General features: G+C 49.3%; 39 protein-coding genes. 17 read left to right on the forward strand and 22 right to left on the reverse strand.

Annotation, left to right across the window (positions count from 1 at the left end; genetic code table 11):
- A partial coding sequence (locus tag J7438_RS20455; protein WP_209278007.1) for a hypothetical protein occupies window positions 1–632 on the forward strand: 632 nt, incomplete at its 5' end.
- A gap of 111 nt (window positions 633–743) precedes the next feature.
- Here the strand turns inward: J7438_RS20455 and J7438_RS20460 are convergent.
- Both J7438_RS20460 and J7438_RS20465 read right to left on the reverse strand, forming a co-directional pair.
- The gene (locus J7438_RS20460; RefSeq protein WP_209278008.1) at window positions 744–1,127 is read right to left on the reverse strand and encodes a hypothetical protein; all 384 of its coding nucleotides are present in this window, start codon (window positions 1,125–1,127) and stop codon (window positions 744–746) included.
- 19 nt (window positions 1,128–1,146) lie between these two features.
- Window positions 1,147–2,175 (reverse strand): hypothetical protein, encoded by a 1,029-nt coding sequence (locus tag J7438_RS20465; protein WP_209278009.1) that lies wholly within the window; start codon window positions 2,173–2,175, stop codon window positions 1,147–1,149.
- Here J7438_RS20465 and J7438_RS20470 point away from each other — a divergent pair.
- From J7438_RS20470 to J7438_RS20495, 6 genes are all read left to right on the forward strand, one after another.
- The gene (locus tag J7438_RS20470; RefSeq protein WP_286196784.1) at window positions 2,174–2,926 is read left to right on the forward strand and encodes a BatD family protein; all 753 of its coding nucleotides are present in this window, start codon (window positions 2,174–2,176) and stop codon (window positions 2,924–2,926) included. The two genes, J7438_RS20465 and J7438_RS20470, sit on opposite strands and share 2 nt — an antisense overlap.
- Before the next feature lie 797 nt (window positions 2,927–3,723).
- Entirely contained in the window at window positions 3,724–4,347 is a 624-nt protein-coding gene (locus J7438_RS20475; RefSeq protein WP_209278010.1) for a hypothetical protein, read from the forward strand.
- A gap of 26 nt (window positions 4,348–4,373) precedes the next feature.
- On the forward strand, window positions 4,374–4,541 hold the full coding sequence (locus J7438_RS20480) for a hypothetical protein (RefSeq protein ID WP_209203665.1): 168 nt from the start codon (window positions 4,374–4,376) through the stop codon (window positions 4,539–4,541).
- A 223-nt stretch (window positions 4,542–4,764) separates the two neighbouring features.
- On the forward strand, window positions 4,765–5,802 hold the full coding sequence (locus J7438_RS20485) for a hypothetical protein (RefSeq protein ID WP_209278011.1): 1,038 nt from the start codon (window positions 4,765–4,767) through the stop codon (window positions 5,800–5,802).
- 2,196 nt (window positions 5,803–7,998) lie between these two features.
- Complete coding sequence (locus tag J7438_RS20490; RefSeq protein WP_209278012.1) at window positions 7,999–9,684, forward strand: hypothetical protein; 1,686 nt, start codon at window positions 7,999–8,001, stop codon at window positions 9,682–9,684.
- Window positions 9,685–9,730: 46 nt separating this feature from the next.
- Complete coding sequence (locus tag J7438_RS20495; RefSeq protein WP_209278013.1) at window positions 9,731–10,192, forward strand: hypothetical protein; 462 nt, start codon at window positions 9,731–9,733, stop codon at window positions 10,190–10,192.
- A 41-nt stretch (window positions 10,193–10,233) separates the two neighbouring features.
- Here J7438_RS20495 and J7438_RS20500 read toward each other — a convergent pair whose 3' ends face one another.
- From J7438_RS20500 to J7438_RS20510, 3 genes are all read right to left on the reverse strand, one after another.
- Window positions 10,234–10,584: a hypothetical protein gene (locus tag J7438_RS20500; RefSeq protein ID WP_209278014.1), complete on the reverse strand. Its 351-nt coding sequence runs from the start codon at window positions 10,582–10,584 to the stop codon at window positions 10,234–10,236.
- Between the two features lie 13 nt (window positions 10,585–10,597).
- Window positions 10,598–11,260: a hypothetical protein gene (locus tag J7438_RS20505; RefSeq protein WP_209278015.1), complete on the reverse strand. Its 663-nt coding sequence runs from the start codon at window positions 11,258–11,260 to the stop codon at window positions 10,598–10,600.
- A 118-nt stretch (window positions 11,261–11,378) separates the two neighbouring features.
- Window positions 11,379–12,170 (reverse strand): lytic transglycosylase domain-containing protein, encoded by a 792-nt coding sequence (locus tag J7438_RS20510; protein WP_209278016.1) that lies wholly within the window; start codon window positions 12,168–12,170, stop codon window positions 11,379–11,381.
- Window positions 12,171–12,207: 37 nt separating this feature from the next.
- Between J7438_RS20510 and J7438_RS27930 the strand changes: the two genes are divergently transcribed.
- From J7438_RS27930 to J7438_RS20520, 3 genes are all read left to right on the forward strand, one after another.
- Window positions 12,208–12,330: a hypothetical protein gene (locus J7438_RS27930; protein WP_286196787.1), complete on the forward strand. Its 123-nt coding sequence runs from the start codon at window positions 12,208–12,210 to the stop codon at window positions 12,328–12,330.
- Window positions 12,331–12,876: 546 nt separating this feature from the next.
- The gene (gene fkpA / locus J7438_RS20515; protein ID WP_209203658.1) at window positions 12,877–13,623 is read left to right on the forward strand and encodes an FKBP-type peptidyl-prolyl cis-trans isomerase; all 747 of its coding nucleotides are present in this window, start codon (window positions 12,877–12,879) and stop codon (window positions 13,621–13,623) included.
- Between the two features lie 72 nt (window positions 13,624–13,695).
- Entirely contained in the window at window positions 13,696–13,869 is a 174-nt protein-coding gene (locus J7438_RS20520) for a hypothetical protein (protein ID WP_209203657.1), read from the forward strand.
- Here the strand turns inward: J7438_RS20520 and J7438_RS20525 are convergent, their stop codons facing one another.
- On the reverse strand, window positions 13,870–15,213 hold the full coding sequence (locus J7438_RS20525) for a sodium-dependent transporter (RefSeq protein WP_209278017.1): 1,344 nt from the start codon (window positions 15,211–15,213) through the stop codon (window positions 13,870–13,872).
- Window positions 15,214–15,433: 220 nt separating this feature from the next.
- Here J7438_RS20525 and udp point away from each other — a divergent pair, with 220 nt between their 5' ends.
- Both udp and J7438_RS20535 read left to right on the forward strand, forming a co-directional pair.
- Entirely contained in the window at window positions 15,434–16,207 is a 774-nt protein-coding gene (gene udp / locus J7438_RS20530; protein WP_209278018.1) for a uridine phosphorylase, read from the forward strand.
- A gap of 109 nt (window positions 16,208–16,316) precedes the next feature.
- Window positions 16,317–17,282, forward strand: coding sequence for an OTU domain-containing protein (locus J7438_RS20535; protein ID WP_209278019.1), 966 nt, complete (start codon window positions 16,317–16,319; stop codon window positions 17,280–17,282).
- Here the strand turns inward: J7438_RS20535 and J7438_RS20540 are convergent.
- The 4 genes from J7438_RS20540 to J7438_RS20555 form a co-directional block, all read right to left on the reverse strand.
- Entirely contained in the window at window positions 17,217–17,843 is a 627-nt protein-coding gene (locus tag J7438_RS20540; protein WP_209278020.1) for a PqiC family protein, read from the reverse strand. The genes J7438_RS20535 and J7438_RS20540 overlap by 66 nt on opposite strands.
- Entirely contained in the window at window positions 17,840–18,793 is a 954-nt protein-coding gene (locus tag J7438_RS20545; protein ID WP_209203652.1) for an MlaD family protein, read from the reverse strand. Before J7438_RS20545 ends, J7438_RS20540 begins: the two co-directional genes overlap by 4 nt.
- A gap of 82 nt (window positions 18,794–18,875) precedes the next feature.
- A complete protein-coding gene (locus tag J7438_RS20550) occupies window positions 18,876–19,646 on the reverse strand; it encodes an ABC transporter ATP-binding protein (protein ID WP_209203651.1) in 771 nt (256 codons plus the stop codon).
- Window positions 19,647–19,648: 2 nt separating this feature from the next.
- Window positions 19,649–20,767, reverse strand: coding sequence for an ABC transporter permease (locus tag J7438_RS20555; RefSeq protein ID WP_209278021.1), 1,119 nt, complete (start codon window positions 20,765–20,767; stop codon window positions 19,649–19,651).
- A 523-nt stretch (window positions 20,768–21,290) separates the two neighbouring features.
- Between J7438_RS20555 and J7438_RS20560 the strand changes: the two genes are divergently transcribed.
- Window positions 21,291–22,421, forward strand: a complete 1,131-nt coding sequence (locus J7438_RS20560; protein WP_209278022.1) for a hypothetical protein — start codon at window positions 21,291–21,293, stop codon at window positions 22,419–22,421.
- Between the two features lie 110 nt (window positions 22,422–22,531).
- Here the strand turns inward: J7438_RS20560 and argR are convergent, their stop codons facing one another.
- Window positions 22,532–22,990 carry a transcriptional regulator ArgR gene (gene argR / locus J7438_RS20565; protein ID WP_101745646.1) on the reverse strand — a complete coding sequence of 153 codons (459 nt, stop codon included), beginning with the start codon at window positions 22,988–22,990 and terminating at the stop codon, window positions 22,532–22,534.
- Window positions 22,991–23,629: 639 nt separating this feature from the next.
- On the opposite strand from argR, the gene J7438_RS20570 reads away from it, so the two are divergent.
- Window positions 23,630–24,790, forward strand: coding sequence for an HD domain-containing protein (locus J7438_RS20570; protein ID WP_209278023.1), 1,161 nt, complete (start codon window positions 23,630–23,632; stop codon window positions 24,788–24,790).
- A gap of 16 nt (window positions 24,791–24,806) precedes the next feature.
- Here the strand turns inward: J7438_RS20570 and J7438_RS20575 are convergent, their stop codons facing one another.
- A complete protein-coding gene (locus tag J7438_RS20575; protein ID WP_209278024.1) occupies window positions 24,807–26,321 on the reverse strand; it encodes an NTP/NDP exchange transporter in 1,515 nt (504 codons plus the stop codon).
- 503 nt (window positions 26,322–26,824) lie between these two features.
- Between J7438_RS20575 and J7438_RS20580 the strand changes: the two genes are divergently transcribed.
- On the forward strand, window positions 26,825–29,908 hold the full coding sequence (locus J7438_RS20580) for a hypothetical protein (protein WP_209278025.1): 3,084 nt from the start codon (window positions 26,825–26,827) through the stop codon (window positions 29,906–29,908).
- A gap of 147 nt (window positions 29,909–30,055) precedes the next feature.
- Entirely contained in the window at window positions 30,056–30,949 is an 894-nt protein-coding gene (locus tag J7438_RS20585; protein WP_209278026.1) for a D-hexose-6-phosphate mutarotase, read from the forward strand.
- Window positions 30,950–31,105: 156 nt separating this feature from the next.
- Here the strand turns inward: J7438_RS20585 and J7438_RS20590 are convergent, their stop codons facing one another.
- The gene (locus tag J7438_RS20590; protein WP_209278027.1) at window positions 31,106–31,915 is read right to left on the reverse strand and encodes a hypothetical protein; all 810 of its coding nucleotides are present in this window, start codon (window positions 31,913–31,915) and stop codon (window positions 31,106–31,108) included.
- Window positions 31,916–32,315: 400 nt separating this feature from the next.
- Here J7438_RS20590 and J7438_RS20595 point away from each other — a divergent pair, with 400 nt between their 5' ends.
- Window positions 32,316–33,764 carry an ankyrin repeat domain-containing protein gene (locus J7438_RS20595; RefSeq protein WP_286196790.1) on the forward strand — a complete coding sequence of 483 codons (1,449 nt, stop codon included), beginning with the start codon at window positions 32,316–32,318 and terminating at the stop codon, window positions 33,762–33,764.
- Window positions 33,765–33,925: 161 nt separating this feature from the next.
- On the opposite strand, the gene J7438_RS20600 is transcribed toward J7438_RS20595, so the two are convergent.
- The 9 genes from J7438_RS20600 to J7438_RS20640 form a co-directional block, all read right to left on the reverse strand.
- Window positions 33,926–34,336 (reverse strand): metal-dependent hydrolase, encoded by a 411-nt coding sequence (locus tag J7438_RS20600; protein WP_286196791.1) that lies wholly within the window; start codon window positions 34,334–34,336, stop codon window positions 33,926–33,928.
- The gene (locus tag J7438_RS20605; RefSeq protein WP_209278029.1) at window positions 34,333–35,229 is read right to left on the reverse strand and encodes a hypothetical protein; all 897 of its coding nucleotides are present in this window, start codon (window positions 35,227–35,229) and stop codon (window positions 34,333–34,335) included. The genes J7438_RS20600 and J7438_RS20605 overlap by 4 nt, the downstream gene beginning before the upstream one ends.
- A 106-nt stretch (window positions 35,230–35,335) precedes the next feature.
- Entirely contained in the window at window positions 35,336–36,208 is an 873-nt protein-coding gene (locus J7438_RS20610) for a hypothetical protein (protein ID WP_209278030.1), read from the reverse strand.
- Complete coding sequence (locus tag J7438_RS20615) at window positions 36,186–36,932, reverse strand: hypothetical protein (RefSeq protein ID WP_209278031.1); 747 nt, start codon at window positions 36,930–36,932, stop codon at window positions 36,186–36,188. Before J7438_RS20615 ends, J7438_RS20610 begins: the two co-directional genes overlap by 23 nt.
- Window positions 36,933–36,955: 23 nt before the next feature.
- Window positions 36,956–38,176, reverse strand: a complete 1,221-nt coding sequence (locus J7438_RS20620; protein ID WP_209278032.1) for a protein kinase domain-containing protein — start codon at window positions 38,174–38,176, stop codon at window positions 36,956–36,958.
- A gap of 28 nt (window positions 38,177–38,204) precedes the next feature.
- Window positions 38,205–38,678, reverse strand: coding sequence for a hypothetical protein (locus J7438_RS20625; protein ID WP_209278033.1), 474 nt, complete (start codon window positions 38,676–38,678; stop codon window positions 38,205–38,207).
- A gap of 69 nt (window positions 38,679–38,747) precedes the next feature.
- Entirely contained in the window at window positions 38,748–39,071 is a 324-nt protein-coding gene (locus J7438_RS20630; RefSeq protein ID WP_209278034.1) for a hypothetical protein, read from the reverse strand.
- A 257-nt stretch (window positions 39,072–39,328) separates the two neighbouring features.
- Window positions 39,329–39,526 (reverse strand): hypothetical protein, encoded by a 198-nt coding sequence (locus J7438_RS20635; protein WP_209278035.1) that lies wholly within the window; start codon window positions 39,524–39,526, stop codon window positions 39,329–39,331.
- A gap of 147 nt (window positions 39,527–39,673) precedes the next feature.
- Window positions 39,674–40,249 carry a hypothetical protein gene (locus J7438_RS20640; RefSeq protein ID WP_209278036.1) on the reverse strand — a complete coding sequence of 192 codons (576 nt, stop codon included), beginning with the start codon at window positions 40,247–40,249 and terminating at the stop codon, window positions 39,674–39,676.
- Between the last annotated feature and the right edge of the window lie 367 nt (window positions 40,250–40,616).

The raw sequence follows: 40,616 nt of genomic DNA on the forward strand, positions 1-40,616 counted from the left end.
TCATCAAATACAACAAACCATTAAAGCCAGTGGTTTGGTCATCTCTGGAACACTATGCCCGCAACGGCCAGCTAACCACCAGTTTATGTAAGGCGCTCAGCCCGGTTATCCGAAATGATAATGATGGCGTTGTTCCTGAGCTCGTTAAAAATGCAGTGGCTGAAAAGTTGGTACAGATTGAGGCAACAAAAACACCCGTAGTAACAGCCATCACTCTGCAACAACCTTCTGCAAGCACGACACCCCCTTGGGGTCAGGATTCCACCAGGAGCATTCAAGGGCCGAAATTTACCTTTGAAGCGGCAATGGAAGAGCTGGATCGTTTTCCGATATTGGGAAATAGAGAACTTGAACTATTGGAACCCTATCGGAAAGAGATGATACTTCCGCAGTTAATGAGTGTTCTCCAAAAGATCAACCATTATGATGTGGATCAGCAGACACAAAACGCCTGGTATTCAGCCTTGGAATGCAGAAAAAAAGACCCTCTTGGGCTGAACGAAATTGACATTGACATTTGGGAATCGGATTCTGATTTATTGTCGCTGGATTTTGATTTATTTGCGACCGAGTCAGAACGGGTCAACAACAACCCAGCTATTCCCGCTGAATATACGCCTTTGAGCGTATAATAAATCTCAAGCACACTATGTTCACAGTACACAAAAAGCAGCCTCCACTCTTGGTGGCTATTTGATGATCAAAAAAACTGAACCCTGAAGTCAGACTACCACTCAATTGTTCTATGAGCTGTCGTAAGGTACTACTCCCGCAACAGCCCGGTTGATAATTGCATCAAAGAACCCTTCCCAGCTAATGATCAACCAGGTCTGGAAATAGCCTTTCATCAACTCCCAGAGATGCGTCATTACCCCTCTCGTTCGCTCCTTCAAAGCTTTTTGGAACTCAGGACTGCCCAACTGTTGCAGTTGATCAAGCAGAAAAGCCAGTACCGTCAGGTAAGCGAGGTTGGTGGCCAGGTGTTGCTTACCGTGACCGTAGTTGTGCTCAAGGTGGTAGTCTTGCTTCTTCAGGGTGTTGAACGTCTGATTTTCAATGTGCCATCGGCATCGGCCTCCTTTCATCAGGGCTTCAATGGTCTTTTCGGTTACAGGGATATCAGTCACCCAGCTCCAGGTATGGCGGTCACCTTATTTTGTCCGTTTCAACAAAATCCAGTACATTGACTTTCTCGTCGGGGTTGGACTTGTTAAGAGGAACATCGTTGGCAAAACGATACCAGTGTTTAACGCCAGTCTCCGGGTCAGTTTTGACAAAGCGCGCTACTTTCTCCTGCTTGTCCAGCTCATCCATAGCCTCAATCAGCGGCCCATGATTGCCATCCTTGGCAATGATGATGTAATGCCAACCGTAGCTCTTGATTAGACGAATGGTCGGTCCATCAGCATACAGGCCATCCAGCAAAATGATCAGCTTTAAATAAGGGTGATCTTTTTTTACATTAGCGAGAAAACGCTTGATTGCACTCTTCTCGCTGTCATTTTTGGTGCAACCATCCTGTCGTACAATGGCCTCGGGAGCCAGTGGTATCACCACTTTCTGGTCCGGATGAACAATACAGTCCCCCATCAGCTGATGATAAAAAGCTTCACCGGCTTTGCCCTGGTTCTTTGTGCAGCAGTCGTCACAGCTCAGTTTGCCGGAGAAAAAGATTTGCGTACCATCAATGGCCAACAGGTAGTGGTTTTTCAAGCGGCCAATGGGAAACTCAAACTTTTGCAGGTACCCGGAACGCTGAACACGTGCAAAGAGTTTTTTGAAAGACTTCTGGAGCCAGTGCGGTGAAACAGGGTCCATTACCTCCCGCATTCGGGTGTCACAGGGCACCCGGCCATCAATGACATCAAACAGGGTTTCCAGGTTGTGGACCCGGACGGGGTCAGCCCGCTCGCTATCGAAGCGGAGCATGGAAGGCATTTTCACCTGCATCATGGCAAAAGCGGATTTGGGAAAATTGCCAAAAGGGATGCCATTCTTGCACTGATTGGGTCGATGATCAGGAATTTCGTCCAGACAGTCAGTAACCAGTTTGATCAGACGGCTGGCGGTCAGGTGTGAGCAATTTTTTTGAACGGGCTTGGCCCTTGGAGGCTGACCGAGAATAGCGCCCGTAGCGAGGATGGCAGAAAATTGACGCACGGATTCCATAGCCATGATTCCAACCCGTCCCGGAAAAATCACGTTGCCCGCGATTGAATACACCTGGTTTGATACAGCAAGTGGTGAGACTAAAACCTCCAGACTGCCTGCAACAGAGATAGATGTAGCCGCCGATCCAAACGCTAATGCCTTAACCGTGGCCTCCCAGACCACATTGCCAACAGACAAGCCTGCTGAATGCCCGGAACCTGCCAGAGTCAGCGATGCAACATCGCAGGAATCTCCCGGCATCTGGCAGACACCTGTCTTCTGGCAGTGGTTAACCGCTTTTTTTGCACTGTTATGGCTGATGACCCTGGCATTCTGGCGGTTCAAATCCAGTGCCGCAACAAAGTCAGATCAACCAATCATTAACATGGGTGGACGTCATCGATCCGGGAAACACGCCTCTGAAGCAGAAGCATTCCGCCAACTGGAAGCAGCCTGCCTGCAGAACGATGTTCGGTTGACGCTGAGCGAATTGAAAAACTGGGGTCGCATATATCTTAACAACAATCTTACCAACAACCTTAACAACAAGAACCTGACATCATTGACCGACTGTCTCAATCAGCTTGGTTCAGAGGAACTGAGCGTGATCTGCTATCAACTGTCAGCCAGCCTTTATCAAACTCAGGCAGGAGGGGCTGCTATAGCTGCTAAAGAAGAGCAGTTGACCACATTGCTGGAAGTGTGCAGAAAGCTCAGAGGCAGAAAGTCTGTTCGGAAAAGAGATCAGCTGCCAGGTCAGCTTTATCCAGAATAGATCAGCTGAATTTGACGGGAGCTTCCGGGAGGCTGACCGGGAATAGCACCCGTCCAGGCACCCCAGTAGCGAAGATGGCAGAAAATTTCCGACTTTTTATCCTCAATTTTCTGCCATCCTCGCTACGGGCGCTATTCTCGGTCAACCTCCTGGTCAGACAAGTCATTTTCTGGCCGACAGCGTGCTGTTTTCTGCTTGTCATAGGAATTCTGCTAATTTCTCATCCCACTTTCACCACCAAAATGACGTAATCATCTGATTTTGAACCATATATTCTATTCGAATATATGGTTGGCACTATTTTTAATTGTTTAAAATCAAAATGTTACCAAGGGGTGGTGAAGGTCGGTCTCATTGTCAGTTTGAACTTTTTTCAATTTCCCCTATCTAAATATACTATCGTACAGCATCTTTCAGCACTTAATATGTTTATCGTGACGATTAAGCCCTGCATATCAATGTAATTAGCGATTCACTACATATCAAATGCTTTCGGATGGAACCACGAAGAACACAAAGAGCACTAAGGAAAAGAAAATCACTTCTTTGCCGTGAAAAATATTTTGCGTAACCATTTTTCATTCCTGAGGGTGGCGCAAAATATTTTCACGCGCCGTGGGCATTTGCTCTTCGTGACCTTCGTGGTTCGATCTTTAACTTACCCAAGTGGGGGAGTAGGCGTTTAATGTCTACCCTAAGAGGGCGGTCTATACTCGGACAGCCTCCTACTAAAACCAGCACCTTTCAAGGTGTATTTACACAAAATGGCTGTTACGCCAAACAGGAGACTAAAAACCATGACATTACCTACATCAACTTCGTTTAATACCAGGTCTGTTGTGACCCAGACTAGGCCGGATTTAGAATGCCCCCCTGGAACATCGGCAGCCGAACAACAAGGCCAAATGGCAGGTTACAAAAAAGTAGCAAAAACTAAAACGCCATCATTCAGAGCTTTACCCAAGGAAATGGATGGTTTATCCCTAACTTCGTGTACCGGGCAGTTAAGAGAGAGGCAGGTTGCCAGCAAAAGTGACCAAACCAGGGCATCCAGCTTGGCCAAGGCAGACACAAAGCCAATAATAAACAGCAAGGACTATCTCCACGAATTGAGTGTTAAAGCAGGCAATCCCATGCTGAAGAGCACCACAGTGGAGTGTGCACTCAAATACATAGACACAGAGAGCGAACTTCCTCCATTGTCGAAAGCATTGACCTTACTGAACCTGCCCTGTATGAAAAAGGGTTGGTCGGGCGATGACCAGGCTGTTGAGAACAATCCAATCGATCTGACAAAATTATTGAGGTTTGCTACCTCTCCCACATTTAAAGACCAAGGCATAGAGAACGCCATTCTTGGAGCGAAAGACCATTTCCTTAAAATCGAAAATTATTTTAATAAGGTTTTCTCTAACAGATAAAAACCAGGGCATTGTGAGAGCCGCTAATGAAGCGAAAATCCATTTCCCTGGACTCACAACCAATTGAACCTTCTGATCAACAGTTTCTGGCAGTGCAACATATTGGCTGCCAGATTCTGGTAATGCACAAAGCCATTGTCTTCCCGGAACAGATATTTGCTGATATTTTGCCTTACACAGTATTCTCTGCTTAACCGTCTAATAATAAATTGCAATCAGGTATATTTAACAAAAGCCGTCACTCCAGCCTGACCAACTGAAACTGATGGGTGAAAGTCTCATATTGATCACGTCCACAGGCCTTGAGCTACAGCAAACAGACGTAACACCAAATTTTTTTCAACCTGAATGGAGAGCAGCCAAACACAGCTATGATTCTAACAGCAAAGAAAGAGTCAACTGTGAGAGGCCGCTCCGATGGAAGTATGTCAGTCACTGACCAATGTCGCCAATGATTCCTGTCCTGCAATTGACCAACTGCAGCAAAAACTGACTCTCCTTCGTCAGTCCAATAATCCCATCCAGCATTTTGAGGATCATGAAAACGAAATTCACTCCCTCTTTGTTCAGGCAGAGCGAGAAATACTGGCAGAAGAACTACAAAAATTAGACACCAATGAAGCCTCTATCGAAGTGAATGGGGTCGTGCATCACCAAGCATTACGCAGCTATCAAACCTACCAGTCAGCAGCAGGACCTGTCCGGGTATTGCGCAGCCTCTACCGCAATGCCGGGGATAAGTGCATTGCCCCTTTAGAGCTCAAGGCTGGCGTTGTAGAAGGCTACTGGTTACCAAAGGCTGCGAAGCAAGCAGCATGGATGGTTGCCCAGTTGCCGCCCGCGGACGTAAAAAGCTTACTTGATCTTATAGGGAATATGTCACCCTCAACCAGCTCTCTGGCACGTCTTCCTAAAAAACTCAACGAACAATGGGAGCAACGCCTTGACCCTTTCGAGACCCTTCTCGCGGAGAATCTCACAGTACCACCTAACGCGGTGACGGTAGCTGCTTCCCTTGACGGTGTGATGCTACCAATGAAAGACGGCAAGCGTCAGGAGAAACGTGAAAAGATTGTCGCTGATGGCAAACGCCCCCGTGGGCCAGCAGGTTGTCAGGAGGCCAGTTGTGGAACACTGTCGTTTTATGATGACCAGGGAGATCGCCTCTCTACGATCAGGATGGGACGAATGCCTGAAAGTAAGAAAGCGACATTGAAAAAATCCCTTTCAAACCTTTTGGATAAGGTGCTTCAGCAAAAGCCGAATCTGACTCTGGTCAAAGTGGCAGATGGAGCCCGGGACAATTGGACATACTTCACCAAAGAACTACCGGAGGGAGGAGAAATTGTTGATTATTACCATGCGGCAGAACACCTGAAGAAGGCATTTGACCTTGCTTACGGTGAAATAGCGCGAAGTCCAAAGAGAAGTTCAGCACCTACCGACATATCCTGAAGGAGGAGCCGGTCGGGGTTGAAAAAATAATCAAGGCACTGGCTTACCAGCATAGCAAGCATCCCCGCCGATCGAAATTAAAGACAGAGTTAAAGTACTTCAGAAAAAACCGGTTACGGATGAATCATGCAGTACACCTGTCGTACAACCTGCCCATAGGCTCAGGGGTCATTGAAGCGTCCTGTAAAACGCTGGTTACACAACGAATGAAGTGCTCGGGAATGCGTTGGCGGTGCCCTGGGAGGCAAGGAATCCTGACACTCAGGTCACTAATTCAAAGTGGTTGGTTCGACTGTGGCTGGATGCTGCTATCGGTAACGTACCGGGCCAAGGTAAATATGGTCAGTGATAATGTGATTCCATTTTCATCAGGGAAGGATGATCTCGAACGTTAGTACTCATCAATATGAGACTTTCACCCAAACCGATCACAGTTAAAATGGAAAATTTTTCTATAATACAGTTTAAAAAAATCGGGATAAATTAATTAAGAGAACTTTTAGAATGCCATTGCCTCCTATGAACATTGATCAAAGGGTACATTATCCAGGGCTAAAAGTTTCAGGATTGCCTGTCACACCTGATGCCAAACGCGACGATGAGCAAAACCCGGTTCCATTAAATTGCGAAGCTTTGATACCCTGTAGCGCTAATCCATATCCTGTTCAAACTACAGATATTTCTGCAAGGGGCATCCTTCCCGTTTCACCAGTTCCAGTTCAATTTCTGGCTACAACCCAAATGACCGGTCAGCCGGTTGCTGCCGTATATTGTGGAAATCAGCCTGTCATTCCATTGCCGCAACAACAACCGATCAGTATGAACACACTGCCATGGCCAATAGAGCCAGACACTTACAATGCAGCATGCCATCCATTTCCCGGGCAGAATTTTATGTCAGTACCTTCTGATCAAATGCCAGGCTGGCCACTTTCCTGCCTGGTTGAGGGCCTTACGCATGATAAAGCGCTTCGCCAGGGATTTGAGAGCAAGACTGCTCCGCCTGAGGAAACCATGGTGAAAGTGGCTAGAGAAATAGCAATAATGACAAAGGTTAATCTGGATCCGGAAGCAAACGAGTTCGTGCCAAAAACACTGCAATGTTCCGAGGAGCAGGCATCCCGGAGAGATGACAGACAACCGGCAAACGCTTTTGCCATCAGCAATGAAAAAGCATGCCCATCCCAACAGCTGCACGCAAAGGATGAAGTACCGGTGGGAGCTATAAAACTCCCACAGGTTACAGGTCCGGAATCTAATGAGGCCGGTGCTGAGTTAATGCCTTCATCAGCCCCGGATGACGCGAATAGTCCCGGGACATATTTTTCAGTTCAACAAGTCCTGCAACTAGGGCACCCCGGTGCTGCCAGAAAAACTCCCTGGGCACTCAGGCTGCTTTACCTCGACTGCTTCGATTTTCATCAGAAAATGCGCACCGATAATACCTTTGATAAACAGGGGAACAGGATAAAGCTTTCCAGGAGCGAGTTAAAAAAACAACACAAGACACTACAAAACCAGCTGAGGGAAAATAACAGCACGGTAAAACTACCTCCGTTACATAAAATAAAAAAAATGCCATCGACTGATATACTTTTGACCAGACCAACAAGTTATGTAGATATTCACCCCCTGAGCAGTCAATTAAGCCGTACTGCAGCTTCATTAGACCCGGATAAGTTTATTAAGAGGGAACAAGTAAGAAACAGTCTGGCCGCACATTTGGCATTTTATAAGTGTTCTGGCAAAGAGATGAACCAGCTGAAAGAAATGGCCAAAACCAAAGAGGCAAGAGTGTACGTGGAAAAACTGGAAACAGATGATCTATGGAATCTGGATTTTACCAGCATGCACTATTATCCCTATTTTGACCAAAAGGTTGTTACACTCAAAGCCCCATTCATCAGGTCGGCAGAGACGATTTACTGTCATCCACGTTTGTCCAGTCAAGCGTTGTTACAACATGGAAAAAAACTTTTTGCTATCAGTGAAAAACAGCAAGCCATTAGTGAAAGCCATGATAAACAATTAGCAGACATTATCAATACCATCACGTCATTAGCAAAAACCCTGAGTATCAAGCTGAACCAGCAGGTGGATAACAATACGCCTGCCAAGGTGCCAGAAACTTTTTCCAGGCAGTGCATTCAGTGGCATATACAATTTACCTCTGATCTTTTTTACAAAATGATTAAATTGGGTGAGGAAAATACACAGGACATTGGAGATGCTATTGCCTACTCAATGGATGCTCTTCTTGTGAGTATTAACACACTGTCTGACTATTCTTCAAAATTTACCGAAGAGTTCATAATGCTTGCTGAGTCACTGTGCCTCTTGCTGCAAAGTCGCCCGCTTCAGCATTCACTGATGCAACAGGTAGCACAAGTACCCGGCAACGTTAAAAGTATTTGGCTTGAATCTATAGAGCAACTAGAAAGTACGACCCTGATGATTCTGGTAAAATCATTGCAGCACCCGGGGCTCTTAAACACCACCATGTGCCTCTTTAAAACGCTATCTGACCATGAAATATTTCGAACGGGACAAGCTGGCAATAACAAGATATCCATGATCCGATTAGCCAGAGTAGCAGCAGAGATTACTAATAATTTATTAACAACACTGACCAATAATTTCCTGGATGACCTTTCGACTCATAATCAATTTATACAACAGCTGAACAATTGCTGCTCGATACTCAATCAAGTGCATCAAAAAGTCATTAAGAAATCCAACCTTGTTCACACCGAATCACAAAATCTGGAAGCTTGTATAAAGACTCTCCATGAAGCATGTCAAATTCGACTCACTCAAATTGACAAGGTACGCCAGGATTATCTTAATGAATTTGAGAGTGAGAAAAACAGCAATCAAGAGATATTACGAGAAAATATGAAAAAAAGGGAGCGGGCGAAAAAGAAGCAGGAAATAAGAAACAAAAGAAAACAGCAGCTTCAACAGGAGATCACCAGAGTAAAATCTGAACCACAGGAGAAAGAACAACCGGAATCAGATCATGCAAAGCTGGTTAATAGCATGAGCAAGCGATTGCAACTGTTTAATAAAAATCTTGAGTACGGTGAAAACTATGTTAGCGAACTGACGACAGTCGATTCTGTATTTCCTGAAATACAACAATCCCCCGTATTGGCTGTCTGGGTTTATGGTGATCTTGCCTACAACCTATGCAATAAGTGTACGGATAAATTTAACCGGGCCACACTTTTTGTCGAGAAGTTCGACAAAATGAGAGCCTTCTGTGATGATGCTCTTAAGGAAGCTGCTCAACATCCATGGCGGTATGACGCCCAGTGGCTATATGATAGAAATCCAAATCAGCCAATCAGCATCAGCAGCATCAATTTCCTTACGCGGTTATCTGATCCAGAGAAGATTCAGGTCCTGATCAAACGTGCATTCACCAGCGCCTCCCTGTATCAGTCAGCCCTTGATCGAGGCAGAGATGCCGCCCATCAACTGACTCAGGATATGATGGTCGGCCTGGCTAGTGGGGAAAATGATCTGCAAATGTATCACCTGCAGCAAAGGGTAGCGTTTATCATTGAAGAAATGAACGATGTAAAGCAGTACCTGAAAGACCTGCAACCGGTGCCTGACATATCTAATCTTTTAGCAACAAGAAAGCAGCTTTTTAAAACACTTAAAACAAAAGAGGTTACCAGTGTGCCAGACGGTGGTAAAGCAGATCAGGGCAAAGAAGCAAAGGACGCCGTTTATAAAGCACTGCTGGAGAAATCAGAAAGTGAGTGGAAAGTTGACAGCTCAGTTTGTGATATGCGCAATTCTGCCGAACAGCAGCTTGAGCAAGTCATTAAAGGTTTTACAGAACTTAAAACACAGCTGGAAGTCGTGCAATAGTCTCTTTCAACTAAGCAATATCCGGGTTAATAGCTAATATTTATGATTGGCTGACGTAAATATCAAAAAAGAGGTAAGTGAGTCCGATAACCACAGGACGAATAGAGCCAGATATGCCGCATCCGAAAAAGGCAGGAAGGCCATAGCCAGGGCCAAGGCTAAATACCTGGCATCCAATAAAGGCAAAGAGACCATGGCCAGGTCCAGGGCTAAATACCGGGCATCCGATAAAGGCAAAAAGAACATAGCCAAATACATGGCATCCGATAAATACAAAGAGGCCAGCGCCAGAAGATGGGCCAAATTCGCCGCAACTGATAAAGGTAAGGCAGACCAGACCATAAGGTATACAAGGACAACAACCTATCGGTTGGCTATAAAACAAGGCTTGAGTGAAAAGTTGGCGAGGGAAAAAGCAGAGCTGGCAGCGGAGGCAAAAAAAGCAACATTCACATCAGTGTTTCCCGCTTTTAAGTCACCAGACTCAAGGAGTATTGCCAATCCATAAACGAAATGCATCTGCTGTCACTCCCTGTTCGTTATGTGAGTTTATTTACTCAACCAAATCTGAGAGATGGTTGGATTGGAATGCAAGCATGTTTCTCTAACCTTCAATTGCACATCAGAATTGGTGGCAAATGCTGACAGCACCATAGATCGGACGATATTGTTTGAAATCACCTCAGCCTGTGAATCATAATCATTGTATAAATCCACTTTTACCAAATCGCTTCGGCAACCATATGGACCAATAGTACGATCAACTTTGAAGTAAAAAGTTCTGCTTCCCTGGGCATGGGCACCAACACTGATTATCTTCAATCCAGTTTCCGTACCGGCCACAACAGTCATTGATAAGAGTGATAGCAATAGTCCAAGTATGCTAATGAATAGTCGCATTTTTTTCTCCTTTTCAGTCAACCTTCTGGCCGCTATTCAGTACCTGTGTAGTTGTCCCCATGATTTTACGTCCGAGTAAAATAGAAGGTCTGTATGGATGCAGTACCGCGGACAAGCCTGAAGGGTTATAGTCATCATCCGCAGGATTCTGGTGACCTGAGCCACCGGCATCGCCACAACTGTGATAACAGCAGGGGGTATGTATCCATACGTGGCTATTGCTATTGCCATCTCCTGCCACGATTGCCACGATTGCCAGGACAGTTACCGCAGCGACAGCTACACCGGAGAAGATCAATTCAGATCCATGTCTTGGCAGCTCATAGTACAGGCGTGAAATACAGTTGAAAGTCTCTCGGGCGGGTTTGATGGTATATTCCAGCAGGCTTTTGTGTGGTTTTCCACGGATCACATCTGTGGCAATTTTCCCAATACCATAGACAGCACCTCCGGTGGCAGCGAGCCCGGTAACAGCCACAGCGGTAACGTAATAGGCAGCAAAAACACCGCCATTTACCACCGTTGAGGCAATGCGAAATGGCATGACACAAGCCTTTCCAGCAGCTTTGCCGATACTTGACCATACGGAACGGCGACCGTTTCCCTCCATAGCAGGAGCAGGAAATTGGGTCTGACTGACACTCGTCGAAATTGGAGCGACACCTGGATAGCTCATAAAACCACCTCCTTGTTGATATAAAAATTAAGGTAATGCTTTATCAGACTCGGAATTTACAAAGGTATTCAATTTGATTGACTAACAAGACGGTTAGGAATAGTGTCATTCAGCCTGATTAAAATGCCTGGAAATAAATATAAAGCACCCTAAGCACCAGCTGGCGACAATAAAGACAACCAGCGCTGGGAATAACACACTCTGGAGAGTGATAGCCCGACTTGACTCTGGAAAAACCATAGCCCTCTACAGAAAGGGCTGGTAACCTGATGCCATGCTTACCCGGCAGAAGAACCACATGGCTGAGGGCCAGAAACTTGGCCACATGTTTTCGGGTTTCAGCTGGCAAATCAAGGCTCCAGAAACCCGCATCTGAATATTCTCCCGACGCTTTAGCCTGAGCAATGCTTTGTTTCACCCGGTAAAGGCCAGCGTTATAAGCAGCAATGGTTAACATCCAGTCACTGGTTCTTTTATAGAGGTACTCAATATAGGTCAATGCGGCATCAGTGGCTTTTTCCAGGTCAGTTCTTTCATCACACTTTTTCGACACCTTAAGTCCGTAAGCCCTGGCTGTTCCGGGCATCAACTGCCACAGCCCCATCGCCCTTGCCGATGAACGTGCTTTGAGGTCAAGGTCGCTTTCGATCAGCGGTAGCAGGGCCAGCTCAGCCGGTAGACCTCTTTCCTGAATCTTCCTGTTCAAATAAAATTGATGCATCAGGATTCGCTGGGACAGACGGTTAAAATAATATTGGGGAAATGCTTTCAGCTGCTCGTTGACCTTCGCATTGTGATAGTAGGCCATTAACCGAAAACCATGGCGTAACGACTGCCAGCCATCTTTTGGGTCATGAATGCAGACCGGCCGGTAGGGCTTATCCATTTGACGCTTATCCGTCTCTGCCATGTCCCCCTGTCCATGGCATGGCACAGGCGAAAAGCCCATGAAGACAAGAACCGCTGCCAACACCAGAAAATACCAGCCCGCCCGACAACCCGCCAAAAGTGGCCCGTCTTTTACTGCACTTTTATTGCACCAGGGTATCTCACGCTGCTTTCCGGACTGAATAAAAACGATAGTGCTAACAGCAGAATCCAAGCGACAGCTCCAAAGCAAACAATGGCTAACGTAAAACTCTATAAATTGAAACCAGAGATTTAAACTGGGACAAAAAGACAAAGATCATAAAAATATAGCGTATTTTACACCGGAAATTGGAGGCATGCTGTTAAAGACCGACCGACAGAATCCCCCCCAGACAACCTTTTATCCCCGGTAAACAGTTGGTCAAATGGAATTGAATCGTAATTCGTGGAATTGATATCTTCATGTTCCTGCAATAATTGATAGCTCTTTCTATCAACGCCTCAATTGATAGCTTAAGCAGACCAGCATAACGTCGCCCCATTAAATTCAGAGAGAATTGATTTTGTATAAACCGGTAATGATATACCGTAAGGTAATAATGTGTTTTTTTTGAAAAATTATTGTTATTTGGTTCAACTGGCGTAAAGGCTGTGCCATTATTGATAGGGTTTTTACTTTAATCCTGTTACAGGCAAGATCGTTCTGGCCAATACGGCATTTCTGGCCAAAAACAACGGAAACTGATATGAAGAAGGTTATTAAAATATCTGCTCTGGCAGCCGCTGTACTCTTGGCAGCAGGCTGTCAGGAAAAGACCACCCAGACTCCTGAAGTTGAGTTAAACACGGATGATCAGAAAGCCGCCTATGCCATTGGTGCCTCTGTCGGTAACTTTGCCAGCCAGACACTGAAACAGCAGGATGAGCTGGGTGTTGTCCTTGAGCGTGCGCTGGTTCAGCAGGGCTTGCTCGACGCCCTTGCCGATCAGGTCAAAATGAACGAGGAGGAGATGGGTGCAGCTCTTCGGGCTCATGAGCAGAAGATGAACACCGTCGTTCAGGAGAATGCTACGAAGAAGCGTGAGGAGACCCGTAAAACCGGCGCCAAATACCTGGAAGATAACGCTGGGAAAGAAGGAGTTTCCGTGACTGAGTCCGGCCTGCAATATGAAGTTATCAAGCAGGGAGACGGTCCAAAACCAACCGCAGCCGATACTGTTACCGTTCATTATACCGGTACGCTGACTGACGGCACTGTTTTCGACAGCAGCAAGCAGAGAGGGCAGCCAGCGACGTTCCCCCTGGCAAACGTGATCAAGGGCTGGACTGAGGGTGTTGCCCTGATGTCTGTTGGCTCTGAATATCGCCTGACGATTCCCGCTGAGCTGGCATACGGCGACCAGGAAGTTGGCTCCATTCCAGCAGGCTCCGTGCTGGTATTTGAGGTTGAGCTGATCAGCATTGAAGGCAAGGAAGAAGCCGCCAGCGAATAAGCCACGAAATAAATCTTCAGGCTGGTTACAATAACGGGCAGTACGACGACTGCCCGTTATTTTTGGTGAAATATGAACCTGATCTCTATTTTAGTACTTTTGTTCATCACCCTGTTTGTTGTGGTTAAGCTGACGGAGCGCCATGGCAAACCGCTGACTAATGAGCAGCAGGGCAAGCTTGCCAAAATCGCCATGGTATTGATTTTTGTTATGTTAGTGGCGGCTCTGATCAAATCTCTAATGTAATCAAAATTGAAACAGCTCACCTATGATGACCATCACCAGCAATGCAGGGCTGACCCAGCGGATCAGGAGCTGCCAGGTTTTCAGGGATTTGCCCTGCATTCCCAACTGTTCAGCCAGCACTTTTCTTTCCATGATATAACCGCAAAAATAAAGCACCAGAAGCCCAACGGCTGGCAGCATAACCTGGGTAGCAAAGGCGGTATAAAGGTCAAACAGCGTTTTGCCATTTAAAGAAACCTGCTTCCAGACACTGAAAGAGAGCCCGGGTATTAACCCGACCAGAAATATCATAGCACCTGCTATGGCGGCTCCTGTGGCGCGGAAGCCTGAACACAGGCGACTCATCACCACCACCAGCGGTTCAGCCAGATTGACTGCCGATGTCCAAACCGCCATGACCAGAAGAAGAAAGAATAAGGGCAAAACCAGCGAGCCAAAGGGCATTTGAGCCAGGGCAACCGGCAGGGTGATAAACATCAGCCCGGGACCTTCCGCCACCGACAATCCTTCACTGAATACCACGGCAAAGGTGGCAATACCGACCATCACTGCCACCAGCACGTCAAGCAAGGCAACCACCAACACCGCCTTAATCACCGACTGCCTCTCCGGCATATAAGCCCCATAGGCCATCAGACAACAGGCACCAATGGCCAGGGTGAAAAAAGCATGGCCCATTGCCTCCAGTACCACACCGCTGCTGACCGCCTCAAACCTGAAAGCAAACAGGTAATCAAGGGCTGGCGCAAAACCACTGAACTGACTGGCATATATCAGTAGAACCACCAGAATCATGTACATCAGGGGCATCAGCCAGTTGTTCAACCGTTCAATGCCTTTGGAAATGGCTCGACCACTGATGGCCACGGTCATAACAATAAACAGACCGTGGTATAAAACCACCTGCCAGGGAGATTCCAGCAGCTGTTGAAAATGTATCGAAGTCGCTTGAATGCTGTTGGCTGGAAGTTCCCCCGTGAGCGACTGGAAAAAAAAGTGCAGCACCCAGCCGGACACCACACTGTAGAATGAGAGAATCATTGTGGCCGCCATCGTTCCCATCCAGGCCAGCTTACTCCAGTGCCTGGTGTGGCCAGCACTGACCGCCAGCTGGCGCAGACTGCTGGCAGGTGAAGCCCGCCCTGCCCGGCCAACCACAATCTCGGCAACCATGACTGGCAACCCCAGCAACACCACAAAAATAATATAAAGAAGGAAAAACAGGCTTCCTCCGTTTTCACCGGCTACATAAGGGAAACGCCAGATATTTCCCAAACCGATGGCAGCCCCGGCAATGGCAAAAATAAACGCGCGATTGGAAGTGATTCTGTTTTCAGGCGGCATGGACTGTCCATTTTCTACTGGTATGTACTGACCAACAGGTCATTATCAGCATAGACGCAAACATATACTTATATATCGGATGGACTCTGAAGGATCCCAGAGCAGGCCTCCTGGCGGATCAAATATTGATCCAGATCGATAAACACTCCCCATGGATGCGTCTATGATGGATGCTATGAAGTAAAGTTCAATGATCCAGGGGATGTTCCCGGAGGCATTTATGAGCAGCAGCGAAGTTTTTCATCTCGGTCTGAGCCAGAAGGTTCTGAATGGTGCCACACTGGCCATTGTCCCCGGTGATCCGGAGCGGGTCGAACGTATTGCCGAACTAATGGATAACCCGACCAGACTGGCCAGCCTCCGGGAGTTCACCTCATGGCGAGGGGAGCTGGAGGGTCAGTCTGTCGTGGTTTGTTCAACCGGTATTGGTGGACCTTCCACATCTATTGCCGTAGAAGAGCTGGCACAACTGGGCATCCGGACTTTTCTGAGAGTTGGCACCACGGGTGCCATCCAGCCCCATATCAATGTGGGCGATGTCATTATCACCACCGGTTCCGTCCGCCTGGACGGTGCCAGCCGACATTTTGCCCCTATCAGCTATCCTGCCGTTGCTGACTTTCAGTGTACCCGGGCACTGGTAGATACCGCTGAACAAGGGGGGCTTAACTACTGGACAGGCATTACTGCCTCCAGCGACACCTTCTACCCCGGTCAGGAACGTTATGACACCTTCACCCAGCGGGTCAGAAAAGAGCTACAGGGCTCTATGGCAGAGTGGCAGTCGATGGGGGTGCTTAACTATGAAATGGAGTCCGCAACCCTTCTGACCATGTGTTCAGCCATGGGGCTTAAGGCCGGGTGCGTTGCCGGGGTCATTGTTAACCGTACCGGCAATGAAACGCCGGACACTGAAAAGCTGGCCAGTGTTGAACCCAACGCGATTAACACCGTGATCGGAGCAGCAAGACGCCTTCTGGGCAGCACTGGCTGAATATTGAACCATGCCCCGGATGGGCACGGGTATAAGATTAGGAATGATACGACGTTCCGGTGAGACTCCTTTGATACAATCGTTACCAATACCTTTATCCAGCGGTCCTGTGGATCGACCCGTTGATACTCCTCCAACAGATCAACCACAGGCAAGCTGGAAGCGCTGGGCAGTGTGTATATTCCCAGCGGCTAACGCCATCGTGTCCGCAGCATTTACCTTGAGTGCGATCGCTTCTGGATGCTCCTTCGCAGCAGCAATTTTTGGAGTTCTTACCGTAATTTCTACAGACTGCGCTATCAATGCCTGTTCACTAAACAGTACCCTTTCTACTACTCCTTCTACATTTTCCCGCGGCATCAATAGACTGAGTGACATACTCAGCTGCCTGTCTGAAAGCACCTCCAACATTGTGTACAACCAGGGGTACGAAGTTGTCGATGTCCCCGGCGATGGCAATTGTTTTTTCCATGCCGCCCTTGTGTCATGCGTGCAATGCCCCGGCCGGGATGCTCACACCTTACGTCAACAAGTGTATGAAGAAGCAAGAGAATGGCTACAGGATTACGAAAACAATCATTCACGTTTCAATGAATACGAAAGCTGCCATTCTGTGCCGGAAGAAGACCTTTACTTCTATTTAACGATTGATTCCGAGCACGACGGCATGACCGGTCTGGACGCCATCAAATGTGATGGCGAATGGATGTATACAGTCATCGTCCCCCTGGTAGCCAGAGTGTTGCAAAAGCCAGTCATTACAGTAAATGACAAGGGCACTATTATGAGCGCTGTTGATGCTTATGGTTTCTACTTCCCCGTAACTGACGATCAGTTGAAAAACTTTGATTTAAATGGGATTGGAGACTTTGTATTACTTGAGAACATTGACAGCAAGCACTTCAGAGGCTGCAGAAAGCGCAACATCATGCCTGAAGATCAACACAGGAAGGTGTCCGAAGATACCATTCCCGAACCACCTGCCGGGCAGATTGCCTCACATGAACCCTTATTTGCCAAGCCCGGGAAAAGCCTGAAGCATATCGTTTGCAACCCTTCCCCAGACCTGGCTTAACGCCTGAACCAGAGCTTGTGTAGAAACATCACTCTCCAGCGGCAGTGTATAGACTCTCTCCTGACGGGCAATGACCTGCTGATCCTGCCCTTCCAGAGACCAGGCCACGTTCATCCGTAACTGGCGGTCCACCAGCGCTATGGACTGAACATCAACAAATGCGACCACTTCCGGGCGTTTATTCCGGACCCAGGGGCCGGAGCTTATCCAAGTGCCAGAGTGAACCTGTTGACGCAGATTTTGCACCATAGCCTGTGTCAGCAGCTCTGGTAAGGGCTCCCCCCAGTGATCATTCGCAGAGGACTGTAAACGAACACCACCATCGCTCCAGGTAATCGTTTTCTTATCCAGCCAACCGACAACACTCACCGGAAAAACCCCCAGTGTAGCGGTGTCCGGCAGCACAGTCTGCTCTTGTGAAACCGTTGCCGCTACCAGCGTATAGTCATGATAGCTGGGGTTCCTGGCGGAACAGCCCGAGAGCAACATGATCAGGAAGAAAGCCTTTGCAGCAGCGCCCTGACCCATAACAAGGTTCAATATACGAAGGTAACGGCTCACCGTACATCTCCTGACTGTCTACCAAAGATAATCGAATCGGGTTGGCGTTGCAGCAGGTCAGCCAGATCGTCCACCGCCCTGGAAGCACGACTGATGTCTTTTGAACTCTGCGTCAGCTGGTACATCAATGGTGAGTCAGGTGCCAGTGTCTCTTCCGCTGCGGACATGGTTTGCTGAAGTTGCAGCATCGTTTCATTCAACTGCTGCGTGGCGGCAGGCAGCTGGGTTTTCAGTAATGCTGTCACTTCCCCGGCATCCCGTGACATGGATGCAAACTCACTGCGAATGCCCGCCATGCTCGAGGCCATCTCATTGGACATCGCTGTCATACTGACAAATGCCTTATCAACATCATCAATCAGTTTGTTCAGGCGATCATCTCCAGTCAGCCGGGACAGATTATCAAGAACTTCCGTTAAACTGCTGGCCATCTCCGCAATATTAATGCTCTCAAACCGCTCAATAAACTCTTCCAAATTATTGGGCACTGTGGGAATCTGTGGATACTCGGTGGCCACAGGCTGCATTTCCGGGAAAGAGTCAAAGAAATCCACTTCGATATAAAGCAACCCGGTCAATACACTCTGCAGTCCAATCTGGGCACTGAGCCCCTGCTTCAGCAACTGTCCCAGCACATTATGGTCACTGCTTTTCCCCTGCTCACTGATGGCATCCGGGTACATATCAATGGTGACCACATTCAGGACCTTCTGGTGATTGTGATACAGCCTGGTCTTGATGGTGACCACTTCACCAATTTTCACGCCGCGCAGAGTCACGGGAGCACCAACATTCAGGCCTTTGATCGAGCTGTCAAACAGGACCTGATAACGCTGAACCGCCTTCCTGGAAAAACCATCCACATTAAGAAACAACACCAGGGCAAACGTCATGGTAATGATCAGGATGACAAAAAGGCCAACGGATACTGACAGGGATTTTCTATTCATAGGCTTCTCCCGGAAAAGCGAGCCTCACTAATTAATTCATTGAGTCTTAATTCATTGAGTCGCTTTGTAAATCCCCCCATCTTTAAACCTCACCTCTGGACAGGAACGCCCTGACCAGATCGTGTTTACTGTGGTTAAGCATATAGTCGGGAGACCCGGTATCCAGCTGGGTTTTGCTGTTGGCATCGAGGTAAACCCCATTGCTGCCAATGGCAAAAATACTGGCCAGCTCATGGGTGACAATCACGACGGTAGCACCGGTGGAATCTCTTAATTGCAGAATCAGGTCATCCAGTCGTCTGGCACTGAGGGGATCCAGTCCAGCCGAGGGTTCATCAAAAAACAGGATATCCGGATCCAGGGCAATGGCCCTGGCCAGCCCTGCACGTTTACACATACCACCACTGATCCGGGACGGGTAAAAGTCTTCAAAACCGGCCAAACCCACCAGCGCCAGTTTATAACGCACCATATCCTGAATATCTTTACTAGACAGTGTCGTATACTGTGACAGTGGCAGGGCAACATTCTCGGCCAGTGTCTTATCACTGAACAACGCGCCCCCCTGATAGGTAACGCCCCAGCGTTTACGCATCGCCAACTGTCGCTCCGGGGATGCGGCAAAGTAACTCTGCCCGCCAAACAGGATATCGCCCTCTGCCGGCTGGTAGAGTCCAATCATATGTTTCAGGAGCGTGCTTTTACCGCAGCCACTGCCCCCCATAATGACAAACACATCACCTTTGCTGATTTGAAAATGCAGGTTGGACTGAATCAGGTTGCTACCATACTTCATGGTCAAGCCACGGGCTTCAATCACCACCTCCTGACCTTCCTGTTGCAGTTGCCCCATGCTCAAATTCCCAGGTGATAAAAAAGGATATTCAGCCCGGCATCGGCCACCACCAGATAAATAATGGCGGTCACTACCGCATTGGTGGTCGCCTGACCTACCGCAGCGGAGGAACGACCACAAGCCAGACCGGCACGACACCCGGCCATGGCAATCATCAGGGCAAACAGAAAGCTCTTGGCAACGCCAGTCATGATATCACCAAAAGAGATCGCATCCTGCAGCTGGTACAGGTACATCAACCAGGTAATATCCATACTGGTAGCCACCAGCCCACCCCCGAACATGCCCAGAATATTACTGTACAGACAGAGCAGAGGAATGGTCAGAATCAGGGCCAGGGTTCTGGGTAACACCAGATAATCCATGGGTTTTATGCCCAGAGTTGTCAATGCATCAATCTCTTCATTAACCTGCATGGTGCCCAGCTGGGCGGCATAGGCGGCACCGGTTCGACCGGACATAATCACCGCCGTCATCAATGCTCCCATCTCACGCACCATGCCAACCCCCACCAGATTGGCGACATACACCTCGGCACCAAACTGTCGGAGCTGGACCATACCCAGATAAGCCAGAATCATCCCGATCAGAACACTTTGCAGCGTGATAATCGGCAAGGCAGAAGGACCGGATTGATGGCAAAAGCTAATAATATCTGACCAGCGGGCGGATCCTTTTCGGGCAAACCAGCGGCACAGGGTCAGTGCCAGTTCGCCAACAAAAGCCAGCAGCTCCATCGCCTCATCACCCAGGCGGGCAACCCGGTTGACCAGCCGATGCAACAGGGATGGGTTTCTGTCCGGTAGCGCCTTATTGGGCGGTACGGTATTGGCAAGCCTGAACAGATCCCTTACATCCTCAGGCAGACCACTGAGATCAAGCTGGCAATGGGAAGGCTCCAGCATGCGCTGGCAGGCCAATAGCCAGGCCAGCAGTCTGGAGTCCCACGAGAAGTCATCACCGGTAATAAAGGCAACGGTTTTTAATTGATCATAATCCGGTAAAGCAGAAAGCTGATCCAGGGCTGGCAAAACACCATTAACCGTCCAGCTGCCCTGAAGAGTGATCACAACCTTTGGGTCAGACACTTTATCAAAGGTCAGTGTCGCCTGGTTCATGCTGGTTAATGCCTTGAAAAAAGGGTCAATCATAACAGGAAAACACGACCAACAGGCAAGCGTGAGAAATACCTACCAGGCACTTGTTCTTTCACTATCTCTTATCAAAACGGCTACAGCGGGAACTATTTACCAGATATGCTTTCTAACAGAGGGATTGTCCCGAGATAATTAAGAAGATTTCTGAGTTTCAAAGTTACGTTCGTCCTGATTGCCGTGCTTGTCGAAACTATTTCAGGACAGTGCCCGAGGAGGCTATTCTCGGTCAGCCTCCCAGCTCCTACATTCTTGAAGTAACCTCAACCAGGTAACGTTCGCCATTATGAACCAGACATTGAGGGTGATTCACCCATGTGGGTCACAATATCTACAACCCCTGATCCCTACCACACGCCTGTTATGGTTAGGACGGGAGACGGGGAGTATCGATCCACTCGAAACAAAACTATGTCCCGTTACAACTCTACCATTGCCTCCCCCCGCCTCTTCAGTGTGGACCCCTACCTCTTCAGAGGTAGAAAAAATGGGCACAGCAGCCTTTCATAACCCGTTTGCTGTTCCAGACTACAGTCCCAGACCTGAAGAAAACCCTATATGCGAAGCGTTACTGCAAATAGTGGAAGGCAGAAGGTATATTGATCCAACAGATACCGATAAACCACCTGCTCCCAGTACTTTAAGGGGAAAGCCCATCATTGAAAACCCCACGCTCTTTGATGGAAATGGAACTGGCAGGCAAAACGGTTCACTGACGCAAACCGCTTCCTTGTGCAAAAAGGGAAAATCGAGATCAGGTATCACCGTTGCTGGTGAGACGGCTGTTGGTCAGGCAAATTCAGCCAAAGCACTCCCCGAGATACCTTCTGTTAACCACTATGCCATTATAAGCACGCTCAGAGCATGGAACGGAAAAGTGATAACCGCTGACTTTGGATATATCAATAAAGAACTTAGCGCAGGTTTTGCCAGCTTTTCCCCCGGGGGGAGTAGACTGCGCATTCAGGTACACTTCAGAAAGGATTTATCAAACAGCGGATTACCGCTGCACACACTGCAAAAAAAGTACGCAATATCAGGTAATTTGTTATTTGATGACGACGCGATGGTAAAGAAAGTTATCTCAATGCCTGCCCGATGCTTTTTGGCAGAAGCGCAGCAGCATACCCCACCCAACCCCATTCATCTTGCTAAAAACAGCATAAAAATTTTTAAAAAAGATTCAACGATACAACATTTACTACATATCCCCATCTTAACGAAAGGTCAGCAGAAAGTTTACAATACAATTACGTCGCTTTTTAACAAACTGCTCGATACCGATATTGTCAGCCTGAAAGGTACACCCAGAGCGAAATCCACACTTCAGGGGCAGGCATGCTGTCACCTCAAATCCGGCCAATTACTGTTTATCAGCTTTAAAATCCCTGCTACTGCAATAGACCAGAGAGTAGATCCATCAGCTTACCTGAAACAGGGTAAAATTCGTGGCAGATTGAGATACGACCCAAAATGGTTATTCTCGAAAATATCAAATAATTCAACAATACTTCACTCATCACATCCCGGCATCCTGCCAGATGAAAACAAGATTTTTTTTCCTGCCAACAGCATTACATTGTATTTTGAAGATCCCTCTCACTCGTCAACGTCTTAATCCGGATATTTTATAAACGTGGCCAGCCCGAACCACACATCTGATCACTGGTAAAGCATTGCTACCAAGAGCTACGGGCACAAAGAGTGTTCCTGCAAAAACAGGAACACTCAGTTAAACATCCCGGCAATACTCAGCGTAATTTCTTTAATCTCCTGCACACTGGCAGGTACCACAAGAATAGTGTCATCCCCCGCCACACACCCCATAATCCCACCTTTTACGCCAATAGAGTCCAGGAGCCTGGCGATCATCTGGGCAGCACCCGGGCTGGTTTTGATCACAATCATGGACTCATTATGGCTAACGTCTTCTACCAGATCTTTTACCGCAATACTGGAATCCATCTTGCCCAGCTCAGGAGGCAGGCAGTAAACCAGCTCATTCAATGCATTGCGCGCCCGGACCGCACCAAAACGGCTGAGCATGCGCGATACCTTGGACTGACTGATATTGTCAAACCCCTGCTCCTGCAGAAGAGTCACCATCTGGCCCTGGGAGCCACAGCGCTCTTCTTTAAGCAACTGACGGAAAGAGCGAACCAGGGCATCCTGTTTTTGGCTAGTCATAGTCGTCAAATAACCTTCCAGAAAAAATACTGCTTTCAGGGTTATCAGTTATCGGAACATCCTGAGTAATTCAGCATTTTTAATCAATCACATTCAGGAGGTCATAGACCTCCTTACATTCCTCGTTCCCATGCTTCTGCGTGGGAATGCATATCCAAAAACCAGCACAACCTTCAATTTTCCACTTGCTGAATGTGTTCGAAGGGTGAGAGTTATAAATTGGCGACAATTATAGACACTTACCGTGCCAATATGCATTTTCATTCATTTTTTTGCTTATTTTATCTAATTGCTGGCGGATAAAGCCAACAATAGACTGCCTACTAAGCCAGAAAATATGATTCCATTTGGCCAACTACTTAGCTGTCTGATTTTTTTGCAGATCCCGGCCTGCTGGCTACACTTGTCGGTGGTCATCCAGGCCGTGCTTACTAGTGCAGAAAAGCGTTAATACCCGTACATCCCGTTCATCCTGAGCTTGTCGAAGGATGGTGCCACCGTACTTCGACAAGCTTCAGCACGAACGGTATGGGTAACAACGCTTAGCTGCACTAGCTGTTCGAGAACAGCCCGGCTGATAACGTTCATTTATAAAACAGTCAGGCACACCGGATACATAATTTAGCAATGATCAAATTATTGAGCTGTCTGGTACCATTTATCGTTATCAGCCATGAGCTGTCCGCCGACGGAAATCAAACTGACATTGAAAGTCACATTGAAAGCCATATCGAAAGCCATATCGAAAGCATCGACACCTTTTACGGAACAATACCGTTTAAGGCAATGGCAAATGATCAATCCCGGCTACTCGCTTCCCTTCTGGCCCACCCGGCAGTCAACAGGCTGAAACATATCAACCAGTACGGCCCCATACAAATGGTGGACTCACAGGGCAGTAACAATGAACCCTACTCCCGTTACGACCATTCTCTTGGTGTCTTCTATTTACTCAACCGTTTCGGTGCCCCCTTCCCGGAACAGATCAGTGGCCTGCTCCATGACCTGCCCCACAGCACCTTCAGCCATGTGTCTGACTACCTGTTTTCTGACAGTTCAGCAGGCAACCCGGACTATCACGATTCACAGTTCACCAACTTTGTGGACAGGCACAGCATTACCCCAATCCTGAACAGACATCATCTGTCGCCTGAAACCATCCACCCAAAAAAAAATCCCTCGTTTACCCGGCTGGAACGGCCACTGCCAGACCTTGCTGCTGATCGGCTTGATTATATAGTGCAGGGCGCTGCCAGACGGAAAAAACTCACCAGTCAACAGGTGGATGCTATCCTGGCAGACCTGTTCTTTGACCCGTTATCGCAACACTGGTATTCCAAAAGCCTGGAATCCGCGCGGCTGACCGCCGATGCCAGTATTGAACTGAACCGGCATATTTTTGTTACCGCCTGGGGACGGGTTCTCTATCTCTGGACAGCCGATGCCCTGAAACAGCTGGTCAGGGCAGGAGAACTCCATGCCGATGATCTGTTTTTTACCATGGGTGACGATCAGGTCTGGCAGAAAATACACCAAAGCACCTTGCCCGGTGTACGCACGTTGGCCGGACAAATGTTGACCGCCTGGCATAAGGTGCATGAGGTCACCCATCCCGGGGCAAATACCATAACGTTTAAAAATGTCCGTTGTCGTATTGTTGACCCAAGAGTGGCAACCAATCACTCCGGAAATAACGTAACCAGCTGGCTGCGTGTTTCCGATATCGACCCGGCATTCAGGGACCGTTACCTTACCGAACTCAAGCGATGCCAGCTTTTTTATGCTGAGGTTGAGCCGTAATTAATAAAATGCAGCATTATGCTTGTTCCATATGCCTCTGATCAGTAATTTCCGAGAACCGCCTGCCCAGGGAACGAGCAGATGCAATCCAGATCGCGAAGAAACAGAGAACAATCACCGCAACATAGGGCGCAATGGCAGACAGTGACCCCAGCATCACCATCAATATCTGCTGTATCAATGAACCCGTGGATTTTCCGGTGGGATTACCAATAATATCCACTGCCGCCTTGCCCTTTACCTTCTGTTCCGGCGTCAGGGGGATATAACTCATCTCCTTGGTGGGGTCGAACAGGGCGTATTTGGTCGATTTACTCAGAATATTCTGAATTGCCCCCAAAATAACCGTCAGCATTAACGGGGCAATCCCCAGGGAGAGTATCAGGCTTTCAGGCAACCAGTCGCGGAACAGGACAAAACAGAAAAACAGGGACCCGGTGACCAATAATATGACCGGCGTACACAGCGCCGCGAATGTCCAGCCGAAATACCGGATCACATTATTGGTGAGAAACAGCATCATAAAAATCGTCACCAACCCGGTGCAGGTTGAAAACAGTCCCATAAACTGGTTGTAATTATTCGGGTCCGGAAACTGCATACGAAGCTGATTTTTCCAGGTAACCTCCACCATATTGATGCACACCCCGTAGCTGATCACCAGCAGGGCAATGCACAGGAGGTACCTGGAATGAATAATCATTTTCAGGCTGTCACGCAGGGACAGGCTCAGTTTTTCATTGGCTGGCTCATGGGCCCCCAGCTGATGGTATAAGCTGGGATCACTCAGGACATAACGGTTCATCCACCAGTAAATCAAAATAATCAACGCCCCGCCCAGCGTCAGAACCCCAGTCATCAGATTAAGGGAATACCCCCAGCAATCCACACCTTCGGGCAGATTCTCCCTGACTCCGGAGGCAATATAGACAAAATAACCTGCCGTGGGCAGCGCCAGATTGCCCATCATGCCAAACAGGGCATAAAACCGTTTTGACTCGGCAATGGTATTGATATGGTTGGCAAATCCCCAGAACAGCATGGACAGGCAGACACTGCCCCACAACTCCGACATGACATAAAACAGGGAGAAGGTCCAATTACGCATCACCGCAATCAACCCCTTGAACCCCGGTGGCAAAACACTTTGCAGATAGTCCGATGTATCATGAAAGTGCAGGGTTTCGCGGTTGGGATAGAGCCAGAGCGCAAAGAAAACAAAGAACAGAATAAATGTGGTAATCACCAGGTAAAAAAGCGTATTCCTTCTGAACAGGTTACTCATGCGCGAGTAAATCAGGGTAAACCCGATGGCAAAAGGGACATTAACCCAGAGCTTCAGAAATGGGATAATCTCGGCACCGGAACCGGCACCGGTGACCACCAGGGTATCTTTGGTATCCCTGAGAATCGTATAGTTAAAAAGAATAAGGTAGAACATCAAAATCATGGGGATAAGCTTTTTCAGCTCATGACTGTGAACCGGCCAGAACCGTTCCCGCCATTTGCTGAACTCAGGATCAGAACTCATTCAGAAACCTCCGAAACAAATAACGTCGCCCCTGTAATACGGCCTAACATAAGCCGAAGAAACAAACACGGAAGTCCACTATCAGCCTGAAAACCTGTTCATGAGCCAGATGCAGCCCATTACCGGGGGGAGGTTGTCAAAGAGAATTGACTCCCTGACCTCTCTGTTCAACCCTGAAACAACAATAGAAAAATAATGGTTATTTCATTCAATTACCAGTTTCAAAAAAAGAACGAAATAAAAAACTTTATAAGTTGTTACATTCGGACAAACAAATCAACAAAACCCTAAATTCAGGCGAAAAAACTCCCATTGAATCATCGTTCGCTCTTATAAAAAAATCTCTTATAAAAAAAACCAAAACATAAATAACAAATATTTATCACCACCAGACGCATTACAGCCTATTTTGAGTGATTAGATATTTATCACTCCGGTTTCTTATCTCAATGAAAACAGGTTATTGCTACTACCGTATTCTTCTAATGTTTTTATGCCTGTCAATGGCAAGTTTGCTGCCATATTCCGGTACTAGCGTTTTTGCAGCGGTTCATCAGGCTGAAACTGACCGGCAGAAGCAAACGCAGCAAAGCAAAAACGGGGAGATCAGTCGTCTGGTGAACACGCTGAAAACGGCGGTTGCCTGGGGCCTGGTGCCATTAAGTTCAGAAATTGCCCTGAACATCAGCAAAAATTATTTAAAACAGAATAATTACACCTTTCTTCAAACCTTACTGAGAATTCACGGCAGTAATATCCGGCGCTCAACCAGCCAGCATTTGACCGACAATCTCAGCGCCCGGCTGGAGAGCTTCAGTTACAAAACGTTGTCGGACGAACATCTGAAAAAGCAGACCGATGATCTGCAAACCGATCTCCTGTTCCGTTCTCTGTTTACTTTTTCCATTCTCAGCATGAATGCCCAGAAAGCGAGAAAAACCTATTTCCGTCTGCAGGACATTCTGGACAACATTGCCTCCACCGCCAGACTCGCTTTGACTGATGGAGATTATGACCGGGCCAGTGCCATGATTGCCCTCGCCGTACAGACCATGGTTTACATTCATCCCGAAGCCAGGGCCAGTGACGGGGCTGACAGCATCAGGACCCATTTCAATTACCATATTGACTGGTCCGATATTCCGGAGTTTCGCAACGACATCCAGCGCCATCTGCAGACCATGGATCCACTGGTCAGACGCTCAACATTGATTAACCTGCGTTACTGCGATCTCCTGAACCAGTGGCAAATCAGTTATCAGGACTGCAGCGACTTTGAAAACGGTGCCATAGAGGAACTGGAGGGCATGGCCATCATGTCCGAAAAGGGGACCAGGCCCGGGGTCATCCAGTCCGCCCTCAAGGGAGTTCCTGAGCACTACATCAGAAACTCCATTTTCATTATGGGGGTCTCTGTGCCGGCGGTACTGCTCTATTTCCTGGACAAAAAGAAGACACCAGTGATCTACACCGTGGTTGACCATTTTGCCAGGGTAACCGGTATGGCAACCACCAAAGCAAATATTGAACGGTTCTCCTCCAATACCCGCCGCAGCCTGGAAAACTGGGGAGCCATTGACACCGGCAAAGGCAGTTCAACATCGCCCACCGGGGAATTCGCCAACCATTACTTCAACACCCTGCAAAAAAATGCCACCGCCATTCTGGCCGAACAGCCCAACTTTGCCCGCTCCAATGCCCAGCGCGCCCTGGAGGCCCTGGTGGTCAACCTGGCAGAAGCCTTTAACCTGCAGAGGGTCGATGACGACCAGGCCAGTGCCGGTTTGCTGGCCGCAGCGCTGGTTCAGCATTACCGCGAGAACGTTGAAGTCACCAATGATGACAGCCTGATCCGTTCAACCCTGCTGGCCTACCGGCCACTGTATAGCCAGGAACTGATCCCTGAAGTCGTGGGGGCCCTGGAAATACTGGAACCTGAATACAAAACAAGTTCAAAGGTGAGGCGGTGGTATCAGCAGCAACTGACCACCTGGTTCAGGCTTTCCTCCCCGGATGGCTCAGCACAGGATCTGCCGGAATTCCCCGATATACCATGGATCAGCCAGATTCCCCAAATGCCTTACGGGAAACCACGGCCACGAACCCCGGACAAATCCTGGTATCAGAGCTACCTTCCGGACAAGGAAACCATATCCACGATCACCATTCAGGGTACAGCCCTGGGCTATTCAATACTGGTGGCCATCCTTGAACCCCTGACTGTCCAACGGCTAGTGGCTGGCAATCCTCCCTACTGGAATCTGGCGTCTTACTACCTGTTGACCTCCATGTTCGAATTTGGCCTGCGTTCCCTGGGCGAACCAGCCATTGTGCACCTGCAAACGGTGATCAAAAACGGGATTGGCAGCACCACAGGTATTCTGTCGTCAGAGGACAAACAGATCCAGGACGAGCTGGCCAACAAAGTCAATGCCCTTAACCGCAAGCTCAGCATTGAAGCCCAGACCAGCCGCTCATACCGTGCCACACTGGAAGGCCTGCTAACCCGTTACTGGAGCCTGTCCAGTCATCTGCTGGCTCACCCGGAACATTATCCACAGTCCCGGGCGGCTGCCACACTGGCCCTGGCTGCTTATACCCAGCGTTATTTTCACGCCGAATTTACTGAAGACAACCTGGTGATGAAAACTCTGGCAGTAGCAAGACTGAACTCTGCCTTTGAGATACTCAGGGAGCAGGGTGAAATTGAACACTTTTCCCGGCAGGTTTTCGCTGCCCTGAAAGCCCTGGATCCTGCATTTGCCAAACAGGACATCAGAAATATCTACCTGAAAATGCTGCAAGGCTGGGGCCTTAAACATGACATACAGACGACAGCCAAATCACAAGATGTGCTGGACACCTGGGCATCTTACGGTGATTACCTGCTGGCAGCCGTGGGATTCTCAACCCAGGCCATGGTGAAAGCACTGGTCCATGACGAAAAAACGGTGGATGTGATCAGCCGGTCGATGGCGCATTTTTTTGTCAATATTTTTGAATATGGTACTACTGACTCATTAAGAAAGAAGATCTACGCCTGGTCCCGGCTGAAAATGCTCAATGTCGTCTCCTTCTACCCGGAGGAAGAGATGATTGGTGTCAATTTTGCCAACCAGGAAATGACCGATTCTTTTCGCCGCCAGAAATTCTATTTTGGCAAACCGGAACTGGATATGCGGACGCAACTGATCCAGATTATTACCTCTATCGCCAACAGTTATTATCAGGCAATCCTAGCGATCGATGCTGACCGCCAGAGTGATGATGTGATCGATCAGGAAACGCTGGATAATGTGGAAAACCTGGTGGCCCTCACCGTTCTCCGGCTGGTTCTGTTTGCACCGGATCTGGCAGCCGATGACCTGTATATCCTGCAATCGATCAGCATACTTTCCCTGCCCATCAGAGATGAACTGCTTGCCATGCGTGAGCCAATCATTGCCAAAATAAAAGCAGCCCTTGATTCACTGGAGGTTGATGACAAAAGCGTGATAGAAGACTGTACGAATAAAGCCATATTGATTATCGATAACTGGCTTCAGCCGCCTCAACAGAGTACCTTCTCGGAAATCGCACCTGAATAACACCTTGTTTTGCTACGGAGCCCCTGCGGTAAAGCTGTTTTTTTGTTTGAGCCCCGGTTTTTTCCTGACAAGCCACAACGAAAAAACGTAAGTTGTTTGTTACCACTTGCCATATTCGGCACTGTTACTTAAAAAATGGTTCACCCAATGTTCACCAGCAATCTGTCTACCGAATCAACCCTCAGCCCATGCATTACCAGGCATAGCCTGGATGGCCTGCCCATTCTGAAAATACAGAGCCCTGAATGTGAAGCGGCAATATGCCTCCACGGCGGCCATCTGCTTCAGTTCAAACCGACCGGGCATCATGACGTTATCTGGCTCAGTAAAAAAGCAATCTTCTCACAAGGCAAAGCGATACGTGGTGGCGTTCCTGTCTGCTGGCCCTGGTTTGGCCCGGTCAGTGCTCCTTCACACGGGTTTGCCCGAATCAGCACCTGGCAGTTGCTGGATCATGGGGAAAATGAACAGACCGTTACCATTCGCCTGAAACTCTGTGCCTCCGAAAAGACCCATGAGATCTGGCCCCATGATTTCAGTGCCGTTCTCACCTTTACCCTGGGAGTAACCCTGCGCATAGACCTGGAAATGATCAACACCGGTGAGCGTCCCTGGCAATGGAGTGGTGCTCTGCACAGCTACTTCAATATTGCCGCAACCACCGAAACCTGGATTACCGGTGTCGGCACTTCCTACCTCGATAGCCTGCAAAATGACCTGCCCTGCGAAACCTCAGAAGCCCTGATCATCAATCAACCCATTGACCGGATTTATACCGCCCCGGATGCCACCATCGCCATCCATGACCGTGGTAATCAACGCATTATCCATGTTGTTAATACCGGGCATAACTCCGCCGTTATCTGGAATCCATGGAAAGAACTAAGCAGAAATATGGGTGATATGAGCGACGATGGTTATGAGACAATGGTTTGCGTTGAGGCAACCAGCTATGCGAAAGATCTGGCATCTGGCGTCTTGTTGGTGCCCGGTGAAAAAAATATATTGAGTACTGAAATCAGTGTTACTTCTGATAAATAACCATCCGAAAACGAAACCTTATTGAGGTGAGCACACTCTATGCATAAAAACCCACGCCACTTTCTCCTGCAAGATATTTCATAAAAATTTGCTGTGACCACAAATTGAGCACTTTATGGTTTCCGGCATTAAGGTATCGTCGGAACCGGTAGGCGATCATCTGTAAGTGCAGAGATCCATTAATAATAATTCTCTTTTTTTTGCATTAGCTGCTGACTCTCCTTTTTTCCTCGCTTCTTTTTCACTAAAGCCTTTTTTTAAGGCTGATCTATAGGCGTTTGACTTGGCATTTGATATGGCCCTGGTCACCTTGCCTTTAACAGTTGCGGCGTATTTGGCATCGTTTTTGGCTCTGGCCGCCTTGCCTTTATCGGATGCGAAGTATTTGGCTCTGGCCACCTTGCCTTTATCGGATGCAAAGTATTTGGCATTGCATTTGCTCTTGGCCGCCAGGCCTTTCCCGCACTCACGGTAAGCCTTCTGGACAGCCCTTCCTTTCTCAGTCTCACGGTAAGTCTTCTTGGCAGACCTTCTTTTCCCTGGCGCAAAGGAAGCCTTCTTTTCATCGGTCTGCTGGTGAGCTACTGAGAGCGTGAGGGGCAGAGGTTCAACAGAACCGGACGATTCAGGCGCAGTAAACTCAGTGGTTTTCGTTGTAATTTGCTCATGTGTGTCTTTAATTAAAGGATCAATCATAGCAACGGGACGTGATGATGGCTGAGAAAAACTCAACAATGAATTGCTCAGGGAAAATTTCTGAGCTATTAGCTGAACGTTTGTCAAGGTTAAATCTGTGAATGCAAAGTCGTCATCAACAGGTTCGCGGGAAAAATCACAAGATAAAACCTGGTCAAGGTCTTCCAGAGAAAGTTGAGGTAACACTGACTCATTTTCAGGGGATGGTAATTGAGAAATTGAAAAATCATCAAGCGAACGAAGAGAAGATGGCATGTCCTGATTTATCATACCCTTCCTTAAATATTCATACTGTAATGAATGACCTGTCTGGATAGAACAGCCCGTCACACCTGGCTTTGAACTGGAAGAGCCAGAGGGTACTAAAGGTGATTCTGAAGGCTTCTGCAAACAGGAAGAAACAGAAAAAAAATTTGAACCAGCGTTACATCTGTCCATTGGATTATTGAATTATTGAATTACTGCTTGAGACCGCTCCTGGATGATAAAAGTTCCTCTTTGACCCCAAAAGTAGATTAAGGGTCCAAGCAAGCAGGATTGCTGGCTGCCCGGCGACTACGTTGTATGACTATTGCAAGATGAGGAAAATTAGGGCGAAAGAGGAAAAAAAGAGACAAAAACTGTTGAACATCTATAATTTCTTTTCCAAATTTTATCGAGTTACCAGTTGATGGATTCTATCACGAGTTGTTTTTCTACCTGCCGGGTAACCGCTCAAAACGCCCCCTTATCGGGATCGGGCGCTGTGCCTTCCTTTTCCAGTGCTGATGATGACGATAGATCAAATCCACATGGTGAGGCTCCGATACTGGCTGCCTGTCGCGGCAAAAATCTTCCCTGGGTACAAGAGTTGCTGGAGAACGATCCGGCTCTGGTGAACAGATCATTCCTGTCGAGTGTTGCTGATCCTGCCTGGCATGTGTATCCGCTCTACATCGCTGCCCTTCACGGGCATCTCGATGTCGCGAAATACCTGGTCAAGGCTATCATCGAGGCCGTGAAAACCCTGCCGGAGGCGGACAAGTCCACGGCCGCCGGGAAGTTCCTGTCGGCCGCTTGCAATGACGGAGCGACCGCCCTCATCATCGCTGCCCGGCACGGGCATCTCGACATCGTGAAATGCCTGATCGAGGCTCTCAACGAGGCCGTGGAAACCTTGCCGGATGCGGACAAGTCCACGGTGGTCAGGGCGTTCCTGTCGGCCGCTTGCAAGGACGGAGCGACCGCCCTCTTCATCGCTGCCCAGTACGGGCATCTCGACGCAGCGAAATACCTGATTGAGGCTTTCAACGAGGCCGTGGAAACCCTGTCGGAGGCGGACAAGTCCAAGGCCGTCAGGGCGTTCCTGTCGGCCGCTTGCAAAAACGGAGCGACCGCCCTCTACATCGCTGCCCAGAACGAGCATCCTGACCTCGCGAAATGCCTGATCGAGGCGCTCAACGAGGCCGTGAAAACCCTGCCGGAGGCGGACAAGTCCACGGCCGTCAGGTCGTTCCTGTCAGCCGCTTGTGAGGACGGAACGTCCGCGCTCTTCATCGCTGCCCAGAACGGGTATCTCGACGTCGCGAAATGCCTGATCGAGGCTCTCAGCGAGGCCGTGGAAACCCTGTCGGAGGCGGACAAGTCCACGGCCGTCAGGGCGTCCCTGTCGGCCGCTTGCGAGGACGGAGCGACCGCTCTCTACATCGCTGCCCAGAACGGGCATCTTGACGTCGCGAAATGCCTGGTCGAGGCGCTCAACGAGGCCGTGAAAACCCTGCCGGAGGCGGACAAGTCCGCAGCCGTCAGGTCGTTCCTGTCGGCCGCTTGCGAGGACGGAGCGACCGCGCTCTTCATCGCTGCCCAGAACGGGCACGGCGCGTTTCTGAATTTTTTGCTTGAACAAGGCGCTGACCCGGAACAGAAATGGGTTTTTTGCTTTCTCGGGAAATACCGGGTCTTTAAATGGTTCTTCACCAGGTCGCCTTTGAAGGCTGCAGGCAAGAGCGGCCATTTATTTACGAAACGCCGCTTGGAATGCATCCTTCAAGAAAGAAAGCTGGCCGTCAAACGGCCAGAAATAATGGCGATGGAAGAGACTGTCACCTTAATGCCGGGCACTGAGGAAACGGCGCTTTGATTCACTCCCCATGATGCCTGTCGCTCCCCAACTTAGTCGCTCGCCTCAGAAAATCCGGAACCGGTTCACCCGCCACTCATACCCATCAATCACGCCGCTCTCGTAATACCCGGCCCAGTCGTAGAAAAACGGTGCCCAGCTGCCACTGGGCATCAGGTTCATCAGGCCAATGCAGACAAACACCACGCAAGCACTGATCCCGTACTCCACGGGCTCCCCGGTCCGGAACCGTCCACCAAAAAGTGAAAACGCCGGTCAGAATAAGGCGACAGCGGCACACCAGACACCATCATGGCATCGGTCAGAATATGCGTCACCCCCCCCCAACAAAACGCTGTAAGAACCGTGCCTAAGCCATTGTCCGGCAGAAGGAAAATCCCGGCCAGCCACGCCAGCGACCACACGCTCAGATAGTGGGTCACCGTCCGGTGCTTTACCGGCCTGCCTACAAACTTCAGCACCCACTCCATCCAGTCCGGCGCCGTAGCCCCGATAATGGTCGGCGGCACCAGTCGTACGTCATAAACGGCAGTGACCGACCCGGCGATCAGTACATGGTTCACCCACTTCATGGTGCGCCGTACACCTTCGGGTCCGGACTGACATGGACTTGCACACTAAAATCTCCTGAGGCCTCATCGGGATCAATATCCCAATCAATCCTCTCAACTGGCCTGGTGTCATAAAAAACATCCAGGCCACAAATCATTAGTCCCAGGTCTTGCGCCACTCTGACTGTGCTCTTGCCATTCACAGTAGCTCCCAGGAAGGCTTGCACGAAGGCGTCGGAGTCAAACCTGTCTTTATGCTCAACCAGGCACTCGATGGTTTGTCTATTATTGATCCCACATCGTTCTATGATGGTCGGTAGTTCCAATAGCCAGCTCTCATAGCGGGCAGTCTGTTCAAACTGGTGAACAATCAAGTTGCTCATGTAAAAAACATGTTTGGCAGCCTTGCCTGTTTTATAATTGCGATAGAATTCCCAGTGCGTCCGGGTTAATTTATTCTCAAAATCGCATTCCCAACCGGCACCATCCTCAAGCACCCCGCTCCCCCTGGTCATGATCTTGCCAAGGTTGCTATATACCGTCCTGGTCTGTTTATTTATGATGGCGAATTTATCGGCATAATCGCTCTTCAAAACGGCTAGCCGGTTTCGGATCTGCCGGTCCCACCAGATCTTCTTCTGGTAATCCCTCAGGGTTTGTTCAGTGCCTAGCGTGTTCTTGATCATCCTGTACCTGTCCGTCAGGCTGACCTCCTGAGGCATCAAAGCACCAAGCTGATGTTCAAACACCTGGCGCATTTCTGGCCGCTGGCCCTCATCCTGCTCTGCCAGGCGCACAATCCGCCCGTCCGCCGTCATGCCAAGGGCGTTCAGTGGCTCATTGCCGGGGTTGTCCGCCAGGTAGCGCTCAATGGCCTGTGTCGTTGCTTCCGTCGCTGCTGCTGTGGGGTTCACTGGGAATAGCCTTTTCCGGGTGAGGGGCCAGTACCGGCAACGCCGCTACCTGTTTCAGCCAGGCATTGGACCGTGACCGTCCCGGCGATCAGATGGTTCACCCACTTCATGGTGCGCCGTACACCGCCGGGTTCGGGCTGACATGGAGCTGCACGCAAAACTTTTTATTCGCCTGCTCGATGTCAATCGGGTCCGCAATCCTGACCACTGGCTGTCCCTTATAAGTAACGGTGATCGATCCAATAATCAGTCCAAGGTCCCGTGCAACTCTATCCGTGCTCTTGCCGTTGTCCGTCGTTTCCAGGAAGGCCGTTCGAAAATCATCTGAAGAGTAATCGTCTTGATGTTGTTTCAGAGTCTCGATAGTTTTCTTATTAGTTATCGAATCCCGCTCAATGATCTCAGGCAGTTCCAGTAGCCACTCGGTCGTGTCAAAACTCAGCTTGAACTGCCGGGCTATCACATTGCTCATATAGAAATCTTTGGGGTTTACAGCCCCGGTCTTGGCGTTGTCTATGAATGTCCAGTGGCGTTGGGTGAACTTGTTGATAAAAATATATTCGGCGAGAGGCTCGCCCGGTTGGTTCTTGCCTTCAGTGTTCGCATTCCCGCTGGGGGTGATGTGAGTTGAAGTCAGCTTATCGAGTTTAACCAATTCAGTGGCATACTCCGTCTCCAACTCCAACAGCCGGTTTCGGATCTGCCGGTCCTGCCAGAGCCTCTCCAGATAACCTCCCAGGGTTTGTACATCAGTGCCTAGCGTTTTTTTGATCATCCGCTGCCTGATCTTCCTGCCTATCTCCCGGGGCATCAAAGCCCTAAGCTGGCGTTCAAACTCCTTGCTCAGTGCCGCCCGCTGGCCCTCCTCCTGCTCTGCCAGGCGTACAATCCGCCCGTCCGCCGTCAGGCCAAGGGTGTTCATTGGCTCATTGCCGGGGTTGTCCGCCAGGTAGCGCTTAATTGCTGTTATGGGGTTCACTGGGAATATCCTTTTCCGGGTGAGGTTCGGGGTCCAGTACCAGCAACGCCGCTACCTGTTTCAGCCAGGCATTGAGCAACGGCCGTTTATCGTCCGAACACTGCCCGGTAATGCCTAACCGGGCCGTGGTAATGTCGGCTTCCGCCTGGATCAGTGTTTTGTGCACGCCAAGCAGCTTTTCCATAAACGCGACCTGTTCATCCGTGCTAACAATGCCCTTTTTCACACGCACCTGTGAGCAGGCTTCTAAGGCCCTGTAGAGGGTGATTTCATTACGGGTAGCGATGGCCGTTAAAAACCGCCCTATGTGCTCTGAGGTGGCTGTACGGCGAAGATACTCCCGCTGTCGGTTCATCTCCGTAGCGGAAAACAGCGGCATGCTGGCCACAATGCCAATGTACTCTTTCCCGAGGGTGGTGTTGTCGGCGGTCACTACACCTTGTGTGCGCAACCCGGCCTCCAGGTTCAGCTCCACATTGAATTTGGTGGGTTCCGGGTAGCAGTTGACGGCCTGCTGGAAGATCCCGTCACTGTCCAGCCTGGGGGCAGGCTCCAGCGAGTTCATATAGCCCTGGTAATCCACCTTCTCCCCGGACAGGGTAGGCAGCTCGAACGGTTTCACCTCCGGCGGGGCCTGCTTCTCTCCGGTGAAGGCATCCAGCAAGCCTGCCTGTACTGGCCAGCACACGAAGCCGAAAAGAATCCCTGCCAATCGCCGGTGCATCCTGCGCCTCCTGTTCTGGTGAATTAACCGGTAAATTGGCTCAACGCCTCCAGGCTTCGTTGCTCCGGGTCCGGGTGTAAAAGCCCTCTGAGCGCCTCCCTGGCCGCAGCAATATTTTCAGGCTCCCAGCCTTCCATGGCATCAGGGATGGCGGCCAGGCGGCTCTCAAGGTGCTGGTGCCAATTCTCCGGTTGGGGGGAGTCCGTGTCGTGGTAGCGGGTACCGGTCATCAGTTCGTACAAAACGCAGCCCGCCGCCCAGCAGTCCCCTCGTTGCAGGGTATGGAAGTCAGGCGCCTCCGGCTTCTCCGGCAGCTCACCGAGCGCGGCACGGTCCAGTAACCCATTCAGCGCTTCGATTTCTGGCGCACGGTAGCCTGGCGTTGATCCCAGAGCGCTCAGCGGCGGTCTGTGGCCAGGGTCGCCAAAATCAGCAGCACTCCCGAGATCGATCAATTTTACGGTCATGTCCGGCATCACAATCACATTCTGGGGCTTCAGGTCGTTATGGGCGATCTGCTGGCCATGCAGGTAGCTCAGTCCATTCGCCATTTGCCCAACCAGGCTGGCCGTATCTTTGGCCGTTAGATGCCGGCTGGTCAGGACACCCAGGTTGGCAACGCCTGATTCGGTGTATAGCGTGATACGGGTAACGGGGCCGCCCTTCAGTGTTTCGTGGTTCACCTCAGCATCCCTTAGCCTGACGATATTCGGGTGCTCAAGCCTCTGCAAAAGTCGGTATTCCGGGTCTGCTTCTGCGCTGTCAGCGAATACGACGTAGGATTTTTTGGCCAGGAGCTCTGATGAATTAACAATGTCAGGGGGTGTTTTATGGGTTACTTCCCGGATGCCAGGCACCTTGTCTGGCCCGGTTTGAGTCATTTTGTTAACCCGCGCCCGGATCGCTTCGACATTGTCCAGCGGGGTATTGTCGTGTTGCACTTGTGGTTTGGTTTCTGGCTCAACGCCAGGCGCCTTATGAACAAGCTTGACCTGGCCGCTGGTAGTGCCAACCCCTGCGGGTCTAAATGTTTGATAACTCAATGCCTGTGGGACTGTGTCAACGGCTCTCTCCTGAAGAGTGGTCTTGCCGGTTAACCAGTTCCAGATTCTCCTGAAAAAACCTTCCGGCTTCGCCCGGGTTATCTTTCTCAAACCGTCACTGCCCTGAGGCGTTTCTCCGGTCGCTGTCTCTTGCCGGTTGGGCTCTGTAACAGGGGATGATGTGGTTCCTTTGATATCCATAAGTGCTCCAGTGTTATCAATCCGTGATTTATTCTGCCCTCGATGCCCGCCGCCCACTGCCCAGCATCTTCGTCCCGCCCAGCACCAGCCCGGCCTCCCACCAACCGATCCCGACGCTCATGGCGATCATCACCCACATTACAAACGTGGTGGCATCGTAACTGGCCTCACTCTGCAAATGGGTTCGCTGAGGTTCCCGGCGCTCCACGATGGCTCTCAGGTTTGGCGGCAAACGGTTCTCCTGGCTGGCGCTCATCAGCCACACCCTGGCCGACATCACGCAGGCCCGGGCCGCCTGCAGCTTCCGCCCGGTGAGCCGGTGGGCATCGTCCACAAACAACAGCGCCCCGGTCTCATGGATATACTCCGCCAGCTGGTCCGCCCGCTGCTGCTGGTTCAGCTGGCTCCAGGCCTGCTTTGGCTGAATGTCGTCCGCCCGCCGGGCATGGCCGCCCTGCTTTTCCAAAACCGCCTCCCGCTGCTGCTCATACCAGCGCTCCACATGGGGCGCGCGGTCCAGCTGGAAAGCGGCTCCGCCTTATGTTTCGCGCCCCAGATATCCTGCCAACGCTCATGGAATCGGCTCAGCCATCGGGTCTTGCCGGAGTCCGCAGCCCCAACGATCAGCTGGCACTGCAGCCGCTTCAAGGATTTTTCCGTGCGGATCTTGAGGTAACGCGCCGTTACACCCCTGTTGGTTCGCTGTCAGTGGCGCTTTTTCCGGCTGTTTTCCATCTACGGTGTAACCCCGTTTATTCCGAAAGAAATCCCCAGAAAAAGCCGAAGGCTTATGGGTAAAAAAATCACCCACAGATTGAGAATAGCTCCTGTTCGAAAAGCCGAAAAAAAAATCGTTAAATCCGTTGAATTTCAGGCGGGTTTCAGACAGGGGCAATGAGTGTCAGCCGGTGGGGTTGGGCAGCAGGTGTCAATTAATGTTCAGCAACCAACAAGCCGTTATTTTGCGGGATGTCCGTCATTTGCAAGTGTTACTTCTGATAAATAACCATCCGAAAACGAAACCTTATTGAGGTGAGCACACTCTATGCATAAAAACCCAAGCTGCTTTCTCCTGCAAGATATTTCATAAGCATTTACTATGACCACAAACAACATCAGCAACCTCTTTCAGGACATTTCCCGGATTGAGCGTTAAGTGGTTTCCGGCATTAAGGTATCGTGGGAACCGGGAGGCGACCGGGTGTAAGGGCAACGACCCATCAATAATAATTCTGCTTTTTTTGCATTAGCTGCTGACTCTCCTTTTTTCCTCGCTTCTTTTTCACTAAAGCCTTTTCTTATGGCTGATCTATAGGCGTTTGACTTGGCATTTCCTATGGCCTTGTTCACCTTGCCTTTATCGGATGCGGCGTATTGGGCTTTGGCCGCCCGGGCTTTCCCGGACTCACGGTAAGCCTTTAGGTAAGTCTTGCCTTTCTCGGACTCACGCCAAGCCTTCTGGACAGCCCTTCTTTTCTCTAACGCAAGGGAAGCCTTCTATTTATCGGTCTGCTGGTGAGCTACTGAGAGCGTGAGGGGCAGAGGTTCAACAGAACCACCGGACGATTCAGGCACGTTAAACTCAGTAGTTTCCGTTGTAACTTGCTCATGTGTGTCTTTAATTAAAGAACCAACCATAGCAACTGGACGTGATGATGGCTGAGAAAAAATCAATGAATTTATCGGGGGTAATTTCTGGGCTATTGGCTGAACGTTTGTCAAGGTTAAATCTGTGAATACAAAGTCATCATCAACAGGTTCACGGGAAAAACCACAAGATAAAATTTGGTCAAGGTCTTCCAGAGACAGTTGAGGTAACACTGACTCACTTTCAGGGGATGGTAATTGAGAAATTGAAAAATCATCAAGCGAACGCAGAGAAGATGGCATTCCTTGATTCATCATATCCTGCCTTAAATATCCATAATGTAATGAATGACGTGTCTGGGTAGAATAGCCAGTCACACCTTGCTTTGAACTGGGAGTGCCAGAGGGTACTAAAGGTGATTCTGGAGGATTCTGTAAACAGGAAGAAATAGTAAAAAAATTTGAGCCAGTGTTACATCTGTCCATTGGATTATTGCATTATTGAATTACTGCTTTAGATCGCTCCTTGATTATAAAAGTTCCTCTCTGACACAATAGTGATGTAAAACTCTTCGAAAGCCAACAGCTCACTGATGAGTAGACGTTGGCGGTCGGGTGTTTCCCGGCTGATGGTCAAGAAACTGTTTGAAACCGGGTTCGTCATGAGCACTGTGTCTTAGTGGTTACATCTCTAACTACCGGGGGGGAGTCACTTAATGTCTACCCCACGGCAAAAACATGATCACATATTGATCAATCCAAGAACATTCATCATATAATGTTCATCCCAACCACATTTGTGTCGCTTGTTCTTGATACCTGCCTTTACTGATGTATCCAGCTTCAGAAGATT

This window comes from Thalassotalea sp. G20_0, from assembly GCF_017744175.1.
Taxonomy (GTDB): Bacteria; Pseudomonadota; Gammaproteobacteria; order Pseudomonadales; family Endozoicomonadaceae; genus Endozoicomonas.

What these genes read in the sequence shown, in the direction of transcription:
- J7438_RS20555 (WP_209278021.1), bottom strand. Translation starts at nt 20,767, where the DNA reads ATGAACCAGGCGACACTGACCTTTGATAAAGTGTCTGACCCAAAGGTT.
- J7438_RS20575 (WP_209278024.1), bottom strand. Translation starts at nt 26,321, where the DNA reads ATGAGTTCTGATCCTGAGTTCAGCAAATGGCGGGAACGGTTCTGGCCG.
- J7438_RS20595 (WP_286196790.1), top strand. Translation starts at nt 32,316, where the DNA reads ATGGATTCTATCACGAGTTGTTTTTCTACCTGCCGGGTAACCGCTCAA.
- J7438_RS20560 (WP_209278022.1), top strand. Translation starts at nt 21,291, where the DNA reads ATGGGCACAGCAGCCTTTCATAACCCGTTTGCTGTTCCAGACTACAGT.
- J7438_RS20470 (WP_286196784.1), top strand. Translation starts at nt 2,174, where the DNA reads ATGATTCCAACCCGTCCCGGAAAAATCACGTTGCCCGCGATTGAATAC.
- J7438_RS20510 (WP_209278016.1), bottom strand. Translation starts at nt 12,170, where the DNA reads ATGGCAGAGACGGATAAGCGTCAAATGGATAAGCCCTACCGGCCGGTC.
- J7438_RS20505 (WP_209278015.1), bottom strand. Translation starts at nt 11,260, where the DNA reads ATGAGCTATCCAGGTGTCGCTCCAATTTCGACGAGTGTCAGTCAGACC.
- J7438_RS20620 (WP_209278032.1), bottom strand. Translation starts at nt 38,176, where the DNA reads ATGGATATCAAAGGAACCACATCATCCCCTGTTACAGAGCCCAACCGG.
- fkpA (WP_209203658.1), top strand. Translation starts at nt 12,877, where the DNA reads ATGAAGAAGGTTATTAAAATATCTGCTCTGGCAGCCGCTGTACTCTTG.
- J7438_RS20550 (WP_209203651.1), bottom strand. Translation starts at nt 19,646, where the DNA reads ATGGGGCAACTGCAACAGGAAGGTCAGGAGGTGGTGATTGAAGCCCGT.
- J7438_RS20600 (WP_286196791.1), bottom strand. Translation starts at nt 34,336, where the DNA reads ATGAAGTGGGTGAACCATGTACTGATCGCCGGGTCGGTCACTGCCGTT.
- J7438_RS20500 (WP_209278014.1), bottom strand. Translation starts at nt 10,584, where the DNA reads ATGCGACTATTCATTAGCATACTTGGACTATTGCTATCACTCTTATCA.
- J7438_RS27930 (WP_286196787.1), top strand. Translation starts at nt 12,208, where the DNA reads ATGAAGACAAGAACCGCTGCCAACACCAGAAAATACCAGCCCGCCCGA.
- J7438_RS20585 (WP_209278026.1), top strand. Translation starts at nt 30,056, where the DNA reads ATGTTCACCAGCAATCTGTCTACCGAATCAACCCTCAGCCCATGCATT.
- J7438_RS20475 (WP_209278010.1), top strand. Translation starts at nt 3,724, where the DNA reads ATGACATTACCTACATCAACTTCGTTTAATACCAGGTCTGTTGTGACC.
- J7438_RS20615 (WP_209278031.1), bottom strand. Translation starts at nt 36,932, where the DNA reads ATGCACCGGCGATTGGCAGGGATTCTTTTCGGCTTCGTGTGCTGGCCA.
- J7438_RS20525 (WP_209278017.1), bottom strand. Translation starts at nt 15,213, where the DNA reads ATGCCGCCTGAAAACAGAATCACTTCCAATCGCGCGTTTATTTTTGCC.
- J7438_RS20580 (WP_209278025.1), top strand. Translation starts at nt 26,825, where the DNA reads ATGGCAAGTTTGCTGCCATATTCCGGTACTAGCGTTTTTGCAGCGGTT.
- argR (WP_101745646.1), bottom strand. Translation starts at nt 22,990, where the DNA reads ATGACTAGCCAAAAACAGGATGCCCTGGTTCGCTCTTTCCGTCAGTTG.
- J7438_RS20590 (WP_209278027.1), bottom strand. Translation starts at nt 31,915, where the DNA reads ATGATAAATCAGGACATGCCATCTTCTCTTCGTTCGCTTGATGATTTT.
- J7438_RS20545 (WP_209203652.1), bottom strand. Translation starts at nt 18,793, where the DNA reads ATGAATAGAAAATCCCTGTCAGTATCCGTTGGCCTTTTTGTCATCCTG.
- J7438_RS20520 (WP_209203657.1), top strand. Translation starts at nt 13,696, where the DNA reads ATGAACCTGATCTCTATTTTAGTACTTTTGTTCATCACCCTGTTTGTT.
- J7438_RS20465 (WP_209278009.1), bottom strand. Translation starts at nt 2,175, where the DNA reads ATGGCTATGGAATCCGTGCGTCAATTTTCTGCCATCCTCGCTACGGGC.
- J7438_RS20480 (WP_209203665.1), top strand. Translation starts at nt 4,374, where the DNA reads ATGAAGCGAAAATCCATTTCCCTGGACTCACAACCAATTGAACCTTCT.
- J7438_RS20640 (WP_209278036.1), bottom strand. Translation starts at nt 40,249, where the DNA reads ATGGACAGATGTAACACTGGCTCAAATTTTTTTACTATTTCTTCCTGT.
- udp (WP_209278018.1), top strand. Translation starts at nt 15,434, where the DNA reads ATGAGCAGCAGCGAAGTTTTTCATCTCGGTCTGAGCCAGAAGGTTCTG.
- J7438_RS20485 (WP_209278011.1), top strand. Translation starts at nt 4,765, where the DNA reads ATGGAAGTATGTCAGTCACTGACCAATGTCGCCAATGATTCCTGTCCT.